This window comes from Nocardia sp. 2TAF39, from assembly GCF_052114905.1.
Lineage (GTDB): Bacteria > Actinomycetota > Actinomycetes > Mycobacteriales > Mycobacteriaceae > Nocardia.
The window spans coordinates 57672-113586 of sequence record NZ_JBFRFQ010000011.1 but is presented as its reverse complement, the minus strand read 5'-3'; the positions used below and the strand labels follow the sequence as shown (position 1 = coordinate 113586).

Below are 55915 nucleotides of genomic sequence, written 5' to 3'. Positions count from 1 at the left end.
CGGGAGGGCTACGACATGCACGAGATCCTGCTGCGCCTCTTCGACGACGGCGAGTTGCACGAGATCAGCGCTGCCACCGCGCAGAATCTGATCACCGGTTTCGCCAGGGTGGATGGACGCAGCGTCGGCGTGATCGCGAATCAGCCGCTGGCCCTCGGCGGCGCCATCGACGCCAAGTGCTCGGACAAGGCGACGCATTTCATCCGGCTGTGCAACGTCTACGGGCTGCCGTTGATCTTCGTCGTGGACACTCCCGGCGTGCTGCCCGGCATCGAGGAGGAGCGTAGCGGGGTGATCAAACGCGGCGGACGGTTCTTCCGAGCGGTGATCGAGGCGACGGTCCCGATCGTCACCGTCGTGGTGCGCAAGGCCTACGGCGGCGGCTACGCGGTGATGGGCTGTAAGCAGCTGGGCGCCGATATCAGCCTGGCCTGGCCCACCGCACGGATCGCGGTGATGGGCGCGGAGAGCGCCGTCAGTATCGTCGGCAAGCGCCAGCTCGCCCAGGTGCCCGCCGAGCAGCGGGCAGCCGCGCGAGACTTCTTGATCGATCAGTACAACACGACCGTCGCCACTCCGTGGATCGCGGCCGAGCGCGGCTATATCGACGCGGTGATCGAGCCCTCCCGGACCAGACTGGAGATCCGCCATGCGCTGCGGCTGCTGCGCGAGAAGGAGGCGAGCGTGGAGCCGAATCCGCGCAAGCACAGCCTCTTCCCAGTCTGATCCGATTCCACTGCGCCATTCGGTTATGTTGTGTCACAACAGAACCGGCTGCCCATCTTGGGATTTCCGGTGATCAGCGAACCGAACGCCCCGGCTCGCCGGTGGCCTGATGTCATAGCGGTGCCGGGCACTTCGCTCGCCGCGTTGCGCCCCGGCATGCGGCGTGCCCGCTGCGCCCGTCTCTACCCGCGCCCGGCAGGCACGCCGTGCTCCGGCTCAGCCATGACTACCCCAGGTGAGATCGGCGGCCGTCCACTCCGACTCCCACTTGTGCAAGCGCCGCCGATCCAGGCTGCGACGCAGCAGGAAGTACGTGCCCGCGAGCACGACAAGGACGCCGAGCGCCGCGCCCGAAGTGAGCAGGACCGCCTTGCTTGCCGCCTGGGTCGAGGACGGCGGCTCGACGATGGTGCCACCTTCGTTCAACCAGATCGAGACCGTGGAACCCGGCTCGACGACGGTGGTCGACTGGTAATCGCCCGTGTGCGTCACGCCGTCGGCATCCTTCCACGACACCCGCGCGGGCATGATCGGCGCGTACAGCGGCGTCTTGCCTGTCTCGATCACGGTCGCGTCGACCCGGTGCAGCTGCGCCGTTCGAGCTTGCACCGCGGCTGTTTCCGTGCGGTACACCCCGCCGCCGACAGTCACGGCAAGCACCGGAACGACGAACAAGAACGCCAGTGCGAGAACCATGGCGACCCCGGCTTGCAGGCGGTCTTCCTTCCGCCGCAGCGGATTACGGTCCAGCCCGACGCGTCGGCACGTCCGGCGATACATACTCACCGACCCTGTAGACATGACGGTGACTCCTCGTTCCGGAATTCGGTTGTGAGAGTGACGAGGGTGTCGAAGAACTCTTCGACGAGAGCAGGCAGGCCCATCGGGTCCGGGCCCGCCGCCCAGGTCTGCAACGCGGCGAGCAGCATGCCAGCACCGGCGCCTACGGCGGCGGCTGGACGTGGATCCGTCAGCGGATCCACCCCCAGCCTCGCCGCGATGATCCGTACCGATTCGCGCTGCCCATCGATGCGGATGCGCTGATAACCGGCAAACAGTTCGGGTTCGTCGTCGAAACGCTGAAACAGCGCCCAGCGCGGCGCCAGCAGAGCCGCGCGGGCTCCGCCGTATTCGGTGGCCAGCCAGTCGTGGACGGCGTTGCGATAGGCGGTCAGCGGCGGCTCACCGATCGGGCGTCGGCACAGGGCTTCGTTGAACAAGTGCACGTCCTGGTCGACGTCGCCGAGAATCGCCTCCTCGATGGAGGCAAAATGCCTGCTGAAAGTGCGGCGCGTGACGCCGGCCCGCACCGCGATGTCCTCGACGGCGACCGCCCCGAGCCCACGCTCCGTGAGCAGATCGAAGGCGGCGCGCGATAGTGCCTGCCGGCTACGCTGCGTGCGCAGCCGGCGACCATCGAGATCGACACCATCGTCGCTCATGCGTACAGTTTACCACCTTATTGTCTCATTGGGACAATACTTTGCCCTTTCTCCGCCAGTGCGACGCAGTAGCCTCCGCCTGGGCAGGTTCGTCCCTGCTCGGCGCTCCGCGTCGGACGCAGCGTCGGACGGCATAAGCATTCGTCTCGGTTATCGGATGCCCAACTTCAGCCACACCCAATCAGCCGCCGAGCTGTTCGGCATGGTCGCCGCGCAGGCGCGCGAAGCAGAGACCGCCGGATTCGACGCCGTATTCCTGACGGACCACGTCTATCAGCCGCAGTCACCAGCAGCCCAGACGAGCCGAGTCTGGATACGTGTCCAGGTCGCCGATCTTGTCGAGCTGGAGCACGCCGGTCAGCTGCTGGAGAAGACGATGGCGGGCAGATCGGTCTCGGCGAAGCGCAGCATGATGAACGCGCCGTCGCGGCGAGGGCGGACTCGCCGACGATCAGCCATCAGCTGCGGGGCAGCGGCCGATACAGGTCTGCAGCGCAGGCGAAGGGCGTCGCGATATTTGATCGACTCCGACCGGTTGGGCACGCTCGAGCCGCTGTCAGATGTCGGACGGCTGATCCAGAGTCGGTGGATGACGTTCCCGCAGTGCCGCGATGAGTTGGCTGGTGTATTCGGGCGGCGCGGCGTGGACCGAGAGCAGGTTTGCGACAGCACGGTACGCGGCGAGATCGGCGCCCTTGTCCAGATAGAGTGCACCGGTGAGCTGCTGAAGATAGACGATGTCCGGCAGATCCGACTCGGCGAAGCGCAGCATCGTGAACGCGCCGTCGGCGAGCGCGGGCCCGCCGACATGGTCGGCCAGCACCTGCACGGTGATGTTCGATTTTTCCGTGGCACGCAGCACGTGGTCCAACTGTGCGAACCACACCTGAGATCCGCCGATCCCGCGGCGCAGCGCCGCCTCCTCGACGATGAGCCACAACTGCGGCGGATCCGGTCTGGTCAGGATCTCCTGGCGGCGCATCCGCAGTGCTACCCGCCGTTCGATCGATTCCTCGTCCTCGTTCGGGTGCGCGAGAACCATCAGCGCGCGGGCGTAGTCCGGGGTCTGCAGAAGCTCGGGGACCACGCGCGGCTCATAGCAACGGATCAACTGCGCTGCCTGTTCCAAGCCCAGGTAGGTGTCGAACCACTTCGGCAGCCAGTCGGTATCGCGATGCCACCAGCCCGAGGTGTTGGCCTGCTTGGCCAGCTGCTTGAACTCGGCGCGCTCTTCTTCGTCGATGACCCCGTACAAATCGAGCAGGTCGACCAGGTCGCGCTCCCGGAATCCGGTGCGGCCCAGTTCGAGTCTGCTGATCTTGGAATGCGAACCCCGGATCGCCTCGCCCGCCTCCTCGAGCGAGATGCCGCATGCCTCCCGCAGTCGCCGCATCCGCCCGCCGAGAATCATCCGCAGGACAGTCGGCCCACCCTCGCTGGCCGGAGTTGTTCCGAGAGCGATGGATTCGTTTTGATGTCGTACCGCCGAAGCACGCATTCACCGAGTCTTGCATGTGGCTCGTCCACACTCCAGACCGAAACCGCTCGGTTCGAAGAATTTTCGCAGTTTTGCGTTCGCAAGTGCACGTCGGACGCCTTATTGACATGTCCGGGCGCGGACGGGAACACGAGGCCCATGGTCCGCGAAGGTCCTGGCTGTTTCGCGCTTGCCCGGCGCAACCGGCATGCGCGCTCTCGCCCCACGGCAGACGGCGGTGGAAGCCGGTTGCGCTCGGACACCCGGCCACGGCGGATCAATTCACGGGTCGGGCAACTGTTGCGGGGCGTCGCGGCCACGCCGGCTTCTCTCGCCGAGCGCCGGCCGCACCGAGCCCACCGCGGCGCTGTTCAGCGCAGCAGCACCTCCGCCGTCGCGCGACCGAACAGCTTGCGCCCCTCGCACGTCGCAGTAAGTGTGATGGTGGCGGAACGGCGGATGGGGTCCAATTCCTTGACGCGGCCGCGGAATTCGATCGTGCTGGCTTTCGTGGCCGACACCGGCGCGAACCCGGCGAACCGAACTCCGAAATTCGTGACGGCGGTCGGATCCCCCAGCCACTCGGTGAGATACCCGGCACCGAGTCCCATCGTCAGCAGCCCGTGCGACACCACATCGGGCAGGCCCGCCCTGCCCGCGACAAAATCGCTGAAGTGGATCGGATTCGAATCACCGGAAACCCCCGCGTAATTCACCAGATCGCCCCGCGAGAGGACCATCGTCCGCGGGGCCAGTTCCATGCCGACCGACAGCTCCTCGAAGGTGAAAACAGTGCGTGGCGTTCTACGCCGATCGTCCGAATCCGGTTGTGCCACATGGTCGAATCGCTCGACCATACCCACAGGCTCGTCCTTGGTCCGCACGGCAGCCGCGTCAGACCGATCGCCGACCGACTGTCCGGTCATGATCACGCCCTCGACCGCCGCACGCAGGTCGGTGGCGATTTCCACCCCGGTCTGCGCCACCGCCGTGGTGTGGGTGGTCTGCAACACCTCTTTGTGCTGGTTACTGAGCACGCTCTTGGTGACCATGAAGTCTTTGTCACCGAACTGCCGGAACGACTCGATATAGGCGTCGCACCGCAGCTGGTCGCCCGCGACAATCGGCCGATGCGCCCGGATGGACTGTTCGGTCTGCAATACCTGTCCGAGGTCGTAGCCCGTGAGCAAGGACTCGAACATCTTGCGCTGCACCAGCATCAGAACGATGGAGGAGAAGGTCAGCGGCGCGACCAGCCCGTCGAAGCCCAGCTCCGCTGCCGCACCCTCGTGCTGGTGTGCCGGATGGCCGTCCTGCACCGCCCGCGCGAACTCCCGGATCTTCTCTCGTCCTACCTCATAGTGCTCGGTCATGCGGAAATGCCGCCCCACCAGCGCCATGGCCTGTTCGGACGCGGTGGTCGAAATGTCGTTCATGTGCCTCTTTCGCGAATCCGGCGTCACCCCGCCTGGACCGGCCCACGGTACCGGAGCGGCGACGACAACGCACTGCCGCCTCGTGCAGTTCGACCATCGCAGCAACCGACCGACCGGGATAGGGCCGATAGTCATCAATCGCGGTAGTCGGGCACGCCGCAACATCGAATGTCCCGGGGCGATACCGGCGAATCGTCAGCACTCGCTCGGGGCAGGCACTCCTCGCAGCCGATCGTCCAGCCAGATCATGGCCTCCGGATAGCCGAGCGCCGCCGCGATGATGTGCTCGCCGAGCACACTCCGGTACACCGCGGGCACACCCAGACGGCACTGCTCGCGATAGAGCTTGCGCGCGCCCTCGGCGGGGATCCAGAACTCCTGCTCCCCGTTGTAGATGTACAGCGGGGTCGCCGATTTCACGTCGGCCATCCTGGTCACGCGGTAGATGTCCGCGGCCAGATCCGACTGCAGCGGATCGGGAATGTTAGCGGCGATATCGATCGGCAGCATCAGCACGCCGACCAGCCCGAAGCTGCTGCCACAGAGGTCCTTCAGCCGCGACGTGGCCGCCCACTGGGCGAGATTGTTCATCCTGGCCAGGATCTCCGGCCGTTCCCGGCCGATCCCGAACACCGCACCCATGAACACCGCCGAGGCGAGATTGCCGTTCATGCTGCGGGCCAGGATCTGGTAGTCGGCGGGCACGCCGCCCAGCGCGGCGCCGACGATCACGTCCGCCAATTCCGGTGCGTAACTGGAGATCAGCTTCACCGCACCGTGTGTGGCGATGGCACCGCCGGAGTACCCCGCCATACCGAACCGACTGGCGCCGAACTCGTCCGGCAGCAGTCCGCGGACAGCTCTGATCGCGTCCAGCACAGCGTGACCGGCTACGACCGGTTCGGCGTAGGCCATCGAGGGGCCCTCATGGTCCGGGATCAGCACGGCGTACCCGCGCAGCGCCGCCACATGGGTGGTCGGCGGTACGAAGTCGGTGAAACTGGTGTCCGGATTGGCCCCGTGCGCGAGGGTGTATCCGGGGGTGCAGGTGCGGCCGAGCGCGTCGATCGGCAGGTTGTTCACCACCACCGGACGGGGGCCGGGCCCCGGCCAGGCCTTGGCGGGAACGACCAGCGTAGCCGTGGCGTAGGAGGGCGCGCCATGCGCGTCCGTGGTCCGATACTTCAGCAGCAGAGCCCGCTGGATCGGCATGAGCATCAGCGGGGCGGTCGTTGCGCTGACGTCGCGGTAGTCGATGACCTGCCCCTCGGTCAGCTCGCCGAGATTCGCGGGCCAGGCGTCGAATATCGGATCGCCGATCGGCGCGGGCAGGGTGGCTTGGCGAAGCGCCGCCAGCGAGGGCGACATTGTGGCCGCCTGCTGAGTCGGCGAAAGCGGGTCCGGCACCGGTGCGATCGGTGGCGGGGGGATTATCCGGTCGATGAATTGCTGCAGGCCGGGTAGCAGTCCGCCCGTCGGCGGGAACGTGCCCGACCCGTCGGGCACTGCTGGCGCCGGTGGCGCGGGCAACGGCTCGGCGACGGCCTGCCCGGCCATGGCCGGGCAGACGACGAGCAACGTGACCGCGATGGCACGTAAGCATCTCATGGCACACGCCTCTGGCTGCGACGTCAGGTTCGCCTGGCACCCGGGCGATGCGGCTTCGGCCCCCGAAAATGCCCCCACCATGCCGGAGCCAGAAGGCAAGGCTACGTCAGTACACCCAACTCGATATGCAAAAGCGCTCGAGTTGTGTGCATCGCGTGTCCATTTCGCAACAACCGAGCCGAGAACTGCTCGGAGAGAAGGGGGCGGCTCGGTTGTTGCGTGCGGTTGGTCAGCAGTTGCTCGGAGCGGGCTCCCCTCGGAAACGGTCGTCCAGCCAGTTCAGTGCCGCCGGGATGCCGATCACCGCCGCCGTAAGGTGGTCGGGTACCGGAATCTGCTCGGTTTGTACCGTGGCACCGGCCGCGCACCACCGCTTGTCGGTGTTGACCACCGAGTCGATCGGGATGAGCCCGTCGATCGGCGAATGCCATTCGAACACCGGCGTCTTGGGTACACCGTCGTAGAGCTCGAGGCTGTTTTCCTCGACCACAGCGCGGGCGGTGTTGTCGTTGATCATCGAGGTCGTTTTCGCGAAGTCCAGCGCGCCGCGGCCCGCACCTACGGCCAGGATGTCATTGGTGCAGCTGTTGGAGATCTGCGTGCGGGCGGCGAGGCCTTGCTCGTTCAGCTGCTCGCTGAGCGGGAATCGGTCCGGATACTCGCGTTCCAAACCGAGGCCCGCGGCCAGCGCGAGCCCGAACACCGGGTGCGAGTTCAGCCCCAGCGTCTCGAGCATCTTCACCAGATTCATCGGCACGCCGCCCATGGCCGCGCCCGCGATGTTCAGCTCCGGCGCGTATTTCGGCTGCAGGGCAGCCGCCCACGCGGTGGCCATGCCGCCACCGGAATAGCCGACCATCGCCACCGGGCTCTGCTGCACCTCCAGCTCGGCCACCTGCTTCACCGCGCGGACACTGTCCAGGGTGATCTGCCCGCCGAGTTTGGCTGCGCCGTAGGCGAAGTTGGGACCGAGGTGGTCGGGCAGCACGACGCTCCAGCCGCGGGCCAGCAGCACGTTCCAGCCCGGCGCCTCGCGCACGATCAGGTTCGGGTCGCCGGTGTAGAGCACGCGGGAGACCGAGCACTCCGCGCCGAGACCGTTGATGATGTGCTGGAACGACAGCAGCGGGCCATCCTTACGGTGCACCTTCGGGGTGAGCACCGTGGTGGTCGCGGCGATCGGCTTGCCCTCGGAACTGGTCGACCGGAACCGCACCACGGTCACAGTCGTGTCCGGGAAAATCATCAGTGAAGGCATCACACGGGTCGCGATCACATCCCCCGGCTTCTTGTCCGCGATGTCCGCAGGCGTCGCGTAGAAGGGGTCCGGATCCGGCGTCGGATACAGCGGCGCGCTGACGGCCGCCCCGGCCATACCGGCAACCAGCACCAGGCCCGCGGCCATCGCGCCGAACACTCGTGCGAGGCGCCGTCGCCGCACTCCCCTACCCATCGACCATGGGCCCTGACTCATCGACGTGTGCCTCCTGCATCGTTCAACGCTGTGCTCATCCTCGACAACATCGCGCGCACAGGGCAGCTGCCGACGCGAACGTGTTGACAATTCACAAGTTTCGGATGACCGACCTGTGATTGTGGTGTGCCCCCGCTCGTGACTCTACCTCGGCTGCCGGGTGCCCGCGCGGTGACAAATCCAGCCGATTGCCTAGAACATGTTCTCAGCAATGGTGGGCGCTTACCGTCGGTCTTACCGGCGCGCCGCCGCGCCGGCCCGGAAGGAGACGGTGGCATGGACGGCACAACGCACAAGCTCGCCGACGACACCGAGACGCCGACACAGCGGATCACGGTCTATTTCGACGGACCCACACCCGAGGATGCGCTGATCCTCGAGTACGCGGCGACTCGGACCGAGGCGGGGGAATTCACCTCGGCCGCTGCGCATGCTGGGCTCACCGTCACAGTGGACGGGAAGGTGCGTCCCGACCTGCGCAGGCTGCCCTGCCGATCGCTCTGGCGCTGAGCGCGGCCGTCTACCGACGGTCGAAGGAACGCACGCAGGTGGGGGAACGCCTCGCGGCGGCACCCCGATGATCACCGGTATAGATGCCCACCCGCAGGTCGGTACCGGACGACCGCAACTCCGCGATCAGCTCGAGCGTCAGCCGCACGGGCACCTCCAGGTGCGCCAGCCCCTGGCCGAGGAACAGCGGCACCGAGTAGCCACCGGTCGGCACGCAGCATCGCAGACCACGGTACACAGCGCCCGAGCGTCCAGCGGCCGCGACAGCATCTCCCCGATGCCGACGCCGGACACCTTCGCGTCGGCTTGGACGACACACTTGGAATCCACGACACGCAGGACCTCGCGACCGGTCGGCGCGAGATACCGGTCGACATCGAATTCCGTTGCGCTGAAAAGCAATCCGGTCGACAACGTGCCGAAGTAGGGCGTGGTCCTCTGTAACGGAAGCCGCGGCAGCCGAGGGCTCGTGAGCGGAAAAAGAGATCCAGGCTCGACGGCGCACCCGTGGCGGCCACCCCGCGCAGCAAGCCACCACTATCTGTGGCACCCGCCGCTGAGTCTCGCCGGGGGCGCTCGCGCTCGCTAGGCTCGGATGGGCACGCCAGCAGTGCCGAGGAGAACACAGGAGGTTCGACAGTGGCACAGCCGTACCCCCACCGGAACGGGGTCCGGCACCGTGCTGCCGCGCTGCTGTCCGTCGCGCTGCTGCCGATGACCGTCACCGCCTGCGGTTCCGACGAGTCCGCGTCCGCGCCGCGCAGCACCACGACGACCACCCCTGTCACAACCACGCCGACGCCGAGCGCACCAGCCTCCCCGGTTTCCACGCCGTCGGGCGCCGTGCCCATTGTCGACCCCTACGCCGGCCTGCCATTGATCGACCATGTGACCTGGACCGAAGCCGTCGACGGGCCGCGGCTGCTCGTGTTTCCCACCCCGGCCGGGCGGCAGTCCACCTTTCCCGGCTCCGACGAGCGCGCCTGGCAGGAGGTGATCGCCCAGTCTTCGGACGCGGACACACCTGGCATGCGCGATCAGTTCATCTGCCACTGGGACTGGGCGCGGCTGGTACAGCCGAACAAGCCCAGCTGGAATCTGGAACCCTGGCGTCCAGCGGTCGGTTACTCGGCCACCGTCGACGCACGCTGTAATCCCGGCGGTCCCGAGCGCTGAGCACGCACACCGCCCCGACCGAAAGGACCGATCCATGCGCGTCGTCATCGCAGGCGGACACGGGAAGATCGCACTGCTGCTCGCCCGATCGCTCACTACTGGCGGCGACGAGGTCGCCGCACTCATCCGTAATCCGGACCACGCCGGCGACGTCCGGGCCGCAGGCGCCGATCCGATCCCGTTCGACCTGGAGAACGCGGGCACCGATGATCTGGTCGCTGTCATAAAGGGTTCCGACTCCGTGGTCTTCGCGGCCGGGGCGGGACCGGGCAGCGGCGTGGACCGCAAGTACACCGTCGACCTAGGCGGCTCCGTCCGACTGGCCGAGGCCGCCGGGCGGGCCGGCGCGCGCCGCTTCGTGCAGATCTCCACGGTAGGCGCCGGTCAGCCGCCCGCGCCCGGCATCGACGAGGTGTTTGCTGCCTACATCGATGCGAAGACCCAGGCCGAGAACGACTTGCGGGACCGGGATCTGGACTGGACGATCCTGCGGCCGGGCCACCTCGTAGACACCGCGGGCACCGGACTGGTGACGCTCGCCTCGCCCATCGTCGGTCGCGGCGACGTCCCGCGCTCCGATGTGGCCGCCGTGCTCGCCGCACTGCTACCCGCCGTGCGCACCTTCGGAATGACACTCGAACTCGTGTCGGGAACAACTCCGATTAGCCAGGCAGTTGCGCAACTGGCCGATTGAACCGAGCCGAACACTGCTACCCCCTTGCCGATTGGCGCCCACGGCCACGATGGGAGAACGACCGTGTTCAGTCGTATCGTCTCGATGAAGATCCGCCCCGGCTCCCGCGCGGAGTTCCTCGCGGCCATATCCCGGAGCGCGGACGCCTCCGTCCGGACCGAGCCCGGATGTCTGCGCTTCGACATCTGCGCAGATCGGGTAGATCCGCACCGATTCTTCCTCTATCAGCTCTACACCGATGACGAGGCGGCGGAAGCACATCGATTCACCGAACATTTCCTTGCCTGGCGGGCGGCGGCGGACCAATTCGTCGAGCCGGGTACGCAGATCGACTACAGCACGGACGTACTATTCGGGCGCGATTGAACTCGCTCTTCCGACTACTGCCCCCGCAAACTCACAGATACGAAATGCCTGCTGCGAACGTGCAATCGACCGTGCAGATGTGCTTGCATCTGAAAGGTTCGGCGAATTAAACTCAGTCCCGCAACGGTTTACAGGGGACAGCAGGGGCCGCGTGGGCGAGCCGAAGGTCGAAGTCGCCGGGGTTTGCCGCCACCACACAACAGGGGCGTTCGAATGGAACAACCACTCTTCGGCGGTCGGCTCGAATCAGCCGACACCCCACTGGCCGACCAGCCGGCGAACGGTAAAAGCATGAGCACACAGTCGGCCCGAAGCGGCCGAACCGATACCGCATTCTCGCGGGAAACTGCCGTGGCGTACGTCATCGATGCCGTCGAATCCACCGGTGCGGCGACACGACATGATTTCGATATCGACCGAATCGTCACCACCGTGCACGCGATGGCCGACGATTGGGATTTCGACACCTTGCAGCGTGCGACGTTCTGGCGGATCACCTCCAGCTTCATCAAACTGTAACCCGCCCCGCCGCCCGATCCCGGCGCGTGTGCCGAACCGCCTTGTGCCACAAGCACTGAGTCGCCGCGCCCGGCGTCTTTCGCATTCCACCGTGCTGCTGGCGCCAGGCATCACCGCCTGATCTCTCGAGCCACGGCCAGGTCGGTCCACGAGATTGCCGGAAAAACACCACTCGCCAGACGTCCACCGCCCATTCCGGCGGTCACTGCCTGGCGAGTCGTTCGTTCTGGCCGATCGGCTCCGAAACACAGAAGCCCTCAGCGGACTCAGAGTCCCGCGGCGTACCTGTCGATGATCGCGATCGACTTCTCCGGACGCTCGGCCTGGACGCTGAGCCGATCCATAACCGAGAGGTAGAGCGCGAGGTCTTGCCGCCGATCCAGGTACAGTGCGCTGGTGAGTTGCTCGAGATAGACGATGTCGGGCAGTTCCGGCTCGGCAAAACGCAAGATGCTGAATGAACTACCCGCCGCGGCGTGCGCGCCCGCCGAGTACGGCAGCACCTGGATTGTCACGTTCGGCAATTTGGCGACCTTACTCAGATGCCGCATCTGCTCACGGTGCACCGTTTCGCCACCGACGGGCCGATGCAACACGGCCTCGTCGATCACCGCCCAGACAATCGGCGGGTCCGATCGGAACAGGATCTCCTGCCTGCGTTGCCGTACCGCGACCCGCCGATCCATATCGGCGTCCTCGTTCCCGAGCGCCACGACAGCCCTGGCGTATTCGGGCGTTTGCAGCAGGCCGGGAACAAGATGCCCCTCGTAGGTGCGAATCTTGCTCGCAGCCTGTTCCAAACCGAGGTAGGTGCCGAACCACTGCGGCAGCAGGTCGCTGTAGCGATGCCACCAGCCCGGTTCGTTGGCCTGCCTGGCCAGTTCGAGAAACGACTCACGTTCCTCGGTGTCGAGTACTCCATAGAGGGTCAGCAGGTCGCGGATGTCCCGTTCCTTGAAACCGGTACGGCCCAACTCGAGACGACTGATCTTGGCGTGGGAGCCCCGGATCGCATCGCCCGCAGCCTCGCGGGTGATGCCTTTCCTCTCCCGGAGCTTGCGCAACTGTCCCCCCAGCGCGATACGTAGCACGGTCGGACCACGTTCCGTGACAACAGCTTGCACATGACCATCGTCATCGGGTTCAGCGATCATCGAGTTCGTCTCCGATACTCCCGGGGTTGCCCACAGTGTGTCACAACCACCTGTCGCGAAACACACCGCACCGACCGATAATGCTACCGCTCAGCTAGTCAAATAGTCGAACTCTCCAGCCTTGGCGCCGCGGACGAACGCATCGATCTCCGGACGCGTATAGAAGATCACGCCGCCTTCCGGATCGCGCGAGTTCCGTACTGCCACCTGGCCATTGGCTACTTCGGCAACCTCGACGCAGTTGCCGTTCGGGTTGCTGAAGGAACTCTTGCGCCAGGTTCCGATGATCTTGTTCGTGGATGTATCCGACATCTTCCCCACTCCTCGGTTACACGGTCAGCAGAATTTGTTCGTGCAGATGCACGCTCAAACGTTCTTGCATCTGCACCGACACTCGGACGATAGCACGAAGTTCGCCCTTGCGTCGTTACTACTGCGAACCACTCGGCCCAGAATGTGAACCACGATCGGTTCGACACCGAAAACACGTGATCAGCTCGGCGATCCCACCCTCCCCGGAACACGAATCTTGTACTGTCACAGTGCACATCGGATGTACCAGTCATTCGCGACACCCCGCAGCGCCCACCAGCACGGCAGTGCCGCCGACACGTTTTGCCTGAGGAGTCCTACCCATGCCCGACGACCACAGCCCCCTGATCCGGACAGACATTCCGCACTCCGCGCGGATCTGGAACTACTGGATGGGCGGCAAGGACTACTACGAAATCGATCGCGTCGCCGGAGATGCCGGCATCGAGGTCGACCCCGATATCACCACCATGGCAGTGCAGTCACGCCAGTTCCTCATCCGCGCCGTGCGCTACCTCACGGGTGAGCAGGGCATCCGCCAGTTCCTCGACATCGGCACCGGCCTGCCCACCATGCAGAACACCCATGAGGTCGCCCAAAGCGTCGCGCCCGAGTCCAAGATCGTCTACGTGGACAACGACCCGCTGGTGCTCGCGCACGCGAGAGCGCTGCTGACCAGCACCACCCCGGAGGGCGTCACCACCTACATCGACGCCGATTACCACGATCCCGAGCGGATCATCGCCGACGCCAAGAACGTCCTGAACTTCAACCAGCCGATCGGCGTCATGTTCATGGGCGTCCTCGGCCACGCCAAGACCTATGACGACCTGCTGCGAATCGTGCAAACCGTGCTGGACGCGGTGCCCTCGGGCAGCTACCTGGTGATGTGGGACGGCACCGACGACAGCAAGGCCTACGTCACGCTGTGCGAGAACTACACCGGCACCGGGGGAACTCCGTACGTCCCCCGTCCCCAGGCTCAAATCGAGGCAGTCTTCGACGGTCTGGAAATGGTGGAACCCGGCTTCGTGTCCATTACCCAGTGGCGCGCCGGCGAGACCGAGGTAGGCGAGATCCTACCGATCTCCGCCTACTGTGCGGTTGCCCGCAAACCGTAAGCCCCGTAAACGCCAAACCACAAGCGCCACAGCGGCGGCCGTCGGCTCGAGACCGACGGCCGCCGCTCCATTTTTCTATCGACCGATCGTGCAGATGTACTTGCATCTGTAAGCAACGGAGGCATAGACTCGTACTCGAAATCGGGGAAGTACGCAGGGAGTTCGCGCCAGCGTCACCATCACATCGCACTCCCCGCCGCACCCGAACGCGAGGGGTAGTCGAATGAGCCAGCCATTCCTAGCTCCCCGCCGGGTTGCCATCATCGACGGTGCCGGTGCCGAGTCCCCGCGCCAGTGCCTAGCACCGGAATACCCGATGTCCGATTGCGGATTCGAGCCGCGCGGCCTCACCTACCGGCAGGCGCGCGACATCCTCTACGCCCACGAGGTACACGGCCCACAGTGCCGACAGTGGCTGGCGGCCGCCGCCTACCTCTCCGCCGGACTCGACGACTAGTAGCCCTCCGAATCGCTTGGTGCGCACGGATGTTCGCCGCAGCGTTAATCCGCCTCAGCGCGCCCGCGACCCTTGCGATGCCTCGCTCACAGGGCACTCGGCCATGAGCAGGTTTTCACACAATGCAGTAGGACTGCCATCGATCTCGCCGAACACTCACCGTGCGCACGCCCCTTTCGTATAGTGATCCGATCGAATCGGGCGCAGTTCCATTCCCGCCCGAGGTGGCATTGGAGCGAACTCGTAATGACCTTCTCCACGTTGGATCTGTCCGCCGGTTCGTCAGACTCGGTGCTCGAGATCGGCGGACAGCCGGCTTCGATGCCACTGCAGAACACTGATCGCGTGGCTTCGCGCATGGTCGGATACTTCGAGACCTGCGTAGCCCCGTGCCGCACGCTGCCCGGAGAGCAATTGCGCGGGGACATCACGAAACTTACCCGCAGCTGCCTCACCCTCGTCGCCGAGATGTTCGACCGGCGCACCGTGCCGGACGGCGAAAAGCTCAGCGCGGTAAGTGAATCCGCAACGCAATGGGCCCGCGAGGGCGTGCCGCTGAGCACCATCCTGCGCGCCTACCACGAAGGGGTGCGCATCGCGTTCGGCCTGGTGACCGCGCGCGCCGAAGCCGACGACGTCGACGAAGTGCTGATCGCCACCGATCTGATGCTCGAGCTGCTGGAAGCGATCACCGTAGCGGTGTCCGACGCCTACGGCGACGAGCAGCACCTAGTCGCGAAAGAACATCAGACAGCCGCGCAGACACTGGCCTCGGCACTGCTGAGCGGGCGAGGAAGTTCGGCACTGGCCCGCCAGACGGGCATCCCGATTGCGGAGTCCTATCAGGTTGTCGCCCTGTCGATTCCAGAACACGCCGACGAGCGCGATCCACGCGTCGACGCGAACGTCGCCGCCCGCCGCAAGCTACGCAGACTACAGTCCGAGCTGGCAGCCGTGTTCATTTCCCGCGCGCTGGCCCTGCTGAGCACCAAGGGCGGCACGCTGCTCATCCCGCTGGGCGCTGACGACGACACCATCTTCAGCGCGGCGACGCTCGATCTGTTGGCCGAGGCCGCCGAGGTCCCACTCACCGCGACCGCGGTGGCCGGCGACACCGATCGGATTCCGGAATCGGCCGATCAGGCCCACGAGCTACTCAACCTGGTCCGGGTCGGCGACAAACCACCGGGTCTCTACCAGATGTCGGATCTGGCGGTCGAATATCAGCTCACCCGCGGTGGCCCCGCGACACGGCGGATCGCCACCATCCTCGATCCGCTCGAGGACCATCCCGAATTGTTCGATACCATGCGCGCCTATCTGGGCAACGACATGAACCGCCAGCCCACCGCGCGTCAGCTCTACGTGCACCCCAATACCGTCGACTACCGGCTGCGCCGCATCGCCCAGCTGACCTCGATCGATCTGGCGACCTCGGCCGGCATCGCCCAGGCAGCGATCGCACTTCTGGCCCGCGATCTCGACCGCGGCGTCACCCGGCATCTGTGACCGATGCCCGCTCCGTGACCGATTTGTGGCTTGTAACGGATTCGTGCTGGTCACCCAACCGCGAACTTGCGATCCTGGAAGTGCCGCGACGTCTGGATGGTGAAATATGCGAATTTCGGAGATCCTGCGCAGGAAGGGTAGCGACGTAACTACCGTCGCGCCCGACACGACGGTACGCACGCTGCTCGCCGCACTGGCCGATCGCAATATCGGCGCGGTGGTCGTCTCCCCTGACGGGAACACGATCGCGGGCATCGTCTCCGAGCGCGACGTAGTGCGCAGTTTGCACGCCCGCGGCGCCGACCTGTTGGACACCCCGGTCGCGGAGATCATGACCTCCGACGTGCGCACCTGTGCGCCAGACGACCCGGTCGACGGCCTGCGCCGCACCATGACCGACCACCGCATCCGGCATCTGCCCGTGGTGCACGACGGCAGGCTGGTCGGCATCGTCAGTATCGGAGACGTGGTGAAGAGCGCGATCTCCGAACTGGCGACCGAGCGCCAGGCTCTCGTCGAGTACGTGCAGGGTCGGTATTAGAACTCGCTGAGATTGCCCAGGTCGGCCGAGAGCCAGTGCTCCGGCCGCAGGTAGACCGCGACCTGCTCACCGTAGGCCTCGGCCGCCTTCAGGTAGCCGTCGACCGATTCCGCGGCCAGGTACCGCGAGGCCATCTCGCGGTGCATCTCGTCGGTCATGGGGGTGATCCGGGTGACCGGACCTTCCACGCTCACATATCGGACAGTTGGCTGCAACTGCTGCACCATGAGGGTGAATCGTCCGGTTTCCCGGATGTAGCGCATCTTCTGCGACTCCGGGCCGGTGAGCACCCATACCTCACCGCCGGGGCTGTACTGGTACCAGATCGGGACGGTGAGCGGGCCACGACCGGCGCCCACGGACACCGACAGCGCCGCGATGTGCGGCTGCGCGAAGAACTGTTGACGTTCGTCCAGGGTCAGCGGCATAACGTCCAGGTTAGGGCTTGAAAGCCGTTGTCCACGACAAAACTTCGAAGTCCGTACCAAAAATGCGTATCGTTGGGGGCGTCCAGTGACCCGGTGAAGGGAGCGTCACGGTGCGGTCCCCCGCCTCGAGATCGCAGGTCGCGCGGCCGGAGGCCACCCGACTACCGGCGCCGACACTCGCACCCGCCACGGTGCGCGCGCTGTTTCCCGCCTTGGCCGACACCACCGACGTCTATCTGGACAGTGCCGCCACCACGCAGAAACCGTTGCCCGTCATCGAGACCATCCACCGCTATCACAGCTCTCGTACCGCCAACGCGGGACGCGGTAGCTACCCGTGGGCGACCGGCCTGTCCGCCAGGATCGCCCGCGTCCGGGAGCGTACCGCCGCGTTCATCGGCGCCGAGCACCCCGACGAGGTGGTCTTCACCGGCGGTGCCACCGCCGCGCTGAACGCCGTCGCGCTGTCGTGGGGGCTGGCGACACTGGCCGACGGCGACGAAATCCTCTACAACGCACGCGACCACGCCTCGAACGTGCATCCGTGGCATCACCTGTGCGGACTGCTCGCGCGGTTCGGGCGCCGCGTCGGTCTGATCCCCTATCGGGTGACAGGCGCGGGCGAGGCGGACACCGACGACATCCTGGCCAAGATCACGCCGCGGACCCGACTGATCACGACCAGCCATCTGCACCATGTCTTCGGCGGCCTCACCACCTTGGAGGAATTGCGCGGCCGGATCGATCCCGCGATCCTGCTGTGCTTCGACTGCTCGCAGAGCGGCGGACACCTTCCGGTCGACGTGACCGAACTCGGCGCGGATTTCGCGATCTTCGCCGCGCACAAGATGTTCGGCGCACCAGGAACCGGAGTGCTGTACTGCCGCAGGCGCGTGCACGACAGCCTCGTCCCGTTTCTGCCCGGCGGAAACTCCGGGGTGCGCCTCGGCGCGGACGGGCTGACACCGCAGGCAATGCCCGATCTGCTGGAGGGCGGCACATACAACATCCCCGGCATCCTCGCACTCGGCAGCGCGCTGGAGGTGCTGGAATCGTTCGACGTCGGTGCGATCGCCGCGCACAACCGTGACCTGACGCTGCACCTGATCGACGGCCTGCGACCGATCCCCGGGCTGGAGTTCCTGCCCGGCCCGGCGCATGCCGCCTGCGCCGTCGGCTACGGGATCGTCTCGTTCACGCTGAATGGCATCTCGGCGACCGACCTGGGATTCGTATTGACCGAGCTGGGCTTCCTGGTGCGCACTGGCGCGCACTGCACCCCCGCCGCAGGCGACGACGCCGACTCGGTGCGGGTCAGCACGCACGTCTACAACACTCTCGACGAGATCGGCCGCTTCACGGCCCGCGTCAAGACGATTGCCGAGGAGGTCGCGTGACGATCGACATCCCGCGCTACGACCGGCGCGCCGCGTCCCGCGTGCTGGCCGGGCTGGCGCAGCCGGGACTGTTCACCGCGCAGGTACCGCCGCCCACGCCGCACAGGTTCGAATTCACCTGTGCCGCAGTGCGTCCCGAGCAGGATAGCCATCTCACCTACTCACAGCGGCTGTATCTGGAGCGATTCATGCGGCCGTGCCGGGCAGACCAGGTGACCGCCGCCACCCACCGGATCACGTGGACCGACAGCGATGGCATCCCCAACACGGGACACTTCCACTCCGACGCGTTCGGACCGCTGGTGCCGATAGCGATGCGCGAGACCGTGCTGGCACTGTGGCACGCGTTGGATGCGAATCCCGGTTTCGCCGATCGGGTTTCGACACTCGGTCCGCACGAGCGTGCCGTGCTGGCTGGCACGACCACCGATCACGATCCGCTCGACATCTTCCGGGTGGGCATCGAGGCCGCCGGGCGCGTACTGGCGCAGCACGCGCTGCTGGCCGGGCAGACCCCCTATCGCGGCGCCACCGAATTCGCCAGGGGCATCCATGATTCCGGACTGTTCACCACCGCGGCAACCCACTGGTTCTGGGAACTGCAAGCCTCGACCTACCGGCGCGGCATGATCCCGGTGACACTCGAAGCGCAGCTCGACGGCACCGTCCGCTACTCGGCACAGACGGTAGCGACGCTGCGCGCGATGAAGGACGCCACCATCGCCGACGCACACACCGTCATGCGCCGCGCCATCACCATCGAGGGGCTCTCCGTCCAGGACGCGATCGCCAAGTACCACGACGACCTCGACCTGATCTCCCGCCAGTACGCGCTGCTACCCGCAGGCACCCGCCCCTCCTGCCTCGCCGCCGTGCCACACCAGCTGAACGGTGCGCACTACAGCATCCTGCCCGTGGTGGTCGACCGGTTCGTCGCGACGTTCACCGAGATCGCCGAGCGGTGCGAGGTCGTCGAGGTGAGCGCCGATCTCGACGAGGCGACCGCGGACCGCGCCGCCACCGCCGAGGACCAGGTGTTCTATGTGCCGGACATGACCTGCAAGCACTGCGTCCGCACAATCGGCGGGGTGCTGGAGTCGATGGGCATCCGCGTGCTCGACATCGACCTCACCAGCAAGCGGGTGGTCGCGGAGTTCCGCAGCCCGCGCAACCGGGCGCGGGCGTTCGAGGCCATCCGTGACGGCGGCTACAACCCGGTCGCCGAGCAGGCCGAGACCGCGGCGCTGGGATCCGGCACGGAGCCGTCGGAAACCGCGGTATGACGTCGCTGTTCCCGGCACTACCCGCGAAGCTCCATCCGCTGGTGCGCGCCTTCCTCGACACACCGGGTGCCGTAGCCGAGACGCTGACTCGGTTCAGCTCCCCCGCGCACCTGATATTTCCTCAGGTGTATGCGGAGAACCTCGCGACTCTGCGCGCGGAGCTGGACTCTCGGCTGCCCCGGCACCGGATCTGCTACGCGCACAAGGTGAATCAGTCCCGCACGTTGGTCCGCACCGCAGAGCACGCGGGCATCGCCATCGACGTGGCTTCGCCGTACGAGTTCGCCAGCGCCATAGGCGCAGGGTTCGATCCGACGCGTATCGAGGTGACCGGACCGAAGGGCGAAGCCTTTCTGCGCGACCTCGTCGGCTGCGGGGCTACCGTCAACGTGGACAACCTGTGGGAACTGCGCCGGATCACCGAGCTCGCCGAGGAAGGCGCGCACGTGCCTGTGCTGCTTCGGGTTTCCGGTTTCGATGCGGGCCAGGTGAGCCGGTTCGGCGTGCCGCTCGCGCACCTCCCACAGGCATTCGACCTGCTTTCGGCGTGGCGCGGCCGAGTCGCGTTCCTCGGCTTTGCCTTCCACCTCGACTCCGGCGACCTCGGCGAGCGGGTCCGCGCGATCGACGCCTGCCTCGCAGTGGTCGAGCGGGCCTACGACTACGGGCTCGCGCCGTCGGTGCTCGACATCGGCGGTGGATTCCGTCAGGTGTTCACCGCCGACGCCGAGCGGTTCGACGCCTACGTGCTCGCGCTGCGCGAATCGCTGCTCGGCCGTGGCGAGCCGATGAGCTGGGGCAGCAACACCTTCGGCTACCACATCGCGGGCGGCGCTGTGCACGGCACACCGGTGTTCCACAAGTACGCCAACACCGTGCCCGCGAGCGGGATGCTCGCGGATCTGCTCGACGCGCCGCTGGAGCGCCACGGCGGGCGCACGGTGGCACAGGTCGTGAGCGACAACCTGCTCGACCTGTGGCTCGAGCCAGGTAAGGCGCTGGTCGATCACGCGGGCATTACGGTGGCCACGGTCGAGTTCGTCAAAGAGCTTGCCGACGACACTGTGCTGGTGAACGTGGACCTCAGCCGGGATTCCGTGACCCCCGCCGACCAGGAGGTCATGGTCGATCCGATCGTCCTGCGCGGCGCGGCCGCCGTACCCGCCCCGGCAGAAGGTCCCGCGGCGTCCCAACCGGTGACCGAGTCCGGCCCGGTCGGCGTGTATTTCGCCGGACGGCTGTGCCTGGAGCGAGACCTGATCACCAACCACAAGGTGTGGCTGCCCGAACGGCCGCAGCCGGGCGACCCGGTCGTGTTCCCGAACACCGCCGCCTACCATATGGACTTGTCCGCAGCGTCGGCTTCGATGCACCCGCCGATAGCGAAACTTGCCGTCTCACATCACGCGAGCGGTTTCCAGGTCGTCGGCGACACAGACTACGAGCCACACGTCCCCGCCGATCCCCTGCGGCGTCCTGTCGTGCCGCACTCTCCCCACCGTCCCCCGAGGCCGGTCCGACCCGCCGAGGCTCCCTGATGCGCTACGAACACATCACCGAACTCATCGGCAATACACCTTTGCTGCGCCTCGATCCCGCGGTGCACGGGCTGGCGCATGTCGAGCTTTACGCGAAACTGGAGTCGCACAACCCGTTCGGCTCGGTCAAGGACCGGGTGGCCTGGGGGATGCTCCGCGACGACCTGGACGAGATCCGCGCGAGCGGGCAAACCCTCATCGAGGCCTCCAGCGGAAATACGGCCAAGGCGCTACGCGCCCTCGGGGCGATGCACGGCATCGGTTTGCGCGCGGTTACCAACCGAATCAAGGTGGCCGAGGTCCGCGATCTGCTGCAGCTGTTCGGCACGGAGATCGTGGAACTGCCCGGCCTCTCCGAATGCCCGGACCCCACCACACCGAACGACGTCTACTCGGTCATCGAGGCGACCATGGCGCAACAGCCCGGCGCGTACCGCCACCTGTCCCAGTACACCAACGAGAAGAACGTCGAGGCACACCATCACGGCACCGGCCGGGAAATCCACGAGGACCTGGCTGCCGACGGCAGCACCAGGGTCGACTATCTGATCGGCGGGCTCGGCACCACCGGGTCCACCCGAGGCGCCGCCAGTTATCTGCGCAAGCACAATCCCGAATTGCGCACCGTCGCCGTGGTTTCCGAGCGGTCGGACTTCATTCCGGGCATCCGGTCGGAAAGCGAGATGTGGGATGTCGGGTTGTTCCAACCCGACTTCTACGATCGGATCGTCACCGTGGCGGCGGGCGACGCCGTGGACGCGACACTGCGGCTTGCAACAGGATACGGGGTGCTCGGCGGGCCGACCAGCGGTGCGAGCTATGCGGCGGCCCTGGAAACACTTGGCACACTCGACCATTCGACGACCGACTCGAACGAGCCGATTGTCGCGGTGTTCATCGTCTGCGACCGGCTCGAGCCGTACCTGTCGTATATCAAGAAGCGCAGGCCCGACCTGTTCGGCCGCGCCGACCGCGAACCGGCGCCGTCGCCGGCCGATCTGACCGCCGCGCCCGCGCTGTCGCCTGAGCAGCTCGCCGAACTGGACCGGGTCGGCCGACCGATCATCGTCGACACCCGTGGCGCGATGGCCTACCGCATCGGCCACGTGCCCGGCGCACTGAACATCCGAGACGACCAGCTCGACGACATCTTCACCCATGGCATCCCGTTCCCGCGGTCGCGGCCGGTGGTCTTCGTCTGCCCGGTGGGCGAGTTGTCGCTGCGTTTCGCCGCGCGAGCCCGTCAGGCTGGATACGACGCCGCCAGCCTCGACGGCGGCATCGTCGCGTGGCGTGACTCGGGCCTTCCCATGGAGCGCGGCTGAAATCAGGATCTGTCGCGGAATGTCGGCGGCGGTGAGGTCGCGTCGGCACGGGACGCAAGGCATTATCGTTGGGCCGTGCAGACAGGTCAGGAATCAGAGGACGATGCGGGCCCGCGAATCTGGGGTGGAACGACGCTCTCCGAGCGGAGGGAGGCGCGCCGGGCGGCGCTGTTGGAGGCCGCGCTCGATCTGATCGGCGAGGCGGGCGCGAGCGGGGTCACCATGCGCGCCGTGTGCCGCAAGGCGAACCTCACCGACCGCTATTTCTACGAGAGCTTCGCCAGCCGCGACGAACTGCTCGACGTGCTCTACCGCCGGATCGCCGACGAATTCCTGGAGCCGATGACGGCATTCGCCGCCACCGACAACCCGTCCCGTGACCGCAAGCTGTCGGAGATCCTGGTGGACAAGGTGCTCGCTGACCCGCGCAAGTCGCGACTGTTCCTGGTCGAGCCGTATTCGAGCACCGGACTCGGCCAGACCACCATCGCGGTGATGCCGGTGTTCACCCGAATCATGCAGGACCATCTGTTCGGCCACATCGATGACCCGGTCAAGCGCAGACTCGCCGCGGTGACGATGGCCAGCGGCAACGCCGGCATGTTCTCGGCATGGCTGAACGGCTCGCTGCACGCCACCAGGGACCAGATCGTCGACCACTGCGTCGCGATGCTCACCGCGTATCGCTCGCTGTATCGCTCTTGACGCACGCGCCCATCGAAGACCGTATCGAAAGGCGCTGTGCGACAAGTAGGGTGGCGATCCGGCATCCGGCAGGAGAAGATCGTGCGATGACCGACCCTGTGGTGGGTTCGACAGGTACGCTCACATCGCCGATCCGGGGCGCCGGGATGCTGGGTGAGGTCCTGGTCGCGATTCGAGGGGGAACCGAGCTGTACATCGCACAGGCCACCGAGCCGATTCCGGCCGGATCGGCCGTATTGGTCATCGCCGCCCATCCCGGGCGCGTCGTCGATGTCGTTCCATGGATTGCGCTCGGCCCGGATTCGCTCGAAGGAATCTGAAACAGTAGAGGGAGACACACGTGCTGGGTTACCACGTACCAGACCCGGACGAGGCGATGCTGGTCAGCGGCGGCACGAGCCGCGACAACGCGCCGTTCAAGGTGATCATCGGACGCGGCGCATGGGTGATTCCGCTGTTCCGCAAGGTGCGGTATCTGTCGCTGGCGATGTTCGAGTCCGAGATCAAGGAGCGCTGCGTCACCAAGCAGGCGATCCAGCTGGACGTCCGCGCCGTGATCGCGTTCAAGGTCGCCAACGACACACAGTCCATCGTGAACGCGGCGCAGCGGTTCCTCTCCGAGCAGGAGCGGGAGATGTCGGTGCTGACCGGACGTATCTTCTCCGGGCACTTGCGCTCGATCGTCGGTTCGATGACGGTCGAGGAGATCATCCGGGAGCGCCAGAAGTTGGCCGACGAAGTGCTCGTCGCGTCGAAAGTGGAGATGAGCAATATCGGCCTGTGGGTCGATTCCTTCCAGATCCAGTCCATCGACGACGGGAACCTCGGCTATATCGCCGCACTGGCCGCGCCGCACAACGCCGCCGTGCAGCGCGACGCGCAGATCGCGCAGTCACAGGCCGCGCAGGCGGCGGCGCAAGCCGAGCAGGAATCTCAGCGCAGGCAGGCGGAATATCAGCGCGAGACGGCGATCCTGCGCGCGCAGTACCAGCGCGACATCGACAAAGCCAATGCCGAAGCCGCCCAGGCCGGTCCGCTCGCCGAGGCGATGGCGCTGCAGGAGGTGCTCACCGCTCAGGCCGAGCAGGCGCGCAAGGAGGCGGAATTGCGCGAACAGCAGTTGCAGGCCGAGGTCGTGAAGCCCGCTCGGGCCGAGGCCGACCGGGTGCGCATCCTGGCAGAGGCGGAGGCCGACCGCACCAGGATCCAGGCCGCGGCGGCCGCGTCGAACAACCGGATCGCGCTGGACCAGTTGTTGATCGAACAACTTCCGGAAATCGTCAAGCAGGCCTCGACCGGGTTGGCGAACGCGAATCTCACTGTGCTCAACGGGCCCGACGGTGTGGGCGAACTGGTGAACGGAATGGTCGGTCAGGGACTGACTGTTTTCAATTCATTGCAAAAGGCGCTTTCCTCCAACGACGGCGAAAATGCGGGTTAAAGTAGCCGAGTAGCGTCAGAGGATGAGGAGTGGGTGTTGGTGTCCATCGGGAAATTGGTGTCGTTCGACAGCTCTCGGGGATTCGGGTTCATTCGGCCGGAGGACGGTGGGCCGGATGTGTTCGTCCACGTCAATGACATCGGCCTGGACGAGGACGAGTTGCGCCAGGGACGGGTGTTCGAATTCGACATGACCGAAGGCGACCGCGGGCCCAAGGCGGTCAATCTCAGTGCGGTCGGCGGCCAGCCCGCTCCTTCGCCACCCAGGCACAAGGGAAAGGACAAACCGAGTTCCGGACAGCTCACCGTCGCCGAGCACAAACGCCTGATCACCGAGTTGCTCCTGGAGGCGAGCCCCGCGCTCACCGCAGGCGAGATCCTCACCATCCGCGATCGGCTCACCGCGTTCGCCGAACAGCGCGGCTGGCTGGAGAACTGAGCCGAGGGCCACGGCGCGGAAAGCAAGTCCACGATCTTGTCGGGGCGGCCGCCTACGATCGAGCCGAAGCCGCACACGTACCGATGAGTTTGCGCCGGGCGCGACGTCGGAACGGGTGAGGATCGACCCGAGGAGGATCGCGTGGACCTACCGGTGCTGCCGCCCGTACGGCCGATGCTGGCCAAATCCGCGTCCCTGGTGCCGCGCGAGCCGGGCCTGAGCTACGAACCCAAGTGGGACGGCTTCCGCTGCATCGTGTTCCGGGACGGCGACGAGGTAGAGCTGGGCTCGCGCAACGATCGTCCGCTGACCAGGTACTTTCCCGAAGTCGCCGAACTGCTGAAGCAGGCGCTGCCGGACAAGTGCGTGGTGGACGGCGAGATCGTGGTGGTCACCGCGCACGGCCTGGACTTCGACACACTGCAGAACCGCTTGCACCCAGCTGCCTCCCGGGTGAACAAGCTGGCCGTGGAGACGCCCGCCAGTTTCGTCGCCTTCGACCTGCTCGCGCTCGGCGACCAGGATCTGACGGGTGCGCCGTTCAGCGAACGCAGGCGACTGCTGGAGACGATCCTGGACACCGAACTCGCCCGAGTCCATCTGACGCCGCTCACGCACGACCCCGACGTCGCCGAGGACTGGTTCAACCGTTTCGAGGGCGCCGGATTCGACGGCGTCGTGGTGAAGTCCGACGAGTTGGCCTACCTGCAGGACAAGCGGGTGATGGTCAAGGTCAAGTACGAACGCACCGCCGACTGCGTGGTGGCGGGCTTCCGCTGGCACAAGGACGGCCTCGGTGTCGGTTCGCTACTGCTCGGGCTCTTCGACGACGAGGGCACCCTGCACCATGTAGGTGTGGCCAGCAGTTTCACCGCCGCGCGGCGTAGGGAACTGGTCGAGGAGCTGGCTCCGCTGCGGGAGAACGCGTTGGACAGTCACCCGTGGCGGGACTGGGCCGACGCCGCGGCGCAGGCCAAGGCCGACGGCAAGATGCCTGGCGGAGTGAGCCGCTGGACCGGAGGCAAGGATCTGTCCTGGGAAGCGCTGCGACCGGAACTGGTCGCCGAGGTTCGCTACGAGCACGTACAGTCGGGCCGGCTACGCCACGGCGGCAGGTTGGTGCGCTTCCGCCCCGACCGGACGCCGGAATCGTGCACCTACGCCCAGCTCGACGAAGTGGCGCCCGCGGAACTGGGTGCCCTCTTCGGCGAAGGCGCGGCGCGATGAGCGAGTCGATAGATATCGAGGTCGACGGCAGAACCGTCACGATCAGCAATCCTGGCAAGGTGTATTTCACCAAGCGCGGCGAGACGAAACTGGACCTGGTGCAGTACTACCAGGCAATCGCCGAACCGTTCCTGAATGTCGTCGGCGGCCGGCCCCTCCTGCTGGAGCGTTATCCCGACGGCGCGTCCGGCAAATCGTGGTTTCAGAAGCGGGTGCCCAAATCCGCGCCGGACTGGCTGCACACCGTGGAGGTGTCCACGCCGAACGGCACCACCAGCGACGCGCTCGTCGCACACGATCTCGCGCACATCTTGTGGGCAGTGAACCAAGGCTGCCTCGGATTCCATGTCTGGCCCAATCGCGCCGACAACCTCGAGATCGCCGACGAACTGCGCATCGATCTCGACCCCTCGCCGGGCATCACCTTCGAGGATCTCGGGAACGCCGCGGTACTGACCAGGGAACTGTTAAGCGAACTCCGCATCGAATCGCGGATCAAGACCTCCGGTTCCCGCGGATTACACATCTATGTTGCGCTGGAGCCGAGGTGGGACGGCTACCAGGTGCGGGCGGCCGCGGTCGCGTTGGCCCGCGAACTGGAGCGCAGGCACCCGGAGGAGATCACCGCGAAGTGGTGGAAGGAAGAACGCGGTAATCGGGTCTTCGTCGACTTCAACCAGAATGCCCCGCACAAAACGGTTTTCGGCGCCTGGTGCGTACGGCCGAAGGTCGGTGCACAGGTGTCCACGCCGATCACCTGGTCCGACCTGGATTCCGTGGTACCCGACGAACTGACCATCGCCACCGTGCCCAAGCGCTACGCCGAACTCGGCGACCCGTGGGCCGACCGCGAACCCCAGTCCATCGCCCCGCTGCTGGAGCTGTCCGAACGCGACATTGCCGCGGGTCTGATGGACGCCCCCTGGCCGCCCCAGTATCCGAAGATGCCGAATGAGCCGCCCCGCGTCCAGCCGAGCCGTGCCAGGAAGACCGAATAGCGCTACCTGTCGATATCGATCGACGGGTTGACCGCTACTCGGTCCACAGGATCCACGTGCCGCTGCGGCCGCTGACTTCACACACCAGGGCGCGGCCGTCGAAGGTGCGGCCGGTCTTCGCGCCGGTGGCGTCGCATTTCGATCCGGCCTGCTGCACGGCGGTCGCCACGGTGTGCGGGCCGGACCACTGGTAGCCACCGTTGGTGGTGGTGAGGCAGAGGAGGGTGCCGCCATCAGCGGCGGAACCGATCTGGCCCAGTTGGGCCTCGGTGCATGGCGAGCCCTTGGAGACGGGGCCCTGGCCGGTCGACGGTGGGGTCGTGAGCGTGGGGCCGGGTGCGACGGTCGTCGTGCTCGTCACCGGTCGATCGACGGTTACGGGCACCGACGTGACGGATGGCGGGGCGAGTGCGGCCTGGCGGTTCGTCACGTCCGACAACCAGTTGCCGGACAGCAGCACGAATCCGGCCAGTGCGGTCACCTCCGCGACGCCGATCAACAGCGCGAACATCGCCATGACGCGCCCGCGGGGATGGCTGAAGGCGATGAACCCGAACACGAGGGCAACCGGAAACAGACCGATCAGCGCGGCGACGAGCGCGACGATCGCGTACGGATTGATGATCGGCGGAATTTCCACGCGCAGACGCCCGGTCCTGCGGCGGCTGGGCGCCTGCTCGAGCCGGCGTTCGTCCTCCTCCGGCCAGCGACCGTCGACTTCCGGCTCCGCCCAGCGCTCATCCGGCTTCGCCTGCGGCCAGCGGTCCGTCTCCAGTCGTTCTGCCCGTGCCATCAAGGTCCTTTCCTACACCACACCGCGCAGGAACCTCGGACTGCCCGGACCCGCCCCGATATACCGACACAGAATAAGTGGCGAAACGCGAACAGAGGATCTGAAAAATAGAATTTTCGTGATTGGGCCGTGATATTGAACACGTACCACCGGCGTGGATCGCGACGACGGCCTCGACCGTACTGATGTCGGGTCCGCTTCATGGGCTCTTCCCCAGGTCGCCGCAGCCGCGATGTGGACCGCGCGGGCATCAGCGCGCCCGGTAGTCGGAACCTGGCCTCACCGTCGCCGGTCCACCTTCGGCAGCGATTCGGTGACCAGGGTCAGCAACATGTCGGACAGCAGTTCGTGCACCTGCTCCCGGGTGAGTGTGCCGCGGGTGATCCATTCGCGTCCGGCGACTTTGACCAGCCCGCCGTACGCGCGGACCATCGCACGCAACTCGGTACCGTGTGCCGAGTCGGCGAGCCCGACCATCAACAGCAGACGCTCGGCGGCCGCGTCGTCGGCCTCGTCGAGGATCTGCTGCACCTCGGGGTCATCACCGACGCCCTCGTGGCTGGTGACCTTCACCCAGGTGCTGCCGTGCTCGGCGATGGTATCCAGCAACCAGTGCACACTGGCATCGACGCGCTCGCGCGCGTCGCCGGTGGGCGCGCTCATGTTGTCGAGCTTGGGCAGTGTCACCATTCGACGCACCACCGCCAGATAGAGATCGCGCTTGTTGCCGAAGTAGTGGTTGATCAGGCCGCGGGCCACCCCGGCCCGCTGCGCCAGCTCGGCGGTCGATACCGCCGCGTATGGCCGCTCACCGAACATGTCGATCGCGCGGGCGAGGATCTGCGCGCGCCGCTCGTCCGGTTCGAGTCGGCGGCGGCGCGGTAGCGCCCGGTCGGCGCCGCCATCCGCGGTCTCGCTTCTTGTGTCAGAGAGACCGGGCAATGAGATCCTTCATCACCTCGTTGCTGCCCGCGAGGATGCGCAGGACACGGGCGCCGGTGTAAAGCTGCGAAATCGGGTACTCCGTCATGTAGCCGTAGCCGCCGAACAGTTGCAGGCAGCGGTCAACCACGATACCGAGCTGATCGGTAAGCCAGTACTTCGACATGGCAGCGGTGGGAATATCGAGTTCGCCACGCAGATGCCTGCCGATGCAGTCATCCAGGAAGGTGCGGGAAACCTTCGCGATGGTCGCGCACTCGGCGAGTTCGAATTTGGTGTTCTGCATGGCGAACAGCGGCTTGCCGAACGCTTCGCGGCCCTTGGTGTAGTCCACGGTGAGCCGCACGGCCTTCTCCATCATGGCGACCGCGATGATCGCGGTGACCAAGCGCTCCTGCGCGAGAAGCTGCATCATCTGGTAGAAGCCCTGCCCCTCCGCCGCACCGAGCAGGTTGGACGCGGGCACACGTAGGCCGTCGAAGAACAGCTCGGCAGTGTCCTGGGCCTTGCCTCCGATCTTGTTCAAAATGCGCCCGCGCTGGAAACCGGGGGTGTCGTCGCCGACTTCCGCGAAGATCAGCGAGACACCCGCCGCGCCCTTGGTCGGGTCGGTCTTGGCGGCGATGATGATCCCGTCACAGAGCCAGCCGTTGGTGATGAAGATCTTCGAGCCGGTGATCACGTACTCGTCGCCCTCGCGCACCGCGCGGGTCTTGATGTTCTGCAGGTCTGAACCGGTGCCCGGTTCGGTCATGCCGATGGACAGCACCATCTCGCCGGTGGCCGCCTTCGGCAGCACGCGCCGCTTGAGCTCTTCGGAGCCGAACTCGTGCAGGTACGGCGCGATGATCGCGCTGTGCACGGGCATGCCCATCGAGCCGTCGCCTGCGCGAGACTGCTCCTCGATGAGCACGGCCTCGTGCGCGAACGTGCCGCCGCCACCGCCGTATTCGGCCGGGATCGCGGTGCAGAGCAGACCGAGCTCGCCCGCCCGGTTGTACAGCGCGCGGTCGGGATGTCCCTGGGCGACGAACTTCTCCTCATACGGGACGACCTCCTTCTCGAAGAAGGTCCTCGCCAGGTCGCGTACCGCTTCGACCTCGTCGTCACTCCACGCCACGCGTGCCATCGCTCGATCCTTTGCTCGCTCGGGTCCGATCCTGTCACCGGTTCTGCCCCTAGATTCCCCGACTATTGGCGGACTGTCAATAAGTCTGATACACGTCGGCCCGGCAGGGATGCCCCCCTGAAACACGGCGTCGGCAACTCCATCTTTACGAGACCATCTCCGCCGCGGATTCGAACAGCCTCACGTACTGGGGCGCCAACTCGGAGTCACAGCAGGAGACCGGCCTCCGGCCACAACCGCGTGGTTCAGCTATGGGAGGCAGGCCTGCGACGAACTGGCAGACATCCGCACCGCCTCGTTCACTGGCGACCACGAGGCGGACGGTCCGCCGGCCCATGCAACCAGGCGGCAATTCACCGGACGGGGTTTGCGACAATAGCGCGGTCGAGTTCCAGCTCAATGAAGGATGTCCGTAGCCGCGATGGCCGAAAGCATGATCGATCCGGAGGACCTCGCGACCTGCCTACGAGTCCTGAAGCTGGCCGGAGCACTGGAAAAAGAACATCCCGACTCGGTGACCGTGCAGCGCGCGGTCGGGCACATGTTCAAGAAGCTCAAGCAACGGCGTAGGTCCGAGGCGCGCGAGGCGGTCTCGGCCGCCGATCGCGCGGTGGTCGCGGCTACCGCGACCGGCTCGCCGAACCGGATCGATGACGAGACCGCCGGCATTCCGATCAGCTCCAGCACGGCCGGTGCCAGTGCGGGCACGTTGGTTCGCCCGCGCCCGTGTTATATCTGCAAGCAGCGATACGCCCAGGTGGATTCCTTCTACCACCAGCTATGCCCGGATTGCGCGGCGAGCAGCCACGCCAAGCGGAACGCTCGTACCGATCTGAGCGGGCGGCGGGCGCTGCTCACCGGCGGCCGCGCCAAGATCGGCATGTACATCGCGCTCCGGCTGCTGCGCGATGGCGCGCACACGACGATCACCACGCGCTTCCCCACCGACGCGATCCGGCGTTTCGCCGCGATGGACGATAGCGCCGACTGGCTGCACCGGCTGCGCGTCGTCGGCATCGATCTGCGCGACCCGGCCCAAGTGGTCGCCCTCGCCGATGACGTCGCCGCCAAGGGGCCCCTGGACATCCTGATCAACAACGCCGCCCAGACGGTACGCCGCTCCCCTGGCGCCTACAGCGCGCTGGTCGAGGCGGAGTCCGGGCCGCTGCCCGCCGGCGTGCTGCCGGATGTGGTCAGCTTCGGCAAGACCATGCAGGCGCACCCCACCGCACTGACCGCCTCGCTCACCCCGACCCTGTCCGCCGCCGACGTCGCCGAGCTGGCCTTGGTCGCGGGATCGGCGACGCCGGACCGCATTGCGCGCGGCGTGGCGATCGACGCGGGTGGCCTGGTGCCGGATCTCGCGCACACCAACAGCTGGGTGCAGACCGTCGCCGAGGTGGATCCGACCGAGCTGCTCGAGGTGCAGCTGTGCAACTCGGTCGCGCCGTTCATCCTGGTCTCTCGCCTGCGCCCGGCGATGGCCGCCGCGTCGGCGCGACGCAAGTACGTCGTGAACGTCTCCGCCATGGAGGGCCAATTCTCCCGCGCCTACAAGGGGCCGGGACACCCGCACACCAACATGGCCAAGGCGGCGCTGAACATGTTGACCCGCACCAGCGCCCGCGAGATGTTCGAGGAGGACGGCATTTTGATGACCGCCGTCGATACGGGCTGGATCACCGACGAACGCCCGCATTACACGAAAGTCCGCCTGGCGGAGGAGGGTTTTCACGCACCACTCGACTTGGTCGACGGCGCCGCGCGGGTCTATGACCCGATCGTGCAGGGCGAGAGCGGCACCGACCTGTTCGGTTGCTTCCTCAAGGACTACCAGCCTTCCCCGTGGTAACCCGCCACCGCCTGCGCTGAAGCCCGGATCCCGCGGTCGAGCGCGGGCTACTCTGGAAGCGTGCTGTACCGGCTGCTGGCCGATTCCACCGCCGCCGCGCATTTCGCCTTCGTGGCCTACGTGGTGGTCGGCGGATTCCTCGCGTGGCGCCTGCCGCGCACCATCTGGCCCCACCTGGTCGCGGCCGTGTGGGGGTTCAGCACGGTCGTATTCGGATTCGACTGTCCGCTGACGCACCTGGAGAACTGGGCGCGCGACCGTGCGGGCCAGGCGCGGCTGCCGTCGAGCGGGTTCATCGACTACTACATCACCGGCGTGCTCTACCCCGAGGACGCGCTCGGGCTGGTCCGTATCCTGGCCGCCCTGCTCGTAGCTGCGTCCTGGATCGGTTATGTGTGGGCCCTTCGGCAACGGCCGGGCGGGCCGACCGTTCGCCTGAATGCCCCGAGCTGAACGAAACTTCGCGTAGGACCGAGGTCTCAGGCACGCATGAGATGACGGCCGACGAAGTCGGCGACCTCCGCGACGTGCTCGTCGAGGAAGAAGTGGCCGCCGGAAAACGTCGCCCGCTCGAAGGCCCCACTGGTGTGGTCGCGCCATTCGTCGGCCTGGTCGGGCCGCATGGTCGGGTCCTCGGTGCCCACCAGCGCCGCGATGTCGGCGCGCAGCGGGTCACCCGGCCGGTAGCGATAGGTCTCTACGGCCTGATAGTCCGCGCGCACCGCGGGCAGCACGAGTTCGGCGAGACTCGGCTCGTTACGCAGCAGTTGGACCGGTGCCGGGTCGGCGGCCAACCGCTCCAGATCCCGGATCAGCTCGTCGTCGGAGGCCAGGTGCAAGCGCTGGATCTCCACAAAGGTCGGTGCGGGACGACCCGACACGAACAGCGTCGCGATCTGCTGCCCACAGCGCTCCAGCCTGCGTGCGGTCTCGAACGCCACGGTGGCGCCCATACTGTGCCCGAACAGCGACAGCCGGTCGACCCGCACATTCGCCAGCACTTGCTCAGCGATCCGATCGGCAAGCTCCCCGATATCTGTGATCGGCGCCTCACCGAACCGGTCCTGCCGACCCGGATACTGCGCCGCGAGCACGACGATGCCCGCGCCGAACCGCTGCGCCAGATCTCGATACGCCGTGGCCGGTCCCCCGCCGGGCGGGAAGCACAGCAGATGGTGACGCCCGGTCGCCTCGGATCGCAAGGTGCGCAACCACTCCGACTTGGCGGGGGTTCCAGCCACGTTCGGTCTCCTTCTCCATCGTCTGTGTCGGTGCCCGCACCGGACCAAGGCCACCGTAGTTGTCCGGTGTGCGCTGTCGGGACCGATCCTGTCGCGTGACGCCGTCGACCACCTGCCCGCAATCGGCCCGGACACCGCGGTAAACGTTCTACGCCGGTCTCCGGCCCCGACCCGCAGTCGGTCGGCGGGGTCCAACTGACCCGCCACGACCTGCCTGGCGAACTCCACCACCATCGGCACCTTGACCACCGACGCGAGCACCACGGGCTCGTCCGCGCCAGAGCCCGCGTCCGCTCCACAGTCCAGGCAGCGGGCATACACCCACCCCTGGACGCCGACGGCCCGAACGATCTGCTCCACCGGTGCAGCATCCCTGGCCCGGTCGGCGTCCGTCGCACCGGGGGCGGTCCGCCGAGACCTATGCCGTACGGACATCACCCCATTCCGGTGTAGGCCGGTCGGTGGGTTTCCCCGATTGCATGGCCCGTCACCGACAGTGGGTCGCTAGAACCGCGGGATCGCCTTCGACGGCGTCAACTTGACATTGCCTGTCCAGTATTCGGAGTTCGCCATGGTATGCAGAACGTTCGACGCTTCTTCGAGGTCGCCCGCCTCGGCGGCGGTGTGGTATCGGCTGGCGAGATGCGGCATGATGAACCTGTTCATCAGCTCGCCGCGTTCCTGGCTCCAATCTTTGAACTGCGTTGGTAGCGGGTAGCCCGGGTTGGACTGCACTTGGTTTCCACGGGCGTCTTCGATGATCTTGCTTCCCCCTGCGAGAGCCTGGATGCCTCTGATCTTGTCTCGGGTCGGCGTGTCGAAGTAATCGTAGAGGTAGTCGAGTTCGGCTCTCGTGAGCTCGGATTCCGGGACATGGTCGATGTAGCGGCGCTTCGCGAGCCGGTGCGCCGTCTGCTGGAACAAGGCCATGTTGGCGGGCGAGCGGCCCAGTTTGAGCACCGCGAGCGACGCCGCGGCCTCGCCGATGTACTTGTCGCCGTCCCACACGCTGGGCGCGAAGTTCTGGCGGTAGTTGTAGGCCCGCATGGCGTCGATGATCATCTCTTGATCGGTGAACCCGGCATCTATCATCGCGGTACTGATATCGCCCATACCCCCGCCGCGATTGACGATGCGGTCGACGGCTGCGGCGGCGCTGCGGGCCGTGTGCCGCCCGCCGTGCTCGCGGACGGCACTCCTGGCGGCCTCGATGATCTGTTCGCGGGTCCGCATGTAGTTGACATTCCACCCCTTTTCGTTGATCAGCGCGTTCGATTTCCAGCCCCCGCGATCCGAACGGTTGCGCAGTCGCGCGTTCGGATCGAGCGGACTGCGCTTGTTCCCGAGAAGCAATCCGGCGATCGGGTTGCTGTTGATGGTGTTGACCGCGGCCAGCCCGGTCATCAGTCCGGCCGCCATGGAATGCGACGTGCCACCGGGGCCCATCCCGAGAGCGGTGCCCGAACCGCCGCCCTTGCCGCCCACGCCCTGCACGGCGAGTGCGAACCGGTTGGCGATCCAGTCGTTGCCGCGGCTGAGACCGGCGCTCAGCCGCTTCAGCTGGAGAATTGCGATGACCTCCACGATGGCGCCGAGGACGAGCACCAACGTCACCTGGCCGCGAGCTTCGTGGAAGAGATTGCCCAGAAACAGTACGTAAACCCCGAGAAAGATGGTGTATGCCGCCATTCGCCCGGCCGCGATCACGCTGTCCACGATATTGCGCACCAGGAAGGTCTGTGTGGGCCCGTAGACGAATCCGCCTGCCGCGAATCCGAAGATCGACATGAAGCCGTGATAGACCGAATCCAGAGCGGCCCATATGATCTTGATCCCGAGATACGCCCCGAAGCAGAGCAGGACCGCCGCACAGAACAGCAAGACCAGACCAGAACCGATCTGCCCCATACTGGGGTGGTTCGCCTTGGCATACGCCATCGGGTCGCCGCAGGCGCGCATGCCGTTCACCACCCGGGAGTCCTCGCCCGACTGCACCCCTGCCGTCCAGGCGGCCGCACACCGCGGCGACTCGTCGACCACGTGGCCGAAGTTCCACACCTGCACCGGCCGCCGTGCGAAGTTGTCGGCCAGATCGCCCTGCATCGTCGCGATCAACTGGTCAGGGTTCGGCGCGGCGTGGCCGTTCAAGCCCGCGGCCACCGAGATTCCCAGGTCGCGTCCCTGCGCCAACAGACCGTCCGACGACAACACTTCCGCCAACGGCGCCGCCAGCACGAACGGGCCGACGAGCGCGACCCCCAGCATCGTCACGATCTGCATGGTGGCCTTGGCGTGGTATCCGCGTACCACGAACCAGCCGACGAAGAACGCGCCGATCGTCGCCGCCAGAGTCATCAGGATCGGGGTCGCGATCTGGCCGGTCAGGCTGTCGGCGACCCCGCTCAACGCTTGCCCGAAGGGATCCAGCCACCGGAAGCTGATCGCGAAACCGATTGCCCACACCGCGCTGGTCACAATCACCATGTACCCGACGAACTCCAAGCCCAGCACTGTCGACACCGCGGTCCCCACCGGATTGAACAAACCGCCGCCACTGGTGGCGAATACATAGCCGGTCAACGGGACGCCGGCCGAATCCCGAATATTCATCCAGCTCAACGCGTCGATACCGGATCCCACCGTGGTCGAGTCACCCTCCCCGACCGCCACGGCAGTAGCTCCGACGACTCCAGGGAAGACGAACAACACGACTGCGATGGCCAGAAACGACACCACCCTGCGCCGCGCGCGCGAGGCGCCGACCCACGTACGGCACCGCCCCAGCAGCACCGGAAGCTGCCAGCGCACCGGATCCCAGAACGCCATCTCCCGAGCCGACCATGACCTCCGCAATCCCGAATTTCGCACCCACGCAATCGGTTTCACGACGGACGAGGAGAGGTTCGACGGCACAGTCATCGGGTTCTTTCGGTCGAGGATCGGTCGGCCGACATCGATGGGGCCCTTACCCTGAATTGGCACATCCGTACCAGTTCCGGACCTGCGCTACCTTACTACTCTCTTGCCCTTGCACTCTCGGGCACTCTGGTCATGACATGAACCGAGAACGATAGAGAGAATCGCCAGCACGCTCCGTCCGATCATGGTAGTTTTCGCCGAAAGGTGGTCAGAGATATGCGATCAGGGTGATCGCAACATCGCCACAACCATCACCCGAGCGGGATCGACCCTGTGGCCGCCGGTATTCCGCGTAGCCTTCGCCGCGACAGCTATCCTGTAGCGAGTGAACACGCACGCACGGCTGGTCCGCGACTACGAGGCCGGAATCGGTGTCAGCGCCTCGTCAACTCCCCCGTCACCCGATCCGGGCAGCAATCTCGCTGCGACCCTGCCCGTTTGGGCGCTCTCCGCCGGGTCCGTCGCGGCGCTGATGGCCGCGGCGAACCGCATGCGCACCGCGCACGGCCTCGATCCGATGGCGCATCGGATCGATCCGGACCGCATTACCGCCGCCTTCTCGAGCGAACGACTGCTACGCATCGACGGCGAAGCGCCGACCTTGTTCACCGACCTGTCCGGGTTCTTCCCCACCTTCGACGGGTGGGTTCGCACGCACGCCAACTACCCGCATCACCGCGCTCGCCTGCTTGCTGCCCTCGACCTGCCCGCCACCGCGTCCGTCGATCTGGCCGTCGCCCAAATGGCGATGATCCGCGCCTCCGACCTCGAGGACGTGGCCGCAGCCCACGGCGCCATCGCTGTGCGGGTCCGCACCGAGACGGAGTGGGCCGAGAGCGCACCCGGGCAGGCCGCAGCCTCCGGTCCCTTGGTCGCGATTGCACCACGCGCCGACCAGGGTACGGCCGGATTGCCCACGGGCGCAGTGCCTTTGCAGCCGCTGCTGGGATTGCGGGTGCTCGACCTGACGCGCGTGATCGCAGGTCCGGTAGCGACACGGTCCCTGGCGTTGCTCGGTGCCGAGGTGCTCCGGGTCGACCCGCCGCAGCTGCCCGAGATCCCCTGGCAGTACGCGGACACCTGTCAGGGCAAGCACTCCACCGTAGTGGATCTGCGCACCCGGCTGCCCCAGCTCGACGACCTGATCGCAGCCGCCGACGTGCTGATCACCGGGTACCGCCCCGGCGCGCTGGAGCGCGCGGGATTGCGGGCAGCGAGCCGTCCCGGCCTGATCCACGGGCGGGTGTGCGCATGGGGTGAAGCCGGTCCGTGGGGCGGACGCCGCGGCTTCGACAGTATCGTGCAGGCCGCCTCCGGTATTTCGATCCTCGAGGGTGTGCCCGCCGCGCCCGGAGCGCTGCCCGCGCAGGCACTCGACCACGCATCGGGGTATCTGCTGGCCGCGGGCGTGGTCGACGCCTTGGTCGCCCGCGCCGAGGACGGCGTCGGCCGTGACGTGCGAGTCGCGTTGGCGCGCACCGCATCCTGGTTGCTCGACGCGCCGGATCGCACGCCACGCCACCCGCAGGCCGCAGCCCCGAGCCCCGCCCACGCGGTGCGACATGGGCAGGTCGTCACCGCGGCGCCCGCTCTCGCCGAGTACCCCGACTACGCCTGGCCCGCACCCGCCTACGGCGCGTATCGCCCCGCTTGGCCGCGGCCGACACACTGACTGGCCCGGATCCGAAAGGCGACTAACCAGCCGCGGGCACGTCTCCCACAAGGGCGGCCACAGCTTGCGCCAAACCGTCCCCGTCGGGGAGCTGCACATCCGGAGCGATCGTCTGCAGCACGCCGAGTCCCTGTGCGAGCACGAAATACAGCTCGGCCATCGCCTCCGCCTGTTCCGCACGCAGGTGCGGGTGCGCCTCGCGCAACGCCGCCGCCATGTCGCGATAGGCGCCGGGCAGGCTCTCGGCAAAGAATTTCTGCGACTCCGGTGACCGCGCGACCCGAACCAGGTTCTCCATGCTCGCGAGCATGGCGTCCCGGTTGTCCGCGAACACCTTGGGCATCGCGTTCCACATCGCGGCGAACGCCTCGAGCGGCGGGACTCCGCTTCCCCCGCGGATCATCTCCTCCATGCTGTCGCCGATTACGGTGCCCAGGTTGTCCGTCAGCGCCTCGGTGATCAGCTGCTCCTTCGAGCCGAAGTGATATCCGATCGCCGCCAGGCTCACGCCCGCGGCCGAGGCGATATCACGGGCCGTTGCCTTGGCGACGCCGCGCTCGACGATGACTTTCCGTGCCCCCGCCAGTAGATCCTCGCGATTTCCCATGACCCGAGGCTACAACGTCTTAGACAAATGTACTAGACGCCCGTACCACCGCGCACCGCCGATGCCGGCGAGTTGCCGCCTCGGCGCGGCGGAGCAGGTCCGGCTCGCTAGTCTCGTGCCGTGCGGCAGAAAATCATCATGGACGTCGACACCGGCATCGACGACTCGCTCGCGCTGCTCTACGTGCTCGCGTCCCCCGACGCCGAGATCGCCGGGATAGCCGCCACGGCCGGCAACGTGCCCGCAGCACAGGTCGCCGCGAACAATCTCGCATGGCTGGATGTCTGCCACGCCCCGGACATCGAGGTCGCGCTCGGCGCCGCCGACCCCATCGCGATCCCGTTGCGCACGACCGAGGACACCCACGGACCGCAGGGCATCGGCTACGCCGAACTGCCCGCCTCCACCCGCCGTCTCTCCCCGCGCCCGGCCGCGCGGATGTGGGCCGACCTGGCTCGCGCGCACCCCGGCGAGCTCATCGGACTCTGCACCGGCCCCCTGACCAACCTGGCCCTCGCCCTGCGGATCGAGCCCGAGTTGCCGGTGCTGCTGCGCCGCCTCGTGATCATGGGCGGCGCGTTCAACCACCCCGGCAACACAACACCGACCAACGAGTGGAATGTGCACGTCGACCCCGAGGCCGCCAAGCAGGTTTTCGACGCGTTCGCCGCGGCGCCCGCACAGCGCAGGCCGATCGTCTGCGCGCTCGACATCACCGAGACCATCGAGATGCTGCCGTCGCACCTGGTCCGGCTCGCTGAGCGTGCGAAAAGTTTTCCGGTGGAATTGGTTTCGGAGAAAGATCGACCCGAGGCCCGCTCCGCCACGAGTAACCCGATCGTCCGGTACGTCACCGATGCCGTGCGGTTCTATTTCGACTTCCACCGCGGTTACAACCAGGGGTATCTCGCCCACATGCACGATCCGTTCGCGGCAGCGGTGGCGCTGGACCCGACGTTGGCCCGCACCCGTCCCGCGACGGTCGACGTCGAGCTGGCGGGCACCCTCACGCGCGCGACCACGGTCGCCGACTGGGCGGGCATGTGGGGCAGGGAACCCAATGCCGACGTCGTGATCGGCACCGACCCGGAGTTGTTTTTCGAGCGGCTTATCACGCGGGTCGGCGATTTCGCGCGGGCCGTCCATCCGCCCGCCCGAGCAGTGCGATGAGAGACCATCGCGCCGTACTCGTCGGCGCCGACCCGACGCGGGTGTGTCGCAAGATACCGGAGGTGCGATGACCGAGGACGAGACCATGGACCTTTCCGCCTTCCGCACGAGGCTCGGATTGTCCGGAATCATCGACGTGCACACCCATTTCATGCCCGACCAGGTACTGCGCAAAGTGTGGGCGTACTTCGATTCGGTGGGTCCGCTGATCGGCCGCAGCTGGCCGATCACTTACCGCGCCGACGAGCAGGCCCGCCTGAAGACTTTGCGCGACTTCGGTGTTCGGGCGTTCACATCGCTGGCGTATCCGCACAAGCCGGATATGGCCGCGTGGCTCAACGAGTGGACCGCCGAGTTCGCCGAGCGGACCCCGGACTGCCTGCACACGGCCACGTTCTTCCCAGAGCGGCAAGCGGAGGGCTACGTGAGGGCGGCCATCGAGCGGGGCGCGCGCGTGTTCAAAGCGCACGTACAGGTCGGCGGCTACCATCCTGGCGATCCGTTACTGGACTCGGTGTGGGGCATGATCGAGGACGCTCGGATTCCGGTCGTCATCCACTGTGGTTCCGGGCCCGCGCCCGGCGTATATACCGGACCGGAACCGATCGCCGGTGTACTGCGGCGCTTTCCGCGCCTGTCGCTGGTCATCGCACACATGGGGACCCCCGAGTACTCCGAATTTCTCGATTTGGCCGAGGATTACGCGGATGTCAGGTTCGACACCACCATGGTGTGGACCGATTTCTCGGAAGCGAACGCTCCCTTCCCTGCCGGCGAGCGCGGCAGGCTGCGCCTTTTTGCCGACCGCATCCTCTTCGGCAGCGACTTCCCCAATATCCCGTACTCCTATGGCCATTCGATCCAGGTTCTCGAACGCCTCGAGCTCGGCGATGAATGGTTACGACAGGTCTGCTACCGGAACGCGGCCCAACTCTTCGGCGTCGAATAAACTGCTCGAATCACTCGGCGACGCCGTCTGACTTGTCCTTTCGGCCGACGCGCCAGGAGCTGGTGCCATGCCGGATCAGCGGCCGTCGAACGCCCGCAGCAGTTCCTCGGCCGCGAGCGCGGCGGTCAGAGTGCCATCGCGGACCTGCTTCTCCACCTGTGCCCGAATGGCTTTCACCTCCGGGTTGCCCGCCAGCCTGCGCAACAGCTGGTCGTGCACCATGGTCCAGGTCCAGTCGATCTGCTGGCGGCGGCGCTTCTCGTCGAACTCCCCGGCATCGGTAAGTACCCTGCGATGCTCCAGCACGGTGTCCCAGAACTTCTCCAATCCGATGCCGTGCAGTCCGCTCATGGTGAGCACCGGCGGCCGCCACAGCGCGTCGTGCGGGTGGATGAGGCGCAACGCTCCCGCGAGTTCGCGGGCGGCGGCTTTGGCCTCCATCTCGTGTTTGCCGTCGGCCTTGTTCACCGCCACCAGGTCAGCCAGCTCCAGCACACCTTTCTTGATGCCCTGCAGCTGGTCACCGGTGCGGGCCAGAGTGAGGAAACAGAACACGTCGACCATGTTCGCGACCGTGACCTCGGACTGGCCGACCCCGACGGTCTCCACCAGGATCACGTCGTAACCGGCGGCCTCGAGCAGCACAATGGTCTCGCGGGTCGCCTTGGCGACCCCGCCGAGCGTGCCCGCGGTGGGCGACGGGCGGATGTAGGCATCGCGTTCCACCGATAGCCGTGCCATCCTGGTCTTGTCGCCGAGGATCGAACCGCCGGTCCTGGTCGAGGACGGATCGACCGCCAGCACGGCGACCCGATGCCCTCTGCCGATCAGAGACATGCCGAGCGCGTCGATGAACGTGGATTTGCCGACACCGGGAACCCCCGTGATTCCGACCCGGTTCGAGACCGTGGCCGTCGCGGAACCGCCGCACTCCGGTGTCACCTTCAGCAGCAGCTGCTGCGCCAGCGCCCTGTGATCGGCGCGGGTGGACTCCACCAGGGTGATCGCCCGCGCCAAGGCGGACCGCTCGTTGTTGCGGACCGCCTCGGCGAGCGCGTCGACATCGATCGTCCGGCGCGCGGTCACCTTCGCGGCCGGCGAACCCGTTTCGCTCATTCCGTGGCGGCGGAATCCGCGGCGCCGATCCCGAGTTCGTGACCGAGTTCGGCGCCGAGCTTCTTCAACAGGTCGATCGCCGCGTCGGCGATCACCGTGCCGGGCGGGAAGATCGCCGCTGCACCGGCCTGGTAGAGCTCGTCGAAGTCGCCGGGCGGGATGACGCCGCCGACGATGACCATGATGTCGGGACGTCCAACATCCGCCAGTGCCTGCCGCAGGGCGGGCACCAGCGTGAGGTGGCCTGCCGCCAGCGAGGACACGCCGACGACGTGTACGTCATTGTCGGCCGCCTGCTGTGCCACCTCTTCCGGGGTCTGGAACAGCGGGCCCACGTCGACGTCGAAGCCGAGATCGGCGAAGGCGGTGGCAATCACCTTCTGTCCACGGTCGTGGCCGTCCTGGCCCATCTTGGCGACGAGGATACGCGGACGACGACCTTCGGCCTCCGCGAACTCCTCGACCAGCTCGCTCGCCTTGGTGATGTTCGTCACCTTTCCTGCCTCGTCGCGGTACACACCGGAGAGCGTCCGAATTTCGGCCTGATGGCGGCCGTACACCTGCTCGAGTGCGTCGGAGATCTCCCCGACGGTGGCCTTGGCGCGCGCCGCGTCGATCGCCAACGCGAGCAGGTTGTTCGCCATGCCACCCTCAGAAGAGGCTGCGGCGCGGGTCAATTCGGACAGCGCCCGCCGCACTGCCTCGGGGTCGCGCTCGGTGCGCAACCGCCGGAGCTTCTCGATCTGCTCGGCACGCACCCGGGAATTCTCGACCTTGAGAACCTCGACCTGCTGGTCCTCTTCGACCTGGTACTTGTTGACGCCGATCACCGGCTGCTGTCCGGTGTCGATGCGCGCCTGGGTCCGCGCGGCTGCTTCCTCGATACGCAGCTTCGGAATGCCCTCACCGATCGCCTGCGCCATGCCGCCGTGCGCCTCGACCTCGGCGATGTGCGCGCGGGCACGATTGGCCAGCTGATGGGTCAGCCACTCGACGTAATACGAACCGCCCCAGGGGTCGATCGGGCGAGTGGTGTTGGACTCCTGCTGAATCAGCAGCTGCGTGTTGCGTGCGATGCGCGCGGAGAAGTCCGTCGGTAGCGCCAAGGCCTCGTCGAGCGCGTTGGTGTGCAGCGATTGCGTGTGGCCCTGGGTGGCGGCCATCGCCTCGATGCAGGTGCGCGCGACGTTGTTGTAGGCGTCCTGTGCGGTGAGCGACCAGCCGGAGGTCTGCGAATGGGTACGCAGCGACAGCGATTTCGCGCTCTTCGGACTGAACTTCGCGACCAACTCGCTCCACAGCAGACGCCCGGCACGCAGTTTGGCTACCTCCATGAAGAAGTTCATACCGATGGCCCAGAAGAACGACAGCCGTGGTGCGAACTCGTCGACCTCCATACCGGCGTCGATGCCCGCGCGGATGTACTCGACGCCATCGGCGAGAGTGTAGGCCAACTCCAGGTCGGCGGTCGCGCCTGCCTCCTGGATGTGGTAGCCGGAGATGGAGATCGAGTTGAACTTCGGCATCTTCGCGCTGGTGTAAGCGAAGATGTCGGAGATGATCCGCATCGAGGGCTTCGGCGGGTAGATGTAGGTGTTGCGGACCATGAACTCTTTCAGAATGTCGTTCTGAATGGTTCCGGCCAGCTGCTCCGGCGCGACGCCTTGTTCTTCGGCGGCGACGACATACAGCGCCAGGATCGGCAGCACCGCGCCGTTCATCGTCATCGACACGCTGACCTGGTTCAGCGGAATGTGGTCGAACAGCTGGCGCATGTCCAGGATCGAGTCGATGGCGACACCCGCCATGCCGACGTCACCCTGCACCCTCGGATGGTCGGAGTCGTAGCCGCGGTGAGTGGCCAGGTCGAACGCAACCGACAGGCCCTTCTGGCCCGCCTGCAGGTTGCGACGGTAGAAGGCGTTCGAGTCCGCCGCGGTGGAGAAGCCCGCGTACTGGCGGATGGTCCACGGCTGGTTGACGTACATCGTGGGGTACGGCCCGCGCACGAACGGTGCGGTGCCCGGCACGCTGTCGAGCGGGTATCCCTCGGCGGCAATGGCATCCCGGTCGGCCTTGGTGAACACCGGCGGCACGTCGATACCTTCCGGCGTCGACCACACCAGCTGCTCGGGCGTGTAATGGTTGGCCGCCGCTGCGGCCCGCACGTACGCCTCCACCTGCGCCGCCTCGACGGCGGCCGCCTTCGGCGCCCGCTCGGCCAGCGGCACGTCGGCGAAACTGCCGATCAGATGCTTGATCTCGCGAGTAGTCATCAGGCTCCCACCTTCTCCAGAAGGGCAGACAGTGCCGCGACCGCGTCGATGCGCGCCGCGAGGAATCCGTCCGGACGCTGCGCGTCATTCAGTTCGGCGACGGCCTTGGCAGCACCGGCCAGCAGCACGGTCGGCACGCCTGCCGCGCGCAACTGTTCCACCGCGGCCCCCGCTTGCGCCGTGTACCGCACGTCCGACCCGCACAGCACCGCGATCGGTGCACCGGCTTCCGTTGCCGCGGCGGCGATTCCGCTCACCTCGAGCGGCCCGGGGTTGATCGATGCAATCCCGCCCGAGGCCAGCAGGTTTGCGATGAAGGTGACCCGCACATTGTGCTCGGCGACCGAACCGAGCGGCACCAGAAGGGCTTTCGGCCGGGCGCCGGTAGCCGCCAGGTAGGCGTCGGAGCGGTTGCGCAGTTGCTCGAACGCCGCGCCATAGCGGGCCACCCGGCCCGCCCGCCATGCTGCCTCGGACAGCGGCTGCTCGGCCAGGTTGGGGAATTCGTTGACGCCGGTGACGGCAGTCTTGCGATGCGCGACATCGGTGTCGCGCGCGGTCTTGGTGGCGGCGATGCGCTCGGCGAGCAGTCCGGAGTCCAGCGCGGCGACGTAACCGCCCGCGGCCTCGATCTCCTGCATGAACTCCCACGCCTTCGCGGCAAGCGCGGCGGTGAGGTCCTCGACGTACCAAGAGCCCGCGCCCGGGTCCTGCACCTGGCCCAGATGCGATTCCTCGAGCAGCAGCAGCTGGGTGTTGCGCGCCATGCGGTCGGAGAACGACTTCGAGACGCCGAGCTCACCCGGTGGAAGCGCGGCATCGAAGGGCAGCACGGTCACGGTGTCGGCGCCGCCGACGCCGGCGCCGAACGCGGCGAGCGTGGTGCGCAGCATGTTCACCCAAGGGTCGCGCTGGCTCATCATGGCGGCCGACGTCACCGCGTGTTGCGGCGCGCCCCCGAAATCCGGTGCGCCGCACACGTGCGCGACCCTGGCCCAGAGTTGCCGTGCGGCGCGGAACTTCGCGGTGGTGGCGAACTGGTCGTCGGTGGCGGCGAACCGGAACTCCAACTGCTCCAACGCGTCCGCGATATCGAGCCCCTCGGTCAGCGACCGCAAGTAGGCCAGCCCGGCCGCGGCGGCCGCGCCCAGCTCCTGGGCATCGGAGGCGCCCGCGTCGTGGAAGACGGTGCCGTCCACGGTGATCGCGCGCACTGTCTCGGCACGCTCGGCGGCCTGTCCGGCGAGCGTGACCGCCTCGGTGAGGTCGACATCGGCGAGGCCGGCGAAGCGGCTGGTCAGCGGCGCGGCACCGAGGGCGACCCGAATGTCCTTGCGGGACGGCGCGGAATAGCCGTCCAGCGTGGTGAACACCTGCGCCGCCGCGTCGGCGGCCGCGCTACCCGCGTCCAGGGTCAGCGGAGCCAGCTCGAACAGCAGACCCGCGACAGCGGTCGGCAGGTCGGCCACCGGCAGGCCGCGCTCGCCGACACCCAGCCAGATCGCGCTGATTCCGCTCGCCAAACCGGCCAGGATCTCCCGGTTGGCCGTCGCGGCATCGCGTTCGCCGACCCGGGCGCTCACGTACCACCCGCGGTGCACGTCCCGGGTGGCGTCCCGGCCCCGGACGAAGGGGAAGGAACCCGGCAACGGCTGCTCGGGCAATTCGTCACGCAGGGTGTACAACGGGGCAATCGTCAGCCCGTCGTAGGTGGTCTCGTCGAGCAACCGCTCGGGCTCCTCGGGAAGTTCGGCGACTTCCACCCGGCGAGACTTCGCCAGCACGCCGGCCACGCCCGTGCGCCACGCGGCGTATTCGGGCACCGGATCCACCCCAGGATCTGAAGCAATCGGCATAGTGCTGTTCCTCTTCCTCGACGCGGGCACACCGTCTGAGTGGGCCCAATACCCTCACATTCGCCCAGCTCAGCGACTACTTTAGTTAACGATCATTCATCCCGCCTCCTTCGATGCTAGCGGGCGGTTTCACGCCGGTTGATCCTGCCCGCCACTACCAACCGGTAACCTGTCGCGGGTGACCAAGCTGATCCGTGACCCGCGTATCGCCGCCCTGCTCGTCGGCGCGGCCGCGTTGTTCATCGCGGCGATGCTGGTTCCGCTGCCGAGTCCGCGCCAGATCCAGGATTGGGCGACCTCGATCGGCCCCATTTTTCCCCTGCTGTTCTTCGCGGTCCACGCACTGGTCACGGTAGCGCCGATCCCGCGAACCGTGTTCACCGTGAGCGCCGGGCTGCTGTTCGGTCCACTGCTGGGCAGCACGCTCGCGGTGGGGGCGACGACGATCAGCGCGGCGCTGGCGATCCTGCTCGTGCGCGCGCTCGATCGCGATCAGGTCGCCTCCCGGCTCACCCATCCCGCTGTGCGCGCCATCGACGACCGCCTGCGACGCCGGGGCTGGCTGGCGGTCGGTTCGCTGCGACTCATCGCCGCGGTGCCGTTCTCCGTGATCAATTACTGCTGCGGGTTGTCATCGATCCGATTCTGGCCGTACCTGATCGCCACAGTGCTCGGCGTACTACCCGGCACTATCGGCACGGTCATCCTCGGCGACGCGCTCACCGGGACGACGCATCCGGCCATGCTGGCGCTCTCCGGCGTCTGCCTCGCGGTAGGCGTCATCGGCCTGGTCGTCGACGCGCGGTGGCAGATGACCACACCGCAGGTCCAGGAGCCCGCGCCCGTCCCGGTTCCGGATTAGCCGCGGCGCCGGTCGTTCAGTCGACAGTCAGTTCGATCGGGACAGCGATCACGTCCACCATGGCCCCGTTGCGTAATACCGTCACGGGCAGGTGCACACCGATCGCCTCGGCGGACAGCTGCCGCTGTATTCCCTGCGCGTCACGCACTCCCGAACGCGTCACGCTGAGCACGAGATCGCCGCGGCGTAGTCCGGCCCGGTCGGCGGGGCCGCCGCGGACCACTCGACTCGCGGTTCGCGGAGTCGATCCGCTGTCGGACCTTGCGGTGCTGCGCGCCCAGAGCGGTGCGCCGGGCGCGGCTCACTCGGGGACGCGTGCCCAAGTTTCTCGATACGGACACACCGTGCCCGCGGTGTGCGCGTCACAGTACGTATTCGACGTGGTAGGCGACACCGCCGTCTACCAGATATCCCGTTCCGATCGCGACGACGTCGTTGAGCCAGGCATAGCGGGTTGATCCGGTTTCGAACATCGGATTCGTGCGGAAGTAGTACTGCGCCGGGTCGATCTGGTGTCGGGTGGCGGGGTCGGCCATCCTGGATTGCATGTGCGGGGGTACCACAAAGCGACCTTGGTAAGTCATGTGCACCAGCTCGTCGTCATCGGTGCGCAGAGTCACCCGGACATCGAGCATCATCGTCCCATCGGATCGGAACAATGCCCAGTCGCCGCCACCGGGGACCACATTGCCGCGTAGCCTGGGACCCTCGAACGATCCACCGGCGGCGCCGAAGAGCACACGGCGGCCGAGCGGGCCTCCATCGCCGAAGTTCAGTTGCGGGTTCAGATCCACAACGATATCGAAAAGAGCTGCGGTCCTGATTGTTTCAACGGCCTTGATGCGCTCGTCTGTCGTCATTGCCGGGGTCCTTCCATGCCGATTCCGGGACTGACAACGCCGAACAGAGCGCGCCGCACCGCATCGGTGGACACCCCCGACTGCGCGCACAGAACGTACAGGTCGAAGCAGAACCGTTCAATGGCAATCAGGTCGTCGGCGAAGATGAATCATATGAACACTGGCACATCGGCACGGTCTCCGTTGGGAATGCCCCCGAATCTGTTGCCGGTCATGGCCATTTGCGCGGTGCCCGAACAGACCGACATCTCGCCGTCGTCGGTGTGGCCCGCAAGATCGGCCTGATAATCCGGAAAGATGACGAAGAATTGTGTCGGGGGCCGGCCCGTTCTCCGCCAATCCGCGGTCCGTGGTCCCGAATGCCGGATTCTCCAACACCATGTCCGGGTGAAGCAGCCGCAGTGACCCGGGGGGCATCCTGCTGGATCTTCGTGACAGCGAAAGCTTGGGCGAGCTCGAACACGCGATGACTGTATCGTCATCGTCCCCTGATCGCTACGGTTACGGGAGTCGTAGCGACCCGGCAAGCAAAATTATGCATACTGCCATATGCAGCTGGGGCGCCGGGTCACGACGTGGCATGAAGGCAACGGTGGGCTCATCATCGTCATGAAAGCACGGACATGACCGACCAGGGTGGGCCTCCAGGTGGTTACTCGCGGTGGCAGCTCGGCGGTTTTCGGTGCGTGTCAGGCCCGGCTCGACTTAGCTCACCCACACCTCATGGGAACCGAACTCTTGACTGCGTCGATGACGATACTTGTAGCATCTCACCGGGTAGCGGACAGCTACAAAAGGAGTGGTCTTGCAGGTCGCTGTCGTCGCATTCGACGGTTTCAACGAGCTCGACAGCACTATTGCGTCCGGGTTGATCAATCATGCTCGCACGCAAGGCGTGACCGCACATGTCACGACGCCGGCACCCGTTGTGCCATCAATTAATGTCGTGGAGGTGACTGGTCAGCGGTCTTTGGACTGTGTTGCCGATGCAGCCGGACTATCGGCCGTGCGGCTCGCCGCCGCACCAGAGGACCAACGGGATGGTCTGGTGCTCGGATTCGTGCGAGGCATCGCCGCAGCGGCGCCAATATACCCGTCGGCCACGGCCATCGGGCCCGAAACCCCTTCAAGGAACTGGGATTCGATTCACTCGGCAGTGCGGATCCACTCGATACCGGCCGAAGCACTGGCAGACCGGGAATCCGCGGCGCGCGGCGACCGCGTCGCCGTCGAGAAGGCATCCAACGCCGACGAGTCCTTCGCGCCCCTATCGACCAGCAAATTTGAACGAAGTAAGGAATGACATGACGCACAACGACCCTGGCACGATCGAGATGTCCGACGATACACGGTCACTGCATTCGGGGGTCGAGATGTCCACGGAAGTGGTACGTTGCGACGTCGCTGTCGTCGGTGCGGGCCAGACCGGAATCAATGCACTGTACGTCGCCAGCCGATACCTGTCCGGCAACCAGAAGCTCGTCCTGATCGACAGCCGAAAACGCGGTGGCGGGATGTGGCACGACGCGTACTCGTACGTGCGACTGCACCAGCCGCATCGGCTTTTCACTGCGGGCGATATCAAATGGACCCTCGATCGGGCCCGCTCCTATCTGGCGACGGGAAACGAGGTTCTCGATCATCTCGAGCACTGCCTCGACGTCATAAGAAAACAGGTACGACTCGAGGAGTTCTTCGGGTGGACGTTCGACACCTACGAGGAGGTCGACGGCATCGTCCGTGTCCGATGCAGCTCCGAGGATGGCCGACATCTGGTCATCGAGACGAAGCGACTGATCAAGGCCTACGGTCACCGTATCGTTCCCAATGACGCGCTCACAGTGTCAAGCAAGCGTGTCCGGTCCGTGTCCCCCAATTTCTGCGATATGCGCGGCGCGGCGATGCGGGCAAGCGACGCCCCGGTGTGGGTCATCGGTGGCGGTAAGACCGGTATGGACACGGCCCACACGCTGATCACGAACTATCCCGAACGGGAAGTCAACCTCGTTGCCGGCTCCGGGACATGGTTCTTGAGCCGTGAACGCTGCTTCCCAGCCGGAGCTCGGCGATGGTGGAGCGGCACGCCGATATCAAATATCGTCAGGGAGACCGCGCTGCGTTTCGACGGTACCAACGAGACGGACGTCGACACGTGGATGCGTACTCGATACGGAACATGGCTGACGCCCCACGCAAGCAACTTCAGGTTTGCCTTCCTGTCCGAATTCGAGAACGACAGGATTGCCGCCGGCCTGAACCAGGTGGTGATGGACTACGTGGTGGATGCGGTCGACCGTGACGGTGCGACCGAGCTGGTATTCCGCAGCGGCGCAACGAAGCCGATCGCATCGGACAGTTGGATCGTGAACTGCACCGGCTACCTCCTGGACGACCGTCACCCCTACGAGCCGTATCTTTCTCCTAGTGGCGCCGTCCTGTCGATACATACGCGGTCGGCGACATTCACCTTCCAGTCGTACATGGCGTACTTCATGACGCATTTGTTGTTTCTGGACAAGGTAGGCGATATCCCGCTATATGAGCTCGACATGGTGGATCTGGCGAAGAAGTCGACTGCCGCATTCCACCCTACGGCGATCTCGCTCTCCCACTACAACGCAGGCCTTGTCGCCGACTGTGTACCAGCTCGGGTACTCCTGGACTTCGGACTGGACCAAGACCGCTGGTACCCGTTGCCGCGCCGCGCGACGAACATTGCGCGGTACGCGCTCGGGCGGCACCGGATACACCGTGACCATCATCGCCGCACCCTGGACACCGTCCGTGACAGGTTCGACGTTCGTTGCGGCCCGCTGGAAACCCTCTCCGGCGGAAGGTAGTTCCCGGATCGAGTGCCGGATCCGCCTGGGTTCGACACCCCGAACTTCCGCATCGACTGGGACAACAAGCAAGTGTATTGCCCCCGAGGAGCGATCGGCACCAGACCGCATGAAACCACCCGAGCCGGTGCCCCATCATCGAAACCGCGTTCTCCGGCCGCGACCGCTCCCCTTGCCCGACCGCTTGCAGTGCATCCGCTCACCAAAAACGCCGCGCGGCATGAGTTTTCATGCCCGCGAGTACCTCGAGACGCTCACTCGCCGCACGGCGCGACCAACCAACACCGCAATGGCATGAACGCTACAAGCTGCCGAGCACCGGACGGCATCCCCTGTCCCCCAGCCAATCCGGTGCTGCGCGATCAGCAGGGCCCGCAGCTCTCTGCATGGTTGGCCGAGCAGGTGCCGGGGCCGATGCGATGGTCCGGCCCGCGACAAGTGTCGACAGCTTCCCGCGCCGAGAGCCGACGTTACGCCGACGGCACCCGGTCCAGGAAGCCGTGCACGCCGATGATCCGGCCGTCGGCGGAAAGGGTGATTACGTCGGAGCCTGCGACCGGTGCGCTGCCGTCAGCCAGCGAGACCAACTCCCAGGCGAAACGGGCGACGTCGTGGTGCCCGTCGACGACGCCGATCCGACGGAATTCGAAACCCGGGAACTGTGCCTGCACTCCCCCGATGGCCGCCGTGAGTTGGTCGTACCCGCTGACGTCCGCGAGCGGGTCGGTGTAGAACCCGCCCTCGGTCCATGCGGCGGCGACCGCCTTTGCCCTGGCCTCCTCCTTGGTGGCATTCCACGCCTCGAAGTACCGGTCTACCGCTCTTTCGTATCGCGACATGGCGAATCCTCCTGTGCAGAAATGGTTTTCGTCATCCGACCCGGGCTTCCGGACCGTCTTCCTCCACGATGCCCTGCCGCGTGCGCCAAGTCGATTACGCGCGAGGTAATGATCCGCCGGAACCCGGATCAGCGCAGCCAGCCCTTCTTCTTGATGCAGGCCAGCGGAATCACCGCGGCCACGAGAGCCATCAGGGTGGTGGCCAGGAAGCCGTGCTGCCACTCCAGTTCGGGCATCCAGGTGAAGTTCATCCCGTAGAAGGTGGCGATCAACGTGGGCGGCGGGAAGACCGCGGTGATGATGGTGAACACCTTGACGATGTGGTTCTACTTCACGGGTAATAGCTAATTTATAGCAATCTCTTTTTCTCCTTGCAATCATTGCATGACCGACCACGCAAAGTACGCACTTTTCAGGCATTTCGGACAGAAACCAACGACATCGCACAAAATCAATCTGAGCAAACACATACTGTTCGGTAAAGATTTGGCTATCCCCCGGGAAGCACGGTAAGGGCTGCAGCAAGCCGCCAGATCCCGTAGCCAGGAGCGGCCCCGGAGGGTAGCCGTGCCCCTACCACCCCACGACCCAGAGTGAGTGCAGCCATGATTCTCACCGCCGTGCACGAAGCCCTTCTCGCCCAGATCGACAATCCCACGCCGGAGGCGCCGCCCGGCGCGGAGAAGATTCTGCAGCTGGTCCGGTATCTCACCTGGTTCGTACTGCTGTCAGGCGTCTCCGGCATCACCTACGCGGGAGGCAAATTCGCCTGGGAGAAATGGAGCGGCGGCACCCTCGATTCGCCGAAGATGGTCGCGGGCGCCATGATCGGCGGCGTCGTCGCCACCAGCGCGGGGACCATCATGAACGCCGTCGTCGGGTGATCGGATCCGCCGTCACCTGATCCGCGCTCGGTTGCGCAACCGATCACGCCGTGCCACCGACAGGTTGGAGGCGGGCTCGCGCAGCTACCACTGCCGCAGGCGTAACCGGCCACCTGCTGCGAGAAGTGAACGGCCGTGAGTCCGTGGCAGGTGGTGCACAGCATCCTCACCGTGGTCGGGGGCTGCGTCTTCGCGGTGGCCGGGCTAGGGTGAGCGGGTGGCACCCCGACGAGAGTTTCCTCGCGTTTCGCCACAGCCATGCGCTCAGAACAGGAAGTAGCGCTGGGCCATTGGGAGTTCGGTGGCGGGCTGCTCGGTCCAGACCTCGCCGTCGATGCGAACGGTGAAGGTGTCCGGATCCACCTCGATCCGCGGCATAGCGTCATTGTGTGGCAGGTCGGCCTTCGTGACGCGGCGGACGTTGCGCACCGGGGCCAGTCCGCGGCGCACCCGCAGCCGGTCGGCCAGCCCGTCCTCGATCGCCTGCTCCGAGACGAAATGCAACGAGGTGGCGGCGGCGGTCGAGGGTGCAGCCCCGAACATGGGACGCGGCAGCACCGGCTGCGGTGTCGGGATGGAGGCGTTGGCGTCGCCCATGGCGGCCCAGGCGATCGCGCCGCCTTTGAGCACGGCGTGTGGACGGACGCCGAAGAACGCGGGCTCCCACAGCACCAGGTCGGCCAACTTGCCCACCTCGACCGAGCCGATCTCGTGGTCGAGGCCGTGCGCAACGGCCGGGCAGATGGTGTATTTCGCAACGTAGCGCTGGACACGGGCGTTGTCCGCCGCGCCGTCACCTGGCAGTGCGCCGCGGCGGCGCTTCATCACGTGCGCGGTCTGCCAGGTGCGCATCACGACCTCGCCGATCCGCCCCATGGCCTGCGAGTCGCTGCCGATCATCGAGATGGCGCCGAGATCGTGCAGCAGATCCTCAGCGGCGATGGTGGACGGGCGGATACGGCTCTCGGCGAACGCGAGATCCTCCGGTATCGAGGCGCTCAGGTGATGGCACACCATCAGCATGTCCAGGTGCTCGTCGAGGGTGTTGACCGTGTGCGGGCGGGTCGGGTTTGTCGAGCTGGGCAGCACGTTGAGCTGGGCAGCGACGGTGATGATGTCGGGCGCGTGTCCGCCGCCCGCGCCCTCGGTGTGATAGGCGTGGATGCCGCGGCCCGCGATGGCGCCGAGGGTGTCCTCGACGAAACCGGCCTCGTTCAAGGTGTCCGAGTGCAACGCCACCTGCACACCAGCGGCGTCCGCAACGGTGAGGCAGGCGTCGATGGCAGCCGGGGTGGAACCCCAGTCCTCGTGCAGCTTGAAACCCGCTGCGCCGCCGCGCAATTGCTCCCACATAGCTTCGGCGCTGACGGTGTTGCCTTTACCGAGCAGAAGGATGTTCATCGGCCAGCCATCGGTGGCCTCCAGCATGCGCGCCAGATGCCACGAGCCGGGCGTCACGGTGGTTGCCTTGCTGCCTTCGGCGGGACCGGTGCCCCCGCCGATCAGCGTGGTGATGCCGCCGCCGAGCGCCTCTCCCATCAGCTGCGGGCAGATGAAGTGAACGTGGCAATCGATGGCGCCCGCGGTGAGGATGCGGCCGTTGCCCGCGATGATCTCGGTGGATGGGCCGACGACCAGGTCCGGGTGCACCCCGCTCATGATGTCCGGGTTGCCGGCCTTCCCGAGGGCGCAGATGCGGCCGTCCCGAATGCCGATGTCCGCCTTGACGATTCCCCAATGATCGATGATCACCGCGCCGGTGATCACGGTGTCCGGGGCGCCCGCGGCGCGGGTCGCGCGGCCCTGGCCCATCGACTCGCGCAGCACCTTGCCGCCGCCGAACACGGCTTCGTCGCCCGCCAGTCCCGGTCCGCCGCTGCGGTCCTCGGTGATCTCGATCAGCAGATCGGTGTCGGCAAGGCGGATCCGGTCACCGGTGGTCGGCCCGAACAGCTCGGCGTAGCGGGCGCGGCTCAGCTCACTCATGCCTGCACCTCGCTGGCGCTCGGCTCCGGCATGCGCGATGCACGCTGTGACATGACTCGCTCGCTCCGCTCACTCATGCGGGTCCATCCAACAGTCCGGGCGGGGTCCGACTGATACCGTGAACTTCGCGTGCGCCGCCCAGCGGGACCAGCGAAACCCGCTGGCCGAGGCCGGGTTCGAAGCGCACTGCGGTGCCAGCAGGGATATCGAGGCGGCGGCCGTGCGCGGCGGTGCGGTCGAACCGCAACGCGGCGTTCGCCTGCGGGAAGTGCACGTGGCTGCCGACCTGCACCGGTCGATCACCGGTGTTCAGCACATCGAGCTCGATCCGGTCGGCCCCGGCGTTCAGCTCGATCGCGCCCTCGGCGCACAGGTACTCGCCCGGAATCACGCGGTCCTCCTAGCCGATCGGGTGGTGCACGGTGACGAGCTTGGTTCCGTCCGGGAAGGTCGCCTCGACCTGGACGTCGTGGATCATCTCCGGCACGCCCTCCATCACGTCGCCACGGGTGAGAACCATTCGCCCCGAGGACATCAGCTCGGCGACTGTGCGGCCGTCCCGCGCGCCCTCGAGCACGTGGTCGGTGATCAGCGCGACCGCCTCCGGATGGTTCAACCTCAGTCCGCGCGCCTGCCTGCGCCGGGCCAGCTCGGCGGCGTAGCTCAGCAGCAGGCGCTCCTGCTCGTGCGGCGACAGTCGCATCCAGGCTCCTCACCGGGTCGAAGTGGCGGGGTGACCGACATTCTGGCACGCGCGTTCCGCCGTTGCCGGACGAGCGCGCTCAGGGGCGAGGTGGCAGGTTCTGCAGCCGCACCTGGCCGTGCGCCACGGTGCGGCCCTGCTCGTCGGTGATGACGACCTGCCACAGCTGCTGGAGCCTGCCGCGATGCACGGGCGTCGCCTCGCCGGTCAAGGTGCCCTCGCGGACCGCGCGCAGAAAGTCGGTGTTGTTGTTCACGCCGACCACCGTGCCCTGGTCGCCGAGCCAGATCATGCCCGCCGTGCTGGCAAGCGTCTCGATGACAGTGCAGTAGACGCCGCCGTTCTGGATGCCGGCGGGCTGGTACAGGTGCGGCTTGACGACCCACTCGCCGCGGACCCGATCGGCACTCAGCTCGGTGTAGCGCATGCCGATCAGGTCGGTGAAGGTGCCTTCGCTGAGTTTGTTCAGTTGCTCGGGCGTGAACTCCGCCAGCGAGTCGACGGCCGGGGTCTCCTGCTGTGTCATGTCTTCACTGTCGCACAAGGCGAACGACCGCCCGCCGCACACCCGGCGTCCCACGGTCGACGGTGAGCCATGGGAAACAGAGCGACGGGCCCCACCGGAGTGGAGCCCGTCGCGGCAAGGGATCGGGGGTCACCGCAGCCCTCGGGACGCTCACGCGATCCGTACGCCGAGCATGAGTATAGGCCAGGCTTACCTAACTAGACAACCCGCGGGTCGACGCTCCGAGAGTCCGCGGTCGACAAGCGCGGCCAGCAGCCCCTGGCCGCGCCGCGAGCCAAGAGCCGAGTCGGTCCGCGCAAGGGCGGGCACGTAAGCCGAAGCGCCCGCGATGGATTCGCCGACGAGAGACCAGAACCGGCGCGAACTCAGCCCGGAGCGATGCGCCATACTCACCTGGATAAGCGCCAGCGCGGGCTCGCAGCGATGCGCGAGCCAGACATACATCGCCTCCTCGCACGGCAAGGTGACCACGCCGGGTTCGCCCGCGAGCCGGTCGCCGTCCAGCACCCGAATCGTGGTGTCCACCAGGCCGGCCCAGTCGATTCCGCCGTCGTGGTCGGTGTGCATCCAGAGGTTCTCCAGACCGGGATC

The 55915-nt window shown here is 66.5% G+C and carries 57 protein-coding genes and 1 pseudogene (2 of these 58 only partly in view); 29 read left to right on the top strand and 29 right to left on the bottom strand.

From position 1 onward, the window contains the following. Nucleotides 1-726: the final stretch of an acyl-CoA carboxylase subunit beta gene (locus AB4Z47_RS09375; RefSeq protein ID WP_441949561.1), read on the top strand. 825 nt of this gene lie to the left of the window's left edge; 726 of the gene's 1551 nt are visible here — the last part of the coding sequence; its start codon lies off the left edge, out of view; the stop codon is at nucleotides 724-726. A 216-nt stretch (nucleotides 727-942) separates the two neighbouring features. Here the strand turns inward: AB4Z47_RS09375 and AB4Z47_RS09370 are convergent, their stop codons facing one another. The 6 genes from AB4Z47_RS09370 to AB4Z47_RS09345 form a co-directional block, all read right to left on the bottom strand. Then, nucleotides 943-1527: an Rv1733c family protein gene (locus AB4Z47_RS09370; protein ID WP_441949559.1), complete on the bottom strand. Its 585-nt coding sequence runs from the start codon at nucleotides 1525-1527 to the stop codon at nucleotides 943-945. Beyond that, nucleotides 1509-2168: a TetR/AcrR family transcriptional regulator gene (locus tag AB4Z47_RS09365; RefSeq protein WP_441949558.1), complete on the bottom strand. Its 660-nt coding sequence runs from the start codon at nucleotides 2166-2168 to the stop codon at nucleotides 1509-1511. The genes AB4Z47_RS09370 and AB4Z47_RS09365 overlap by 19 nt, the downstream gene beginning before the upstream one ends. A gap of 556 nt (nucleotides 2169-2724) precedes the next feature. Continuing rightward, entirely contained in the window at nucleotides 2725-3666 is a 942-nt protein-coding gene (locus AB4Z47_RS09360) for a helix-turn-helix domain-containing protein (protein ID WP_441949556.1), read from the bottom strand. Nucleotides 3667-4016: 350 nt separating this feature from the next. Then, complete coding sequence (locus AB4Z47_RS09355) at nucleotides 4017-5081, bottom strand: fused (3R)-hydroxyacyl-ACP dehydratase subunits HadA/HadB (RefSeq protein WP_441949554.1); 1065 nt, start codon at nucleotides 5079-5081, stop codon at nucleotides 4017-4019. Nucleotides 5082-5276: 195 nt separating this feature from the next. Next, nucleotides 5277-6689 (bottom strand): lipase family protein, encoded by a 1413-nt coding sequence (locus AB4Z47_RS09350; protein WP_441949552.1) that lies wholly within the window; start codon nucleotides 6687-6689, stop codon nucleotides 5277-5279. 229 nt (nucleotides 6690-6918) lie between these two features. Next, complete coding sequence (locus tag AB4Z47_RS09345; RefSeq protein ID WP_441949599.1) at nucleotides 6919-8142, bottom strand: lipase family protein; 1224 nt, start codon at nucleotides 8140-8142, stop codon at nucleotides 6919-6921. Nucleotides 8143-8439: 297 nt separating this feature from the next. Between AB4Z47_RS09345 and AB4Z47_RS09340 the strand changes: the two genes are divergently transcribed. Beyond that, the gene (locus tag AB4Z47_RS09340; protein WP_441949550.1) at nucleotides 8440-8673 is read left to right on the top strand and encodes a hypothetical protein; all 234 of its coding nucleotides are present in this window, start codon (nucleotides 8440-8442) and stop codon (nucleotides 8671-8673) included. A 10-nt stretch (nucleotides 8674-8683) separates the two neighbouring features. Here the strand turns inward: AB4Z47_RS09340 and AB4Z47_RS09335 are convergent, their stop codons facing one another. After that, nucleotides 8684-8887 (bottom strand): hypothetical protein, encoded by a 204-nt coding sequence (locus AB4Z47_RS09335; protein ID WP_441949548.1) that lies wholly within the window; start codon nucleotides 8885-8887, stop codon nucleotides 8684-8686. 425 nt (nucleotides 8888-9312) lie between these two features. On the opposite strand from AB4Z47_RS09335, the gene AB4Z47_RS09330 reads away from it, so the two are divergent. From AB4Z47_RS09330 to AB4Z47_RS09315, 4 genes are all read left to right on the top strand, one after another. After that, on the top strand, nucleotides 9313-9849 hold the full coding sequence (locus AB4Z47_RS09330) for a DUF2599 domain-containing protein (RefSeq protein WP_441949547.1): 537 nt from the start codon (nucleotides 9313-9315) through the stop codon (nucleotides 9847-9849). A gap of 34 nt (nucleotides 9850-9883) precedes the next feature. Then, on the top strand, nucleotides 9884-10543 hold the full coding sequence (locus AB4Z47_RS09325) for an NAD(P)H-binding protein (protein ID WP_441949545.1): 660 nt from the start codon (nucleotides 9884-9886) through the stop codon (nucleotides 10541-10543). 63 nt (nucleotides 10544-10606) lie between these two features. After that, nucleotides 10607-10909 (top strand): putative quinol monooxygenase, encoded by a 303-nt coding sequence (locus AB4Z47_RS09320; RefSeq protein WP_043690427.1) that lies wholly within the window; start codon nucleotides 10607-10609, stop codon nucleotides 10907-10909. 291 nt (nucleotides 10910-11200) lie between these two features. After that, entirely contained in the window at nucleotides 11201-11428 is a 228-nt protein-coding gene (locus tag AB4Z47_RS09315) for a hypothetical protein (RefSeq protein ID WP_441949543.1), read from the top strand. 266 nt (nucleotides 11429-11694) lie between these two features. Here the strand turns inward: AB4Z47_RS09315 and AB4Z47_RS09310 are convergent, their stop codons facing one another. Both AB4Z47_RS09310 and AB4Z47_RS09305 read right to left on the bottom strand, forming a co-directional pair. Further along, complete coding sequence (locus AB4Z47_RS09310; RefSeq protein ID WP_441949542.1) at nucleotides 11695-12582, bottom strand: helix-turn-helix domain-containing protein; 888 nt, start codon at nucleotides 12580-12582, stop codon at nucleotides 11695-11697. Between the two features lie 90 nt (nucleotides 12583-12672). After that, entirely contained in the window at nucleotides 12673-12894 is a 222-nt protein-coding gene (locus tag AB4Z47_RS09305; RefSeq protein ID WP_441949540.1) for a DUF397 domain-containing protein, read from the bottom strand. A gap of 323 nt (nucleotides 12895-13217) precedes the next feature. Here AB4Z47_RS09305 and AB4Z47_RS09300 point away from each other — a divergent pair, with 323 nt between their 5' ends. The 4 genes from AB4Z47_RS09300 to AB4Z47_RS09285 all read left to right on the top strand — a co-directional run bounded on the left by AB4Z47_RS09300 (nucleotide 13218) and on the right by AB4Z47_RS09285 (nucleotide 16522). Then, nucleotides 13218-14015 (top strand): SAM-dependent methyltransferase, encoded by a 798-nt coding sequence (locus tag AB4Z47_RS09300; RefSeq protein WP_441949539.1) that lies wholly within the window; start codon nucleotides 13218-13220, stop codon nucleotides 14013-14015. A gap of 223 nt (nucleotides 14016-14238) precedes the next feature. After that, the gene (locus AB4Z47_RS09295) at nucleotides 14239-14472 is read left to right on the top strand and encodes a hypothetical protein (RefSeq protein WP_441949538.1); all 234 of its coding nucleotides are present in this window, start codon (nucleotides 14239-14241) and stop codon (nucleotides 14470-14472) included. Nucleotides 14473-14817: 345 nt separating this feature from the next. After that, nucleotides 14818-15981, top strand: coding sequence for a PucR family transcriptional regulator (locus AB4Z47_RS09290; RefSeq protein WP_441949536.1), 1164 nt, complete (start codon nucleotides 14818-14820; stop codon nucleotides 15979-15981). A 106-nt stretch (nucleotides 15982-16087) separates the two neighbouring features. Next, the gene (locus AB4Z47_RS09285; protein WP_441949534.1) at nucleotides 16088-16522 is read left to right on the top strand and encodes a CBS domain-containing protein; all 435 of its coding nucleotides are present in this window, start codon (nucleotides 16088-16090) and stop codon (nucleotides 16520-16522) included. Here AB4Z47_RS09285 and AB4Z47_RS09280 read toward each other — a convergent pair. Then, nucleotides 16519-16950: a pyridoxamine 5'-phosphate oxidase family protein gene (locus AB4Z47_RS09280; protein WP_441949533.1), complete on the bottom strand. Its 432-nt coding sequence runs from the start codon at nucleotides 16948-16950 to the stop codon at nucleotides 16519-16521. The two genes, AB4Z47_RS09285 and AB4Z47_RS09280, sit on opposite strands and share 4 nt — an antisense overlap. Nucleotides 16951-17060: 110 nt before the next feature. Here AB4Z47_RS09280 and AB4Z47_RS09275 point away from each other — a divergent pair, with 110 nt between their 5' ends. The 10 genes from AB4Z47_RS09275 (at nucleotide 17061) to ligD (ending at nucleotide 27302) form a co-directional block, all read left to right on the top strand. Then, a complete protein-coding gene (locus AB4Z47_RS09275) occupies nucleotides 17061-18347 on the top strand; it encodes an aminotransferase class V-fold PLP-dependent enzyme (RefSeq protein WP_441949532.1) in 1287 nt (428 codons plus the stop codon). Next, nucleotides 18344-19630 (top strand): heavy-metal-associated domain-containing protein, encoded by a 1287-nt coding sequence (locus AB4Z47_RS09270; protein ID WP_441949530.1) that lies wholly within the window; start codon nucleotides 18344-18346, stop codon nucleotides 19628-19630. Before AB4Z47_RS09275 ends, AB4Z47_RS09270 begins: the two co-directional genes overlap by 4 nt. After that, nucleotides 19627-21168 carry a decarboxylase gene (locus AB4Z47_RS09265; RefSeq protein WP_441949529.1) on the top strand — a complete coding sequence of 514 codons (1542 nt, stop codon included), beginning with the start codon at nucleotides 19627-19629 and terminating at the stop codon, nucleotides 21166-21168. Before AB4Z47_RS09270 ends, AB4Z47_RS09265 begins: the two co-directional genes overlap by 4 nt. After that, nucleotides 21168-22493, top strand: a complete 1326-nt coding sequence (locus tag AB4Z47_RS09260) for a pyridoxal-phosphate dependent enzyme (protein ID WP_441949527.1) — start codon at nucleotides 21168-21170, stop codon at nucleotides 22491-22493. The genes AB4Z47_RS09265 and AB4Z47_RS09260 overlap by 1 nt, the downstream gene beginning before the upstream one ends. Before the next feature lie 75 nt (nucleotides 22494-22568). Next, the gene (locus AB4Z47_RS09255) at nucleotides 22569-23198 is read left to right on the top strand and encodes a TetR/AcrR family transcriptional regulator (protein ID WP_441949525.1); all 630 of its coding nucleotides are present in this window, start codon (nucleotides 22569-22571) and stop codon (nucleotides 23196-23198) included. Between the two features lie 86 nt (nucleotides 23199-23284). Next, nucleotides 23285-23518 carry a hypothetical protein gene (locus AB4Z47_RS09250; RefSeq protein WP_441949523.1) on the top strand — a complete coding sequence of 78 codons (234 nt, stop codon included), beginning with the start codon at nucleotides 23285-23287 and terminating at the stop codon, nucleotides 23516-23518. A gap of 20 nt (nucleotides 23519-23538) precedes the next feature. Continuing rightward, nucleotides 23539-24639 carry an SPFH domain-containing protein gene (locus AB4Z47_RS09245; RefSeq protein WP_441949521.1) on the top strand — a complete coding sequence of 367 codons (1101 nt, stop codon included), beginning with the start codon at nucleotides 23539-23541 and terminating at the stop codon, nucleotides 24637-24639. A gap of 39 nt (nucleotides 24640-24678) precedes the next feature. Continuing rightward, complete coding sequence (locus AB4Z47_RS09240; protein ID WP_441949520.1) at nucleotides 24679-25077, top strand: cold-shock protein; 399 nt, start codon at nucleotides 24679-24681, stop codon at nucleotides 25075-25077. Nucleotides 25078-25218: 141 nt separating this feature from the next. Further along, nucleotides 25219-26304, top strand: a complete 1086-nt coding sequence (locus tag AB4Z47_RS09235; RefSeq protein WP_441949518.1) for an ATP-dependent DNA ligase — start codon at nucleotides 25219-25221, stop codon at nucleotides 26302-26304. Further along, complete coding sequence (gene ligD / locus AB4Z47_RS09230; RefSeq protein ID WP_441949516.1) at nucleotides 26301-27302, top strand: non-homologous end-joining DNA ligase; 1002 nt, start codon at nucleotides 26301-26303, stop codon at nucleotides 27300-27302. The genes AB4Z47_RS09235 and ligD overlap by 4 nt, the downstream gene beginning before the upstream one ends. 34 nt (nucleotides 27303-27336) lie before the next feature. Here ligD and AB4Z47_RS09225 read toward each other — a convergent pair whose 3' ends face one another. The 3 genes from AB4Z47_RS09225 to AB4Z47_RS09215 form a co-directional block, all read right to left on the bottom strand. Further along, nucleotides 27337-28095, bottom strand: a complete 759-nt coding sequence (locus AB4Z47_RS09225) for a DUF4190 domain-containing protein (protein ID WP_441949514.1) — start codon at nucleotides 28093-28095, stop codon at nucleotides 27337-27339. 279 nt (nucleotides 28096-28374) lie between these two features. Continuing rightward, a complete protein-coding gene (locus AB4Z47_RS09220) occupies nucleotides 28375-29037 on the bottom strand; it encodes a TetR/AcrR family transcriptional regulator (RefSeq protein ID WP_441949513.1) in 663 nt (220 codons plus the stop codon). Then, entirely contained in the window at nucleotides 29021-30166 is a 1146-nt protein-coding gene (locus AB4Z47_RS09215; protein ID WP_441949511.1) for an acyl-CoA dehydrogenase family protein, read from the bottom strand. Before AB4Z47_RS09215 ends, AB4Z47_RS09220 begins: the two co-directional genes overlap by 17 nt. Nucleotides 30167-30587: 421 nt before the next feature. On the opposite strand from AB4Z47_RS09215, the gene AB4Z47_RS09210 reads away from it, so the two are divergent. Beyond that, entirely contained in the window at nucleotides 30588-32018 is a 1431-nt protein-coding gene (locus AB4Z47_RS09210; RefSeq protein ID WP_441949510.1) for an SDR family NAD(P)-dependent oxidoreductase, read from the top strand. Nucleotides 32019-32078: 60 nt separating this feature from the next. After that, nucleotides 32079-32471 (top strand): DUF2784 domain-containing protein, encoded by a 393-nt coding sequence (locus AB4Z47_RS09205; RefSeq protein WP_441949508.1) that lies wholly within the window; start codon nucleotides 32079-32081, stop codon nucleotides 32469-32471. 26 nt (nucleotides 32472-32497) lie between these two features. Here the strand turns inward: AB4Z47_RS09205 and AB4Z47_RS09200 are convergent, their stop codons facing one another. The 3 genes and pseudogenes from AB4Z47_RS09200 to AB4Z47_RS09190 all read right to left on the bottom strand — a co-directional run bounded on the left by AB4Z47_RS09200 (nucleotide 32498) and on the right by AB4Z47_RS09190 (nucleotide 36085). Then, nucleotides 32498-33259 (bottom strand): thioesterase II family protein, encoded by a 762-nt coding sequence (locus AB4Z47_RS09200; protein ID WP_441949597.1) that lies wholly within the window; start codon nucleotides 33257-33259, stop codon nucleotides 32498-32500. A gap of 162 nt (nucleotides 33260-33421) precedes the next feature. Further along, nucleotides 33422-33694 (bottom strand): annotated as a pseudogene (locus tag AB4Z47_RS09195) (serine hydrolase); the annotation flags it as partial. Between the two features lie 69 nt (nucleotides 33695-33763). Further along, nucleotides 33764-36085 (bottom strand): hypothetical protein, encoded by a 2322-nt coding sequence (locus tag AB4Z47_RS09190; protein WP_441949507.1) that lies wholly within the window; start codon nucleotides 36083-36085, stop codon nucleotides 33764-33766. A gap of 418 nt (nucleotides 36086-36503) precedes the next feature. Here AB4Z47_RS09190 and AB4Z47_RS09185 point away from each other — a divergent pair, with 418 nt between their 5' ends. Further along, nucleotides 36504-37850 carry a CoA transferase gene (locus AB4Z47_RS09185; RefSeq protein ID WP_441949505.1) on the top strand — a complete coding sequence of 449 codons (1347 nt, stop codon included), beginning with the start codon at nucleotides 36504-36506 and terminating at the stop codon, nucleotides 37848-37850. 22 nt (nucleotides 37851-37872) lie between these two features. Here the strand turns inward: AB4Z47_RS09185 and AB4Z47_RS09180 are convergent, their stop codons facing one another. Next, complete coding sequence (locus AB4Z47_RS09180; RefSeq protein WP_441949503.1) at nucleotides 37873-38457, bottom strand: TetR/AcrR family transcriptional regulator; 585 nt, start codon at nucleotides 38455-38457, stop codon at nucleotides 37873-37875. Nucleotides 38458-38595: 138 nt separating this feature from the next. Here AB4Z47_RS09180 and AB4Z47_RS09175 point away from each other — a divergent pair, with 138 nt between their 5' ends. Continuing rightward, nucleotides 38596-39627: a nucleoside hydrolase gene (locus tag AB4Z47_RS09175; RefSeq protein WP_441949596.1), complete on the top strand. Its 1032-nt coding sequence runs from the start codon at nucleotides 38596-38598 to the stop codon at nucleotides 39625-39627. Between the two features lie 67 nt (nucleotides 39628-39694). Continuing rightward, nucleotides 39695-40576 carry an amidohydrolase family protein gene (locus tag AB4Z47_RS09170; RefSeq protein WP_441949501.1) on the top strand — a complete coding sequence of 294 codons (882 nt, stop codon included), beginning with the start codon at nucleotides 39695-39697 and terminating at the stop codon, nucleotides 40574-40576. 75 nt (nucleotides 40577-40651) lie between these two features. On the opposite strand, the gene meaB is transcribed toward AB4Z47_RS09170, so the two are convergent. From meaB to AB4Z47_RS09155, 3 genes are read right to left on the bottom strand one after another with little or no spacing between them, the layout of a single operon-like run. Continuing rightward, the gene (meaB, locus tag AB4Z47_RS09165; RefSeq protein ID WP_441949499.1) at nucleotides 40652-41692 is read right to left on the bottom strand and encodes a methylmalonyl Co-A mutase-associated GTPase MeaB; all 1041 of its coding nucleotides are present in this window, start codon (nucleotides 41690-41692) and stop codon (nucleotides 40652-40654) included. Then, nucleotides 41689-43968 carry a methylmalonyl-CoA mutase gene (gene scpA, locus AB4Z47_RS09160; protein ID WP_441949497.1) on the bottom strand — a complete coding sequence of 760 codons (2280 nt, stop codon included), beginning with the start codon at nucleotides 43966-43968 and terminating at the stop codon, nucleotides 41689-41691. The genes meaB and scpA overlap by 4 nt, the downstream gene beginning before the upstream one ends. Next, nucleotides 43968-45824 carry a methylmalonyl-CoA mutase family protein gene (locus AB4Z47_RS09155; protein ID WP_441949495.1) on the bottom strand — a complete coding sequence of 619 codons (1857 nt, stop codon included), beginning with the start codon at nucleotides 45822-45824 and terminating at the stop codon, nucleotides 43968-43970. The genes scpA and AB4Z47_RS09155 overlap by 1 nt, the downstream gene beginning before the upstream one ends. A gap of 178 nt (nucleotides 45825-46002) precedes the next feature. On the opposite strand from AB4Z47_RS09155, the gene AB4Z47_RS09150 reads away from it, so the two are divergent. After that, entirely contained in the window at nucleotides 46003-46686 is a 684-nt protein-coding gene (locus AB4Z47_RS09150; RefSeq protein ID WP_441949493.1) for a TVP38/TMEM64 family protein, read from the top strand. A gap of 16 nt (nucleotides 46687-46702) precedes the next feature. Here AB4Z47_RS09150 and AB4Z47_RS09145 read toward each other — a convergent pair whose 3' ends face one another. Beyond that, nucleotides 46703-46909 carry a PDZ domain-containing protein gene (locus tag AB4Z47_RS09145; protein WP_441949491.1) on the bottom strand — a complete coding sequence of 69 codons (207 nt, stop codon included), beginning with the start codon at nucleotides 46907-46909 and terminating at the stop codon, nucleotides 46703-46705. 139 nt (nucleotides 46910-47048) lie between these two features. After that, nucleotides 47049-47546, bottom strand: coding sequence for a DUF3237 domain-containing protein (locus tag AB4Z47_RS09140; protein WP_441949490.1), 498 nt, complete (start codon nucleotides 47544-47546; stop codon nucleotides 47049-47051). Nucleotides 47547-48351: 805 nt separating this feature from the next. Between AB4Z47_RS09140 and AB4Z47_RS09135 the strand changes: the two genes are divergently transcribed. Both AB4Z47_RS09135 and AB4Z47_RS09130 read left to right on the top strand, forming a co-directional pair. Continuing rightward, a complete protein-coding gene (locus AB4Z47_RS09135) occupies nucleotides 48352-48849 on the top strand; it encodes a hypothetical protein (protein ID WP_441949489.1) in 498 nt (165 codons plus the stop codon). A 1-nt stretch (nucleotide 48850) separates the two neighbouring features. Beyond that, the gene (locus AB4Z47_RS09130; protein ID WP_441949488.1) at nucleotides 48851-50386 is read left to right on the top strand and encodes a potassium transporter; all 1536 of its coding nucleotides are present in this window, start codon (nucleotides 48851-48853) and stop codon (nucleotides 50384-50386) included. 470 nt (nucleotides 50387-50856) lie between these two features. On the opposite strand, the gene AB4Z47_RS09125 is transcribed toward AB4Z47_RS09130, so the two are convergent. Continuing rightward, entirely contained in the window at nucleotides 50857-51225 is a 369-nt protein-coding gene (locus AB4Z47_RS09125) for a nuclear transport factor 2 family protein (RefSeq protein WP_441949487.1), read from the bottom strand. 128 nt (nucleotides 51226-51353) lie between these two features. Continuing rightward, entirely contained in the window at nucleotides 51354-51545 is a 192-nt protein-coding gene (locus AB4Z47_RS09120) for a CorA family divalent cation transporter (protein WP_441949594.1), read from the bottom strand. A 285-nt stretch (nucleotides 51546-51830) separates the two neighbouring features. On the opposite strand from AB4Z47_RS09120, the gene AB4Z47_RS09115 reads away from it, so the two are divergent. Then, nucleotides 51831-52109, top strand: a complete 279-nt coding sequence (locus AB4Z47_RS09115) for a hypothetical protein (protein ID WP_327115519.1) — start codon at nucleotides 51831-51833, stop codon at nucleotides 52107-52109. 264 nt (nucleotides 52110-52373) lie between these two features. On the opposite strand, the gene AB4Z47_RS09110 is transcribed toward AB4Z47_RS09115, so the two are convergent. The 5 genes from AB4Z47_RS09110 to AB4Z47_RS09090 all read right to left on the bottom strand — a co-directional run. Next, the gene (locus tag AB4Z47_RS09110) at nucleotides 52374-54095 is read right to left on the bottom strand and encodes an urease subunit alpha (RefSeq protein ID WP_441949485.1); all 1722 of its coding nucleotides are present in this window, start codon (nucleotides 54093-54095) and stop codon (nucleotides 52374-52376) included. A gap of 73 nt (nucleotides 54096-54168) precedes the next feature. Next, entirely contained in the window at nucleotides 54169-54486 is a 318-nt protein-coding gene (locus AB4Z47_RS09105) for an urease subunit beta (RefSeq protein WP_441949484.1), read from the bottom strand. Between the two features lie 9 nt (nucleotides 54487-54495). After that, nucleotides 54496-54798, bottom strand: coding sequence for an urease subunit gamma (locus AB4Z47_RS09100; RefSeq protein ID WP_441949483.1), 303 nt, complete (start codon nucleotides 54796-54798; stop codon nucleotides 54496-54498). A 79-nt stretch (nucleotides 54799-54877) separates the two neighbouring features. Then, complete coding sequence (locus tag AB4Z47_RS09095; protein WP_441949481.1) at nucleotides 54878-55324, bottom strand: PaaI family thioesterase; 447 nt, start codon at nucleotides 55322-55324, stop codon at nucleotides 54878-54880. Between the two features lie 189 nt (nucleotides 55325-55513). Beyond that, on the bottom strand, nucleotides 55514-55915 hold the 3' portion of the coding sequence (locus AB4Z47_RS09090; RefSeq protein ID WP_441949480.1) for a hypothetical protein. 306 nt of this gene lie beyond the right edge of the window; only the last 402 of its 708 coding nucleotides appear in the window; the start codon falls outside the window, past its right edge — the gene reads right to left on this strand; it ends in the stop codon at nucleotides 55514-55516.

What these genes read in the sequence shown, in the direction of transcription:
- AB4Z47_RS09360 (WP_441949556.1), bottom strand. Translation starts at nt 3,666, where the DNA reads ATGCGTGCTTCGGCGGTACGACATCAAAACGAATCCATCGCTCTCGGA.
- AB4Z47_RS09310 (WP_441949542.1), bottom strand. Translation starts at nt 12,582, where the DNA reads ATGATCGCTGAACCCGATGACGATGGTCATGTGCAAGCTGTTGTCACG.
- AB4Z47_RS09345 (WP_441949599.1), bottom strand. Translation starts at nt 8,142, where the DNA reads ATGGGTAGGGGAGTGCGGCGACGGCGCCTCGCACGAGTGTTCGGCGCG.
- AB4Z47_RS09110 (WP_441949485.1), bottom strand. Translation starts at nt 54,095, where the DNA reads ATGAGTGAGCTGAGCCGCGCCCGCTACGCCGAGCTGTTCGGGCCGACC.
- AB4Z47_RS09305 (WP_441949540.1), bottom strand. Translation starts at nt 12,894, where the DNA reads ATGTCGGATACATCCACGAACAAGATCATCGGAACCTGGCGCAAGAGT.
- AB4Z47_RS09250 (WP_441949523.1), top strand. Translation starts at nt 23,285, where the DNA reads ATGACCGACCCTGTGGTGGGTTCGACAGGTACGCTCACATCGCCGATC.
- AB4Z47_RS09350 (WP_441949552.1), bottom strand. Translation starts at nt 6,689, where the DNA reads ATGAGATGCTTACGTGCCATCGCGGTCACGTTGCTCGTCGTCTGCCCG.
- AB4Z47_RS09325 (WP_441949545.1), top strand. Translation starts at nt 9,884, where the DNA reads ATGCGCGTCGTCATCGCAGGCGGACACGGGAAGATCGCACTGCTGCTC.
- AB4Z47_RS09355 (WP_441949554.1), bottom strand. Translation starts at nt 5,081, where the DNA reads ATGAACGACATTTCGACCACCGCGTCCGAACAGGCCATGGCGCTGGTG.
- AB4Z47_RS09155 (WP_441949495.1), bottom strand. Translation starts at nt 45,824, where the DNA reads ATGCCGATTGCTTCAGATCCTGGGGTGGATCCGGTGCCCGAATACGCC.
- AB4Z47_RS09140 (WP_441949490.1), bottom strand. Translation starts at nt 47,546, where the DNA reads ATGACGACAGACGAGCGCATCAAGGCCGTTGAAACAATCAGGACCGCA.
- AB4Z47_RS09260 (WP_441949527.1), top strand. Translation starts at nt 21,168, where the DNA reads ATGCGCTACGAACACATCACCGAACTCATCGGCAATACACCTTTGCTG.
- AB4Z47_RS09365 (WP_441949558.1), bottom strand. Translation starts at nt 2,168, where the DNA reads ATGAGCGACGATGGTGTCGATCTCGATGGTCGCCGGCTGCGCACGCAG.
- AB4Z47_RS09215 (WP_441949511.1), bottom strand. Translation starts at nt 30,166, where the DNA reads ATGGCACGCGTGGCGTGGAGTGACGACGAGGTCGAAGCGGTACGCGAC.
- AB4Z47_RS09225 (WP_441949514.1), bottom strand. Translation starts at nt 28,095, where the DNA reads ATGGCACGGGCAGAACGACTGGAGACGGACCGCTGGCCGCAGGCGAAG.
- AB4Z47_RS09210 (WP_441949510.1), top strand. Translation starts at nt 30,588, where the DNA reads ATGGCCGAAAGCATGATCGATCCGGAGGACCTCGCGACCTGCCTACGA.
- AB4Z47_RS09280 (WP_441949533.1), bottom strand. Translation starts at nt 16,950, where the DNA reads ATGCCGCTGACCCTGGACGAACGTCAACAGTTCTTCGCGCAGCCGCAC.
- AB4Z47_RS09300 (WP_441949539.1), top strand. Translation starts at nt 13,218, where the DNA reads ATGCCCGACGACCACAGCCCCCTGATCCGGACAGACATTCCGCACTCC.
- AB4Z47_RS09190 (WP_441949507.1), bottom strand. Translation starts at nt 36,085, where the DNA reads ATGGCGTTCTGGGATCCGGTGCGCTGGCAGCTTCCGGTGCTGCTGGGG.
- AB4Z47_RS09170 (WP_441949501.1), top strand. Translation starts at nt 39,695, where the DNA reads ATGACCGAGGACGAGACCATGGACCTTTCCGCCTTCCGCACGAGGCTC.
- AB4Z47_RS09100 (WP_441949483.1), bottom strand. Translation starts at nt 54,798, where the DNA reads ATGCGACTGTCGCCGCACGAGCAGGAGCGCCTGCTGCTGAGCTACGCC.
- scpA (WP_441949497.1), bottom strand. Translation starts at nt 43,968, where the DNA reads ATGACTACTCGCGAGATCAAGCATCTGATCGGCAGTTTCGCCGACGTG.
- AB4Z47_RS09180 (WP_441949503.1), bottom strand. Translation starts at nt 38,457, where the DNA reads ATGGGAAATCGCGAGGATCTACTGGCGGGGGCACGGAAAGTCATCGTC.
- AB4Z47_RS09125 (WP_441949487.1), bottom strand. Translation starts at nt 51,225, where the DNA reads ATGTCGCGATACGAAAGAGCGGTAGACCGGTACTTCGAGGCGTGGAAT.
- AB4Z47_RS09265 (WP_441949529.1), top strand. Translation starts at nt 19,627, where the DNA reads ATGACGTCGCTGTTCCCGGCACTACCCGCGAAGCTCCATCCGCTGGTG.
- AB4Z47_RS09175 (WP_441949596.1), top strand. Translation starts at nt 38,596, where the DNA reads ATGGACGTCGACACCGGCATCGACGACTCGCTCGCGCTGCTCTACGTG.
- AB4Z47_RS09115 (WP_327115519.1), top strand. Translation starts at nt 51,831, where the DNA reads ATGATTCTCACCGCCGTGCACGAAGCCCTTCTCGCCCAGATCGACAAT.
- meaB (WP_441949499.1), bottom strand. Translation starts at nt 41,692, where the DNA reads ATGAGCGAAACGGGTTCGCCGGCCGCGAAGGTGACCGCGCGCCGGACG.
- AB4Z47_RS09130 (WP_441949488.1), top strand. Translation starts at nt 48,851, where the DNA reads ATGACGCACAACGACCCTGGCACGATCGAGATGTCCGACGATACACGG.
- AB4Z47_RS09285 (WP_441949534.1), top strand. Translation starts at nt 16,088, where the DNA reads ATGCGAATTTCGGAGATCCTGCGCAGGAAGGGTAGCGACGTAACTACC.
- AB4Z47_RS09370 (WP_441949559.1), bottom strand. Translation starts at nt 1,527, where the DNA reads ATGTCTACAGGGTCGGTGAGTATGTATCGCCGGACGTGCCGACGCGTC.
- AB4Z47_RS09340 (WP_441949550.1), top strand. Translation starts at nt 8,440, where the DNA reads ATGGACGGCACAACGCACAAGCTCGCCGACGACACCGAGACGCCGACA.
- AB4Z47_RS09295 (WP_441949538.1), top strand. Translation starts at nt 14,239, where the DNA reads ATGAGCCAGCCATTCCTAGCTCCCCGCCGGGTTGCCATCATCGACGGT.
- AB4Z47_RS09315 (WP_441949543.1), top strand. Translation starts at nt 11,201, where the DNA reads ATGAGCACACAGTCGGCCCGAAGCGGCCGAACCGATACCGCATTCTCG.
- ligD (WP_441949516.1), top strand. Translation starts at nt 26,301, where the DNA reads ATGAGCGAGTCGATAGATATCGAGGTCGACGGCAGAACCGTCACGATC.
- AB4Z47_RS09095 (WP_441949481.1), bottom strand. Translation starts at nt 55,324, where the DNA reads ATGACACAGCAGGAGACCCCGGCCGTCGACTCGCTGGCGGAGTTCACG.